57 protein-coding genes and 1 other RNA gene (1 of these 58 running past the window's edge) are annotated in these 57,671 nt (G+C 34.8%); 10 read left to right on the forward strand and 48 right to left on the reverse strand.

Annotation, left to right across the window (positions count from 1 at the left end; translation table 11 throughout):
• Positions 1-16 precede the first annotated feature (16 nt).
• The 7 genes from CWS01_RS00005 to CWS01_RS00035 form a co-directional block, all read right to left on the reverse strand.
• On the reverse strand, positions 17-529 hold the full coding sequence (locus tag CWS01_RS00005; RefSeq protein ID WP_101174930.1) for a L,D-transpeptidase: 513 nt from the start codon (positions 527-529) through the stop codon (positions 17-19).
• Positions 530-664: 135 nt separating this feature from the next.
• A complete protein-coding gene (locus CWS01_RS00010; protein WP_101174931.1) occupies positions 665-1,387 on the reverse strand; it encodes an amino acid ABC transporter ATP-binding protein in 723 nt (240 codons plus the stop codon).
• Positions 1,380-2,039, reverse strand: coding sequence for an amino acid ABC transporter permease (locus CWS01_RS00015; RefSeq protein ID WP_101174932.1), 660 nt, complete (start codon positions 2,037-2,039; stop codon positions 1,380-1,382). The genes CWS01_RS00010 and CWS01_RS00015 overlap by 8 nt, the downstream gene beginning before the upstream one ends.
• Before the next feature lie 93 nt (positions 2,040-2,132).
• Positions 2,133-2,909: a transporter substrate-binding domain-containing protein gene (locus CWS01_RS00020; RefSeq protein WP_101174933.1), complete on the reverse strand. Its 777-nt coding sequence runs from the start codon at positions 2,907-2,909 to the stop codon at positions 2,133-2,135.
• Between the two features lie 435 nt (positions 2,910-3,344).
• On the reverse strand, positions 3,345-4,160 hold the full coding sequence (locus CWS01_RS00025; protein ID WP_101174934.1) for a carbohydrate ABC transporter permease: 816 nt from the start codon (positions 4,158-4,160) through the stop codon (positions 3,345-3,347).
• Positions 4,160-5,065, reverse strand: coding sequence for a carbohydrate ABC transporter permease (locus CWS01_RS00030; protein WP_101175038.1), 906 nt, complete (start codon positions 5,063-5,065; stop codon positions 4,160-4,162). The genes CWS01_RS00025 and CWS01_RS00030 overlap by 1 nt, the downstream gene beginning before the upstream one ends.
• Positions 5,066-5,173: 108 nt before the next feature.
• Positions 5,174-6,442: an ABC transporter substrate-binding protein gene (locus CWS01_RS00035; protein ID WP_101174935.1), complete on the reverse strand. Its 1,269-nt coding sequence runs from the start codon at positions 6,440-6,442 to the stop codon at positions 5,174-5,176.
• A gap of 287 nt (positions 6,443-6,729) precedes the next feature.
• Here CWS01_RS00035 and CWS01_RS00040 point away from each other — a divergent pair, with 287 nt between their 5' ends.
• Together CWS01_RS00040 and CWS01_RS00045 are read left to right on the forward strand one after the other, a co-directional pair.
• On the forward strand, positions 6,730-8,484 hold the full coding sequence (locus tag CWS01_RS00040) for a sensor histidine kinase (RefSeq protein WP_101174936.1): 1,755 nt from the start codon (positions 6,730-6,732) through the stop codon (positions 8,482-8,484).
• Complete coding sequence (locus CWS01_RS00045) at positions 8,465-9,958, forward strand: response regulator transcription factor (protein ID WP_101174937.1); 1,494 nt, start codon at positions 8,465-8,467, stop codon at positions 9,956-9,958. The genes CWS01_RS00040 and CWS01_RS00045 overlap by 20 nt, the downstream gene beginning before the upstream one ends.
• A gap of 122 nt (positions 9,959-10,080) precedes the next feature.
• On the opposite strand, the gene CWS01_RS00050 is transcribed toward CWS01_RS00045, so the two are convergent.
• The 7 genes from CWS01_RS00050 to CWS01_RS00080 all read right to left on the reverse strand — a co-directional run bounded on the left by CWS01_RS00050 (position 10,081) and on the right by CWS01_RS00080 (position 18,694).
• Positions 10,081-10,518, reverse strand: coding sequence for a BrxA/BrxB family bacilliredoxin (locus CWS01_RS00050; RefSeq protein ID WP_101174938.1), 438 nt, complete (start codon positions 10,516-10,518; stop codon positions 10,081-10,083).
• Positions 10,519-10,860: 342 nt separating this feature from the next.
• Positions 10,861-12,126: a dihydrolipoamide acetyltransferase family protein gene (locus tag CWS01_RS00055; RefSeq protein WP_101174939.1), complete on the reverse strand. Its 1,266-nt coding sequence runs from the start codon at positions 12,124-12,126 to the stop codon at positions 10,861-10,863.
• An 18-nt stretch (positions 12,127-12,144) separates the two neighbouring features.
• Positions 12,145-13,128, reverse strand: a complete 984-nt coding sequence (locus CWS01_RS00060) for an alpha-ketoacid dehydrogenase subunit beta (protein WP_101174940.1) — start codon at positions 13,126-13,128, stop codon at positions 12,145-12,147.
• Positions 13,129-14,133 (reverse strand): thiamine pyrophosphate-dependent dehydrogenase E1 component subunit alpha, encoded by a 1,005-nt coding sequence (locus CWS01_RS00065; RefSeq protein ID WP_101174941.1) that lies wholly within the window; start codon positions 14,131-14,133, stop codon positions 13,129-13,131.
• A 359-nt stretch (positions 14,134-14,492) separates the two neighbouring features.
• Positions 14,493-15,914, reverse strand: a complete 1,422-nt coding sequence (lpdA, locus tag CWS01_RS00070; protein WP_101174942.1) for a dihydrolipoyl dehydrogenase — start codon at positions 15,912-15,914, stop codon at positions 14,493-14,495.
• 71 nt (positions 15,915-15,985) lie between these two features.
• Complete coding sequence (locus CWS01_RS00075) at positions 15,986-17,497, reverse strand: sigma 54-interacting transcriptional regulator (RefSeq protein ID WP_168714345.1); 1,512 nt, start codon at positions 17,495-17,497, stop codon at positions 15,986-15,988.
• Positions 17,498-17,962: 465 nt separating this feature from the next.
• Positions 17,963-18,694: a glycerophosphodiester phosphodiesterase gene (locus CWS01_RS00080; RefSeq protein ID WP_101174944.1), complete on the reverse strand. Its 732-nt coding sequence runs from the start codon at positions 18,692-18,694 to the stop codon at positions 17,963-17,965.
• Between the two features lie 38 nt (positions 18,695-18,732).
• Between CWS01_RS00080 and CWS01_RS00085 the strand changes: the two genes are divergently transcribed.
• The gene (locus tag CWS01_RS00085) at positions 18,733-18,870 is read left to right on the forward strand and encodes a YycC family protein (RefSeq protein WP_101174945.1); all 138 of its coding nucleotides are present in this window, start codon (positions 18,733-18,735) and stop codon (positions 18,868-18,870) included.
• 337 nt (positions 18,871-19,207) lie between these two features.
• Here CWS01_RS00085 and CWS01_RS00090 read toward each other — a convergent pair whose 3' ends face one another.
• The 5 genes from CWS01_RS00090 to spo0A form a co-directional block, all read right to left on the reverse strand.
• A complete protein-coding gene (locus tag CWS01_RS00090) occupies positions 19,208-19,408 on the reverse strand; it encodes a cold-shock protein (RefSeq protein ID WP_101174946.1) in 201 nt (66 codons plus the stop codon).
• A gap of 652 nt (positions 19,409-20,060) precedes the next feature.
• On the reverse strand, positions 20,061-20,537 hold the full coding sequence (locus CWS01_RS00095; RefSeq protein ID WP_101174947.1) for a hypothetical protein: 477 nt from the start codon (positions 20,535-20,537) through the stop codon (positions 20,061-20,063).
• Between the two features lie 32 nt (positions 20,538-20,569).
• Complete coding sequence (locus CWS01_RS22825; RefSeq protein ID WP_268877027.1) at positions 20,570-20,860, reverse strand: tyrosine-type recombinase/integrase; 291 nt, start codon at positions 20,858-20,860, stop codon at positions 20,570-20,572.
• Positions 20,861-20,956: 96 nt separating this feature from the next.
• Positions 20,957-21,319, reverse strand: coding sequence for a site-specific integrase (locus tag CWS01_RS22830; protein ID WP_235851942.1), 363 nt, complete (start codon positions 21,317-21,319; stop codon positions 20,957-20,959).
• Positions 21,320-21,491: 172 nt separating this feature from the next.
• Positions 21,492-22,283, reverse strand: a complete 792-nt coding sequence (gene spo0A / locus CWS01_RS00105; protein ID WP_101174948.1) for a sporulation transcription factor Spo0A — start codon at positions 22,281-22,283, stop codon at positions 21,492-21,494.
• Positions 22,284-22,725: 442 nt separating this feature from the next.
• On the opposite strand from spo0A, the gene CWS01_RS00110 reads away from it, so the two are divergent.
• On the forward strand, positions 22,726-23,637 hold the full coding sequence (locus tag CWS01_RS00110) for a 1,4-dihydroxy-2-naphthoate polyprenyltransferase (RefSeq protein ID WP_101174949.1): 912 nt from the start codon (positions 22,726-22,728) through the stop codon (positions 23,635-23,637).
• 27 nt (positions 23,638-23,664) lie between these two features.
• Here CWS01_RS00110 and spoIVB read toward each other — a convergent pair whose 3' ends face one another.
• The 20 genes from spoIVB to spoIIIAA all read right to left on the reverse strand — a co-directional run bounded on the left by spoIVB (position 23,665) and on the right by spoIIIAA (position 42,225).
• Complete coding sequence (spoIVB, locus tag CWS01_RS00115; RefSeq protein WP_101174950.1) at positions 23,665-24,954, reverse strand: SpoIVB peptidase; 1,290 nt, start codon at positions 24,952-24,954, stop codon at positions 23,665-23,667.
• A gap of 407 nt (positions 24,955-25,361) precedes the next feature.
• Positions 25,362-27,047: a DNA repair protein RecN gene (gene recN / locus CWS01_RS00120; RefSeq protein WP_101174951.1), complete on the reverse strand. Its 1,686-nt coding sequence runs from the start codon at positions 27,045-27,047 to the stop codon at positions 25,362-25,364.
• Positions 27,048-27,063: 16 nt separating this feature from the next.
• Positions 27,064-27,513 (reverse strand): transcriptional regulator AhrC/ArgR, encoded by a 450-nt coding sequence (ahrC, locus tag CWS01_RS00125; protein WP_101174952.1) that lies wholly within the window; start codon positions 27,511-27,513, stop codon positions 27,064-27,066.
• A 236-nt stretch (positions 27,514-27,749) separates the two neighbouring features.
• Positions 27,750-28,580 (reverse strand): TlyA family RNA methyltransferase, encoded by an 831-nt coding sequence (locus tag CWS01_RS00130; RefSeq protein ID WP_101174953.1) that lies wholly within the window; start codon positions 28,578-28,580, stop codon positions 27,750-27,752.
• 6 nt (positions 28,581-28,586) lie between these two features.
• Positions 28,587-30,479 carry a 1-deoxy-D-xylulose-5-phosphate synthase gene (dxs, locus tag CWS01_RS00135; RefSeq protein ID WP_101174954.1) on the reverse strand — a complete coding sequence of 631 codons (1,893 nt, stop codon included), beginning with the start codon at positions 30,477-30,479 and terminating at the stop codon, positions 28,587-28,589.
• A gap of 457 nt (positions 30,480-30,936) precedes the next feature.
• Positions 30,937-31,827, reverse strand: coding sequence for a polyprenyl synthetase family protein (locus CWS01_RS00140; RefSeq protein WP_235851943.1), 891 nt, complete (start codon positions 31,825-31,827; stop codon positions 30,937-30,939).
• A 4-nt stretch (positions 31,828-31,831) separates the two neighbouring features.
• The gene (gene xseB / locus CWS01_RS00145) at positions 31,832-32,065 is read right to left on the reverse strand and encodes an exodeoxyribonuclease VII small subunit (RefSeq protein WP_101174956.1); all 234 of its coding nucleotides are present in this window, start codon (positions 32,063-32,065) and stop codon (positions 31,832-31,834) included.
• A 6-nt stretch (positions 32,066-32,071) separates the two neighbouring features.
• Complete coding sequence (gene xseA, locus CWS01_RS00150; protein ID WP_101174957.1) at positions 32,072-33,412, reverse strand: exodeoxyribonuclease VII large subunit; 1,341 nt, start codon at positions 33,410-33,412, stop codon at positions 32,072-32,074.
• Positions 33,413-33,483: 71 nt separating this feature from the next.
• A complete protein-coding gene (gene nusB / locus CWS01_RS00155; protein ID WP_101174958.1) occupies positions 33,484-33,876 on the reverse strand; it encodes a transcription antitermination factor NusB in 393 nt (130 codons plus the stop codon).
• 562 nt (positions 33,877-34,438) lie between these two features.
• Complete coding sequence (locus tag CWS01_RS00160; RefSeq protein ID WP_101174959.1) at positions 34,439-34,849, reverse strand: Asp23/Gls24 family envelope stress response protein; 411 nt, start codon at positions 34,847-34,849, stop codon at positions 34,439-34,441.
• 15 nt (positions 34,850-34,864) lie between these two features.
• Positions 34,865-36,223, reverse strand: a complete 1,359-nt coding sequence (accC, locus tag CWS01_RS00165) for an acetyl-CoA carboxylase biotin carboxylase subunit (protein ID WP_101174960.1) — start codon at positions 36,221-36,223, stop codon at positions 34,865-34,867.
• Between the two features lie 19 nt (positions 36,224-36,242).
• Complete coding sequence (gene accB, locus CWS01_RS00170) at positions 36,243-36,713, reverse strand: acetyl-CoA carboxylase biotin carboxyl carrier protein (RefSeq protein ID WP_101174961.1); 471 nt, start codon at positions 36,711-36,713, stop codon at positions 36,243-36,245.
• 296 nt (positions 36,714-37,009) lie between these two features.
• Positions 37,010-37,594, reverse strand: a complete 585-nt coding sequence (locus CWS01_RS00175; protein ID WP_101174962.1) for a SpoIIIAH-like family protein — start codon at positions 37,592-37,594, stop codon at positions 37,010-37,012.
• Positions 37,595-37,608: 14 nt separating this feature from the next.
• A complete protein-coding gene (gene spoIIIAG, locus CWS01_RS00180) occupies positions 37,609-38,247 on the reverse strand; it encodes a stage III sporulation protein AG (protein WP_101175039.1) in 639 nt (212 codons plus the stop codon).
• On the reverse strand, positions 38,240-38,878 hold the full coding sequence (spoIIIAF, locus tag CWS01_RS00185; protein WP_101174963.1) for a stage III sporulation protein AF: 639 nt from the start codon (positions 38,876-38,878) through the stop codon (positions 38,240-38,242). Before spoIIIAF ends, spoIIIAG begins: the two co-directional genes overlap by 8 nt.
• A gap of 17 nt (positions 38,879-38,895) precedes the next feature.
• Positions 38,896-40,107, reverse strand: a complete 1,212-nt coding sequence (spoIIIAE, locus tag CWS01_RS00190) for a stage III sporulation protein AE (RefSeq protein ID WP_101174964.1) — start codon at positions 40,105-40,107, stop codon at positions 38,896-38,898.
• Positions 40,108-40,147: 40 nt separating this feature from the next.
• Positions 40,148-40,543 (reverse strand): stage III sporulation protein AD, encoded by a 396-nt coding sequence (gene spoIIIAD / locus CWS01_RS00195; RefSeq protein WP_101174965.1) that lies wholly within the window; start codon positions 40,541-40,543, stop codon positions 40,148-40,150.
• A gap of 8 nt (positions 40,544-40,551) precedes the next feature.
• Positions 40,552-40,758, reverse strand: a complete 207-nt coding sequence (gene spoIIIAC / locus CWS01_RS00200) for a stage III sporulation protein AC (protein ID WP_101174966.1) — start codon at positions 40,756-40,758, stop codon at positions 40,552-40,554.
• 22 nt (positions 40,759-40,780) lie between these two features.
• Complete coding sequence (spoIIIAB, locus tag CWS01_RS00205) at positions 40,781-41,296, reverse strand: stage III sporulation protein SpoIIIAB (RefSeq protein ID WP_101174967.1); 516 nt, start codon at positions 41,294-41,296, stop codon at positions 40,781-40,783.
• On the reverse strand, positions 41,293-42,225 hold the full coding sequence (gene spoIIIAA / locus CWS01_RS00210) for a stage III sporulation protein AA (RefSeq protein WP_101174968.1): 933 nt from the start codon (positions 42,223-42,225) through the stop codon (positions 41,293-41,295). Before spoIIIAA ends, spoIIIAB begins: the two co-directional genes overlap by 4 nt.
• A gap of 346 nt (positions 42,226-42,571) precedes the next feature.
• Here spoIIIAA and CWS01_RS00215 point away from each other — a divergent pair, with 346 nt between their 5' ends.
• Both CWS01_RS00215 and CWS01_RS22835 read left to right on the forward strand, forming a co-directional pair.
• Positions 42,572-43,936, forward strand: coding sequence for an alkaline phosphatase (locus CWS01_RS00215; protein ID WP_101174969.1), 1,365 nt, complete (start codon positions 42,572-42,574; stop codon positions 43,934-43,936).
• Positions 43,937-44,348: 412 nt separating this feature from the next.
• Complete coding sequence (locus CWS01_RS22835) at positions 44,349-44,915, forward strand: peptidoglycan DD-metalloendopeptidase family protein (protein WP_193603740.1); 567 nt, start codon at positions 44,349-44,351, stop codon at positions 44,913-44,915.
• A 131-nt stretch (positions 44,916-45,046) separates the two neighbouring features.
• Here the strand turns inward: CWS01_RS22835 and ssrS are convergent.
• The 4 genes from ssrS to CWS01_RS00240 all read right to left on the reverse strand — a co-directional run bounded on the left by ssrS (position 45,047) and on the right by CWS01_RS00240 (position 47,612).
• Positions 45,047-45,237: non-coding RNA, 6S RNA (gene ssrS / locus CWS01_RS00225), on the reverse strand.
• 83 nt (positions 45,238-45,320) lie between these two features.
• Positions 45,321-45,878, reverse strand: a complete 558-nt coding sequence (efp, locus tag CWS01_RS00230; RefSeq protein ID WP_101174971.1) for an elongation factor P — start codon at positions 45,876-45,878, stop codon at positions 45,321-45,323.
• A gap of 19 nt (positions 45,879-45,897) precedes the next feature.
• Complete coding sequence (locus CWS01_RS00235) at positions 45,898-46,962, reverse strand: M24 family metallopeptidase (protein WP_101174972.1); 1,065 nt, start codon at positions 46,960-46,962, stop codon at positions 45,898-45,900.
• 107 nt (positions 46,963-47,069) lie between these two features.
• Positions 47,070-47,612 (reverse strand): YqhR family membrane protein, encoded by a 543-nt coding sequence (locus tag CWS01_RS00240; RefSeq protein ID WP_101174973.1) that lies wholly within the window; start codon positions 47,610-47,612, stop codon positions 47,070-47,072.
• Between the two features lie 272 nt (positions 47,613-47,884).
• On the opposite strand from CWS01_RS00240, the gene CWS01_RS00245 reads away from it, so the two are divergent.
• Positions 47,885-48,823: a DUF1385 domain-containing protein gene (locus CWS01_RS00245; protein ID WP_101174974.1), complete on the forward strand. Its 939-nt coding sequence runs from the start codon at positions 47,885-47,887 to the stop codon at positions 48,821-48,823.
• Between the two features lie 155 nt (positions 48,824-48,978).
• Positions 48,979-49,368 (forward strand): SA1362 family protein, encoded by a 390-nt coding sequence (locus tag CWS01_RS00250; RefSeq protein WP_235851944.1) that lies wholly within the window; start codon positions 48,979-48,981, stop codon positions 49,366-49,368.
• Between the two features lie 43 nt (positions 49,369-49,411).
• Here CWS01_RS00250 and CWS01_RS00255 read toward each other — a convergent pair whose 3' ends face one another.
• Positions 49,412-50,296: a patatin-like phospholipase family protein gene (locus tag CWS01_RS00255; protein WP_101174976.1), complete on the reverse strand. Its 885-nt coding sequence runs from the start codon at positions 50,294-50,296 to the stop codon at positions 49,412-49,414.
• 168 nt (positions 50,297-50,464) lie between these two features.
• Between CWS01_RS00255 and CWS01_RS22845 the strand changes: the two genes are divergently transcribed.
• A complete protein-coding gene (locus CWS01_RS22845; protein ID WP_101174977.1) occupies positions 50,465-50,725 on the forward strand; it encodes a hypothetical protein in 261 nt (86 codons plus the stop codon).
• Between the two features lie 118 nt (positions 50,726-50,843).
• Here the strand turns inward: CWS01_RS22845 and splB are convergent, their stop codons facing one another.
• The 3 genes from splB to CWS01_RS00275 form a co-directional block, all read right to left on the reverse strand.
• Positions 50,844-51,869 carry a spore photoproduct lyase gene (gene splB, locus CWS01_RS00265; RefSeq protein ID WP_101174978.1) on the reverse strand — a complete coding sequence of 342 codons (1,026 nt, stop codon included), beginning with the start codon at positions 51,867-51,869 and terminating at the stop codon, positions 50,844-50,846.
• Between the two features lie 129 nt (positions 51,870-51,998).
• A complete protein-coding gene (locus CWS01_RS00270) occupies positions 51,999-54,554 on the reverse strand; it encodes a vitamin B12-dependent ribonucleotide reductase (RefSeq protein ID WP_101174979.1) in 2,556 nt (851 codons plus the stop codon).
• Between the two features lie 776 nt (positions 54,555-55,330).
• Positions 55,331-56,167: a lipoate--protein ligase family protein gene (locus CWS01_RS00275; RefSeq protein ID WP_101174980.1), complete on the reverse strand. Its 837-nt coding sequence runs from the start codon at positions 56,165-56,167 to the stop codon at positions 55,331-55,333.
• 315 nt (positions 56,168-56,482) lie between these two features.
• Between CWS01_RS00275 and CWS01_RS00280 the strand changes: the two genes are divergently transcribed.
• On the forward strand, positions 56,483-56,806 hold the full coding sequence (locus tag CWS01_RS00280; RefSeq protein ID WP_407938516.1) for a rhodanese-like domain-containing protein: 324 nt from the start codon (positions 56,483-56,485) through the stop codon (positions 56,804-56,806).
• Between the two features lie 233 nt (positions 56,807-57,039).
• Here CWS01_RS00280 and gcvPB read toward each other — a convergent pair whose 3' ends face one another.
• A protein-coding gene (gene gcvPB / locus CWS01_RS00285; RefSeq protein WP_101174982.1) for an aminomethyl-transferring glycine dehydrogenase subunit GcvPB crosses the window boundary here: on the reverse strand, positions 57,040-57,671 show its final stretch. 826 nt of this gene lie beyond the right edge of the window; 632 of the gene's 1,458 nt are visible here — the last part of the coding sequence; its start codon lies off the right edge, out of view; the stop codon is at positions 57,040-57,042.

Below are 57,671 nucleotides of genomic sequence, written 5' to 3' on the forward strand. Positions count from 1 at the left end.
TCTCTTTTTTCAGTTATTACTCATTGAATATTGCTCCATATTCTTTGGCAAGCTGTTCTGTACTTTTGGTTGATTTTGTCACAAGTACTTTTGTTCCCACTGGAATAAAATCATATAAAGATTCAATGGCTTCATTTTGCATTCTTATACAGCCTAATGATACATATTGGCCAATAGATGCCGGATTATTTGTTCCATGAATGCCGTATGTTCTTCCATCGGTTTCTTTTGCATCTATGCCAATCCATCTTGTTCCTAATGGATTTTTCGGATCGCCGCCTTGAATATTTTTTTTCCGATAATACGGATTAATCGCTTTGACTGTGACAGTAAACAGACCTTCTGGTGTAAGGTCCCCACTTTTCCCTGTTGCTACACTAACAACCGTTTGCACTCTATTTTCATCTATAAAGGTTAATTCATTGCTGGTCTTGTTGATAATAATAAATGGATAGCCAGGAGCCGGATTTTCCCCCAATGGCCAAATTGGAGAAAGTACAATTAATATACAAGACAATAATTTCAGCATCATAACACCACTTTTTTAGCTGTTATTATTTGTAGCTTAAATTGATTTTATGTACCCTCTTCTTTTTATGTAGATATTAACTAAAAAAATCCTAATCTTTTATCGCATTTGCGCTTAAAAAGATTAGGATTTTTTTTATAGCATTTTCTCCAAAAATTCTTTTGCTCTTGGACTCTGAGGATTCGTAAAAAATTGTGCAGGAGTAGCATCTTCCACTACAATTCCTTGATCTAAAAATAATACTCTGTCTGCCGCTTCCTTTGCAAATCCCATTTCATGTGTGACAATCAGCATTGTAATGCCTGTATCTGCCAATGATTTCATTACTTCAAGCACTTCTTTGACCATCTCTGGATCAAGTGCTGAAGTTGGCTCATCAAATAATATCACTTCCGGATTCATCGCTAATGCTCTTGCAATGGCAACCCGCTGCTTCTGACCGCCAGATAAACGATTAGGATATTCATTTGCTTTATTTGCTAACCCTACTTTTTCCAAAAGTTCCATACCAGCTTTATCTGCAGCTTCTTTTGTCATGCCATTTACCTTTACCGGCGCATACGTAATATTTTGCAAAACTGTTTTATGTGGGAATAAATGAAAATGTTGAAAGACCATGCCGACATTTTCTCTTATTTTTTTTATATTTGCTTTTTTATCCGTTATTTCTACATCTTTAATAAAGATTTTTCCATCTGTTGGAACTTCCAATAAATTCAAGCAACGAAGAAATGTCGATTTCCCTGACCCTGATGGTCCAATAATCGTCACTACTTCTCCTTTTTTTATTTCCGTTGATATTCCTTTTAATACTTGCAGAGAACCAAAGGATTTATTTAAATGTTCTACCTTAATCACTTTTTCTCATTCTCCCTTCTAGAACTTTTGCGAGCATTGTTAAGATCATCACTAATACATAATAAATAAGTCCTGCTAAAATTAATGGTTCAAAATAGGAGTATTTTTCTCCACCCATGATATAAGCTCGTCTCATAATATCTGTTACACCAATTACAGTTACAATCGCAGACTCTTTTGTTAAGGATACTGCTTCATTTATCAGTGCAGGAAAAATATTTTTTAGAGCTTGTGGCAAAATTAAATCTAACATTGCTTGTCTGCTTGGCACTCCTAATGCCATGGCAGCTTCTTTTTGCCCTTTGTCCACCGCTAGGATTCCCGCACGAATAATTTCTGAAATATAAGCTGCTGAGTTTAATGCAAAAGAAATAATCGCTGCGACAGAAGGTTCAATTTCATAACCTGTTATTTGTGGAATTCCATAATAAATAAGCATTAATTGCAGCACAAGAGGCGTTCCTCTGAATATCGATGTATAAATATTCGCTATCCACGTAAGAACAGAGATATTGCTTATTTTAAATATTGATAAAATAATTCCTAAAATAAACCCTAGTATGCCTGCTATAAATACAATCTTTAATGTTACAACTATCCCCTGCAATAAAAAGGGGAGAGAAGGAATAAACTGCTGAAAATCCAACTCCATTCTTTAACAATCCTTTCAAATTTAGGTATAAACTGCGCTAAAAAGAAGAAAACGTTAAAGGGGTTGCACCTCAAACGTCTCTTCATTTTTTATTTAGTTGCCAAACCATTTTACAATTAATTTATCCAACTCGCCGTTTTCTTTCATTTTCTTCAGTTCTGCATTGAACTTGTCTGTTAACTCACTATCTTTAGGAAATGCAATGGCAGATCCAGCATCTTCATTCGCCTCTGCTGCATCAAAAGAAGCTAACTTATTATCTTTTGATAGATAGCCTTTTGCTACAACATCTTCAATAATTGCTCCATCAAATCTGCCTGCTTTAATTTCTTGAATTAATTCAGGAATCTTATCGCGTTTTTCAACTTTTACATCAACTGTTTTCGCAATTTCTTCTGCTGCTTCTGCTTGGATAGATCCTAATTGTACCCCAATTGTTTTTCCTTTTAAATCTTCCACGCTTTTAATATTGCTGTCTTTTGATGTTACGACTAAATCTTTTGCTGTGTAATAAATATCACTGAAATCTACGTTTTTCTTTCTATCAGGAGTTGGAGACATTCCAGAAAGAACTAAATCTACTTTACCTGATTTAAGTGCTTGAATTAAACCGCTAAATTCAAAATCTTGCACTTTAATTTCATAGCCTAATTTTTCGCCAAGAGCATTTGCTAAATCAATATCAAAACCAATAATCTCTTCACTTTTTGCTGAATCAATGTATTCAAATGGTTTATAGTCAGCTGATGTACCCATTATAAGCACTTTATCATCAGATTTAGAAGAAGATTTATCTTCTTTGCTTGTCCCAGTTCCACATGCTGCAAGTACTACTATCGATAACAGCAACATCGCTATTAATTTCTTCATAATATGATATCCTCCTATAATTTCTTAGATGTTGTATTTCTTTATTATTATGCGTTTTTTATTCTTTTTTCATAAGTTTTTCTATTTATATTCATACAACAATATGAATTTTAACACATACTAATAATTATTCAATACTATTTATACAAATTCAATAGAAAAAATAATATTTTTAAAAAACTAAATTATCAGACTTATTTTAATCATTAATAGCCGCATAACTAGCTATCCTTAGATAGAAGGAAAGACTGCCTTCTTGGTTTCATTTTTGACTCGTCTTCCTCTCCCTTAAGTGGCTGCAAAAGAAAAAAGATGCAAACAACTAATCGTCATTGTTTGCATCTTTTCTTTTTATTCATTTACTCTTTTAAGATAGCCCCCTTTAGCTGCTATACCAATAAATAAAGATTTTTCCTTCTTTTTATACAAATAATCTTATCCTTTTACTGCACCTGACGATAATCCGCTGACAAAATATTTTTGCAAGAATAGATAGAGGATTATGATAGGAAGTGCTGATAATAGAGAACCAGCTGCTACCCAGCCAATATTATTTGTATATTGAGAGAAGAAAGAAGATAAGGAAACCGTCATTGTTTTCATTTCAGGGCTTTGCAAGAAAAAGACGGAAAACTGATAATCATTCCACACATTCACTCCTGCTAAAATCGTAGCTGTCGCTGTAATCGGCTTTAACAATGGCATAATGATGCGGAAAAACAATCCAAATCTGCTCATTCCGTCCATCATAGCCGCTTCATCTAGTTCCACAGGAATGGAGCTGATAAATCCAGTAAATAAAAATATCGTCATTGGTAAATTAAAGGTTACATGCAAGAGAATAATCGACCAATAAGAGTTCATGCCGCCAATATCTACAATAAATTTATATAATGGCACTAATATTGTAAGAGGAGGAACAATTAGGGCCGAGATGAACAGTAAATACATAAATTTATTAAGACGAGTTTTATATCTAGCTAATGGATAAGAAGCAAATGCTCCAATAACAATGACTAAAATAATAGAAAATGCGGTAATAACAATATTATTAAAAAATGCCTGCCCTAAGTTTGCTTGCTCCCAAGCATTTTTAAAATTATCTAGATAAGAAAAAGATGGCAGAGACCATTTAGAACTAGGATCATCCATTGGTTTAAAACTAGTTGTGATTAGCAGATAAAAAGGAAAGATATGTGTGATGCCAATGATTGCCATTACAATAATTAACCATTTATTATTTTTTTTCATTATGCAATCTCCTTCTTTCTTAAATAAATAAGCGCGGTGATGCTTATTAAAGAGATTAATACAAAAGTAAGGTTTCCTAACGCAGAGGCATAGCCAGCATCTTGACTAGCAAAATAAATTTTATACATCATCGTGGATAAAGATTGAGAGGCATACCCTGGACCACCATTTGTTAATGCGACAATAACATCAAATAGTTTCAATCCACCAATTAAATTAAGAACAACATTGATTGTAATAGAAGGCATTAACATTGGCAGCGTAATATAACGGAATTTTTTAGAAGGAGATGCCCCGTCTAATTCTGCTGCTTCATAAAAGTCAGTAGGTATTGATTGCAAACCAGCTAAATAGATAACCATTGCAATTCCGATAAATTGAAATGTGTTAACAAAAGTAATAATCCATACATTTAATTCTGGATTTGCCAGTAGATTAAGTGGTTTATCTTGGAATAATAGAATAATATCGTTTAGTGCTCCTCCATCAAATTGAAAGAAAAAGTACCAAATATATCCCATAATTAATGGACTGATAATTGCTGGCAAATACACAATCGTTCTAACAATTCCTCTTGCTTTAATACTTTGATTAAGAAGGATCGCATAAAAAAGACCAATTAAGTTTTGAAATAACGTACTTCCAACACCATATATCAGCGTATTTTTAATAACGGTTCCGATATTAGGATCAGAGAGCATCCTTTTGTAGTTCTCCATGCCAACCCAACTAAAAGCTTGAGAATAGCCGTCCCAGTTAGTAAAGGAGATTTTTATGCCAGTAAAAAATGGATAAAAGATAAAAACACAAAATAACAGTAGTGCTGGGACATACATTAAATTAAGCCAAACGGGGGAACCCATACTTTTTCGTTTTTTTAATGTGTATTTCTTTTTCGCGGTCATTTGTATGTTTTTTTCATTTACAACAATCTTTTCCTCCATTTTATTCACATCCTTTTATTGATAGGAAAGCCATCCGCATTTACAGATAGCTTTCTTGAGTTTTTCCTACTATTTTTGTTGGCTTTTTAATCTTTCTACTTCTTTTTTCATATTTTTAGAGAACTGCTTTGGTGTAACAGATCCAGCAAGCAATTCTTGCCCTTGTGTACACAGAACATCCCACATGCCATTTGGAATATAAACTCGGTCAAAATAAGGGAAAACACGATTAGATTCATATTGCTCATAATATTTTGTCAATTCTCCTAAATCTGCATCAATATCCTTAATTCCTGCAGGTAACCCTGAAGCTTCAGCCATTAACTTTAAGTTTTCTGGTTTGGCAAAATAAGCAACATATTCTTTTGTTTCTTCTAGATGTTTCGAATCTTTCCATACAGCCATTGTGAATCTTTCACCACCAGAAAAGGCTGCTTCATCTCCTTCAACAATACTTGGCACCGGCATATAACCAATATTAATATCTGGATTCATTTCTTTTGATTGCAATACTGATTGTGGACCGTTCATGATAAAAGCAATTTTGCCTTCAGCAAATAATTTTGGCATATCGCTGTATTTTGCTGTAAGAACATCTTCGTTCATATATCCTTTATCAAACATTTCTTTGAATTTTTTTGGAAGGTATGTCCAGTTATTCCAGTCGAACTTGTCATTTAATAAATCATCTGCATAGTTTTTGTCAGCACTAATTAATAATGGTGTCGCAAAATAATCAAAAAATTGTCCAATGGATGAAGAATCTATTCCTGAAAAATAGAATGGAAGTACTTCTCCTTTACTTTCCTTTTTGATCTTTTCAGCAGCAGCCATTAATTCATCAAATGTTTTTGGCGCTTCAATTCCATATTTTTCTAGAATATCTACATTATATGTAATACCGTCTTTTGCTTCATTTAGCGGCAATGCATAAACTTTTCCATTGTCATCTGTCAGTATAGGCTTCATTGTGTCCGTTAATTTGGATGCCCATTCTTCATCCTTTAAATCAGCCAAATACTTGCCGTATCTATTTTGTGCCCATCCATGTGTGTCAAAAGCATCTGGTAGATCATTTGCAGCCATTTTAACCTTCATATTATTTTCATATCCTTGTCCGCCAAATGTAACTTCTACATCTACGTCTGGATTATCTTTTTCGAAATTTTCCGTTATCTTTGTAATAGCATCCTTCGCTTCTTGATCACTAGTAGAGCTGTAATAGCTTATTTTAATTTTGTCCCCTGAATCTCCACTAGTTGATTCACTGCTAGAACAGCCAAAAAGTGCAGTTGCCGATAAAACGGTGAAAATGGCTAAAGAAATACGTTTTTTCATCTAAAATCCCCCTATTCGTTTATCAAGCCTTTAAAGCCTGGAAAGGTAGAGAAACACTAATTTCTCTTTACATCTCCTTACGAAAAATTTTCTCACATCCCTAATTTTGTGAAATTTATTTTCTATACTTATATTCTACTATTTTTGTTAGCGTTTCCATATGCTATAATTCTACTGTGAAAGCGCTTATTTATAATATTCACGCCAAGATATTACACTTTTTAAAGGCATTCCTTATAAACTTATCCCTATATATTTAAAAATTTTTGCGAAATAGAGGAAAAAAGATGAACTTCACTTATTCTTTGCGGCTTAAATTAACGATTTTTTACTTTTTTATTATTGTTATTCCTGTATTGATTATCTCTTTTGCTATGCCCCGCTATTACCAATACTTGCTGGCAAAAGAGACAAAAAAGTTAACGGAAGATACGTTAACTTCATTAAGCAATAATATTCAATCCTACTTAGACGAACTATCAAGACTTACGATTACACCATACTTAAATGAGGATATTTTGTCTGCCATATCTAATGTTTCTTCCAATAATTATAAAAAGGCAGACCCTTCCATCCAATTAGCAGTTAATCGTGCATTATATAATACATTGCCAAAATACTTAGATTTCACGCGAGAAGAAGTACAAAGCATTTTACTAGTCACAACAAATGGGGCTCCATTTTTACAAACCCGCTTTAAAGATAATGTCGTTTCAAATTATGACTTTACTAGCCAAGATTGGTATATACGTGCACAAGAGAATAATGGAAAAGTTGTCTTTATTCCACCACATTTTCAAAAATATATAGAAGGAGAAACCCAAAAAAAGGTAATTTCTGCTGCACGCTTAATTAGAGATCCCATTTCCCAAAAACCCCTTGCTGTTTTATTGGCAGATGCGGATAATTCAGCATTTGAAAAGCTCTTTCGCGGCATCGACTTTAACAATAAAGGTTCTATTATGACCGTTATGGATAGCAGCGGTGAATTATTTTTTTCTAGCAAAGATATAAGTAATTCCATTAAAAAAGATATATTTGCCAACAAAAAAAATATCCAAGTAAATGACCATTCTTACACCACGGTTTCAAAAGTAATAAAACCAGGAAATTGGAAAATTATTGTTTTATTATCAAATAAAGAATTGGCAGCAAAAACTCGATTGTTGTTTATTATTGGAGCCATATTTGCATGTATAGGATTTATTGTCACCTTTTTCCTTTTTTATTTTCTATCGAATTGGATTATTCGTCCATTTAAAGACATGGTTCAAGTAATGGAAAAGGTAGAGAAAGGAAATTTTGATGTAAGTTTGGCCATTCAGGGAACGGATGAAGTTGCTCAGCTGAAAAAAGCATTTAATTCAATGATTTTCCAAATTAATGATTTAATTAATCGTGAATATCGGGCTGTTTTAAATCAGCGTAATGCGGAATTTAAAGCACTCCAATCACAGATTCAGCCCCATTTTTTATATAACACACTTAATGGCTTTATTGGTTTAAATAGAATAGGAGATAAAAAAACATTAGAGCGTGCTATTCTTTCTTTGAGCTCCATGCTCAGATATAGTCTCCATCATTCAAATGAGGCAACGATTGCCGATGAATTTTCCTTTCTAAAGCAATATTGCCTTCTGCAGAAACTACGCTTTCAAGATCGAATGGAAGTGGAAATTTATTGTGAGGAAGGTGCTGCCAATTTAATGATTCCCAAACTGCTTTTGCAGCCTTTTGTAGAAAACAGCATTATCCATGGCATCGAACCAAGCGATCATTGTTGTAAAATATGCATTTCTGCTCAAATAATAGAAAAGGAAACACAAAAGTACTTGCAAATTATTATTTCCGATAACGGCATAGGATTCAATTTGAATAAAACGAAAGAAAAACAAAGCATTGGCTTATCTAACAGTCAAGAACGGCTAAAACTTTTTCAACCAGAATCTCTTCTAGTGTTAAAAAGCGAAATTGGCGCGGGCACTACAATTACCATTGAGATCTTACAAGGAGAGTGGCAAAATGAAAGTGCTGATTATTGATGATGAATTTTTAGTGAGAGCAGGTTTAAAGAGCATGCTTGAAGAGCTGAGTATTTCTTCCTTACAGATAATAGAAGCCGCCAATGGAAAAGAAGCATTGCAATTATTAAAAAAAGAGCAGCCTGATTTAGTATTTATCGATATTCAAATGCCAAAACTTAATGGGCTAGAGGTCATTCAAAAAACAAAAGAATCTTTGCCCCAAACAGCATGGATTATTCTAACAGGCTATGCTGAGTTTTCTTATGCACATGCAGCTTTAAAACTTGGAATCGAAGATTATTTATTAAAGCCAGTCAGCATCGAAGAGTTAGAGCGGGCCATCGACAAAAGACAGATGGAAAATGCCAAATACTACATAGAACAAAATATTCAATTTGAAAATGAACTAATCCGTGTCATCAATGGCTTATCCTCCTTTCAAGAAAATACAACTAATTCTGCCTTACAAGAAAGCAATTTTTTATGTTCTGTTTTTTTTCTAGACAGTCATCTGGAAGAAAAGCAAATTACCAAAACATTACAGCAGTTTTCTCATTCTCTTAAGCTATTAAGTTATGACTTTATCGGGAAGAACGCAAATATAGCGATTTTCACCTTATCTACCGGAGAGTTAATAACAGTTGGAGCCTGGAATGAAAACAAAAAACAAGGAAAAAAAAGCATCGAAGCATATTTTGCTAACATACAGGAGTTGTTAGAAGCATACAGAAGTAATTCTTTTGCCATAACAACCATTCAAAGTACACAATGCCATCCAATTTATGAAATTAATATGCCTGTTGCAAGCATTTTGCAACTGTCTCCTTTACGAATCATAATGGGAATTAATCGATATTGGAAATCAGATGCGTATGCCAACAATCATCCAAACTATTATGAACTATGCAAAAGTATTTTAACCCTTAAAGATTATTTTAAAGAAAAAAATTACTTGCTGTATATGAAAGTAGTTGGAGATCTAGAAAATTATATTTCCTCTTTAACAATAGATCCAATATTAAAAAGTAATATTGCCTTATTTATTAATAGTTCGATGAATTGCAGACTTTCTGCCGCGGAATCTCTAGACAGATGGATACATAAATTAAAAGAGTTTGGAGAAGAAATGCTTGTTTCTGCTAACCAAGAAAAAAACCAACCAGATCTTATTAAACTAGCCATTAGCTACATCGACGAAAATTATATGCATAATATCGGAATCGGGCAAATTGCAGAACTCCTTCAAGTAACACCAAATTACTTAAGTACTCTTTTTCATAAAAAAACAGGCACTACCTTTACTAAATATATAACCAATACCAGAATACTAAAAGCAAAAGAATTATTGCTTAATCCATCCAAAAAGGTGCAAGAGGTTGCAGAAACAGTCGGCTATTTTAGCACAAGACATTTTACGAAGCTGTTTACGGAAATAGTCGGCTGCTATCCATCGGAATATCGCAATCAGCTAAAAAATAATTCTTTAAAATAGATGCCCCTAAAAAAACAGGACATAGAAAAGCTGCACCCCAATTGTTAATTGTGTCTAACAATTGGGGCGCAGTTCAACATCCCTTTGTCCTGTTTTTTGTGAGCATATTTAATCTGTGCTATTTAAGCCTCTTGGCAGTATTCATTAAACGCCTGTTGCAGTTTTTCAACTACTTGTACTGGATCATGGCCTTCGATTTCATGTCTTTCAATCATTGTTTGTATTTGTCCATCTTTTAATAGAGCAAATGATGGAGAAGATGGTGCATATCCAGTAAAATAAGAGCGAGCCTTTTCTGTTGCTGCTTTATCTTGGCCTGCAAAAACAGTGACAAGCTGATTCGGCAATTGATTATGCTGCAAAGAAAATTTTGCTGCCGGACGAGCAATTCCTCCTGCGCAGCCACAAACTGAATTTACCATAACTAGTGTAGTACCTTTTTGAGAAAGCTTTTCTTCTACTGCTTCTGGTGTTGTCAACTCTTCATAACCAGCTGCTACTATTTCTTCTCGTGCTTGACGCACTACATCATTCATAAATAAATTAAAATCAATATTCATCGTCTATCTCCTTTTAATTGTTTATTTTTCTATCGTAAATATATATCCAATATGCTTAAACTTTTTTGTCTTTCTTCATTATTATCAATATAAAAGAAATTTTCAACAAATATGTTTTAATAGCGGGCAGCAGTGGTAATTAACTACTATACAACATGATTTATCTTCTTAAGAAGTGTCAGGCTATAGACTAATTAACTCCTCTTTGCTCTTGAACTAGCAATCGGGCTTTTACGGACAGTCGACTCCCAACTAGAATTCTCGTTTCTTCTCCTAATCCTTTAGGTAGCCGTTAATGCCGGATAAACAATTATCTACTAGCCTGACTGACCTACCTAATAATTAATAGATAGGAGTAGTATCCTCATTTATATTCTCCAATATTTCTTTTACTCTTTGCAAAAATCTTCCGCAAACCAGTCCATCTAATACCCGATGATCAAGCGACAAACAGAGATTAACCATATCGCTGATCGCAATCATGCCATTTTTTATTACAGGACGTTTTACAATCGATTCAACTTGCAGAATAGCACTTTGAGGTTGGTTAATAATTCCCATGGATTGAATAGATCCAAATGAACCTGTATTATTTACCGTAAAGGTGCCTCCTTGCATATCCTCGACCGTTAATTTGCCTGTACGTGCTTTCTTAGCAAGTTCTGTTATTTCCCTGGCAATTCCTTTAATCGATTTTTCATCAGCATGGCGAATTACTGGAACAAATAAAGAATCTTCGGTTGCAACTGCGATGGAAATATTAATATCTTTTTTGCGGACAATTTTGTCTCCTGCCCACGTAGAATTAAGTTCTGGAAATTCTTTTAGTCCTCGTGCTACTGCTTTTACAAAAAATGCAAAAAACGTTAAATTAAATCCTTCTGCCGTTTTAAATGAATCTTTTATCTTATTGCGGTAGTTGACTAAACTTGTCACATCCACTTCTATCATTGTCCAAGCATGGGGAATCTCATGTTTACTTTTTTGCATATTGGCAGCAATCGCTTTACGCACAGGTGTTATCGGGATTTCTATATCGCCATTGCTTGTTGGAATTTGCTTTAACTCCTGCTTATTTGACACAACTGCTGGCACATCAGAAATTTTTGTATTTTCGATTGTTTCTGTTTGGGGTTCTGTTTGAAAAACAGCAGATGTACCTTCTTTGATTGCCCGCAATACATCTTTTCTTGTAATCCGGCCGCCTCCACCAGTTCCATTGATTTTATTTAAATCAAGTCCTGCTTCTTGTGATAATTTTAAAACAGCAGGAGAATATCTTTGTTTATTTTCTCCAGCACTTTTGGCTGGTTCTTTTTTCTCTTCTTCTTTTGCAGATTCTGAAGGGAGAGCACTTATTTTTCCATCCTCTACTTCCATTGTGCAGATCACTTCTCCTACTTGCACTGTTTCATCTTCGTTAACAAGCAGTTCAGAAATAACCCCTGTAAAGGAAGACGGTATTTCTGCACTAACCTTATCTGTTAAAACTTCTGCCAATGGTTCATATTTTTTGACTTTATCGCCCACTGCTACTAACCATTTTTGAATTGTACCTTCCGTTACACTTTCCCCTAATTTGGGCATCGTTATTTTTTCCCTGGACATTCTAATCCCTCCTTCTTTTTAGAATTCTGCCAGTTTTCTCATTGCCTTTTCTACTTTATCTGGATTCACTAAAAAATACTTTTCCATTGTCGGCGCATATGGCATGGCTGGTATTTCGTCTCCAGCAAGACGCATAATCGGAGCATCTAGCTCGAATAAACAATGCTCTGCGATAATCGCAGATACTTCACTAATAATGCTTCCTTCTTTATTGTCTTCTGTAATAAGCAATACTTTCCCTGTTTTAGAAGCCGCTTCGATAATGGCTTCTTGATCAAGAGGATACACCGTTCTTAAATCCAGAACATGTACTGAAACTCCGTCTGCTGCTAATTTTTCTGCTGCTTGCAGCGCAAAATGCACACATAAACCATATGTAATAACAGTAATATCTTCTCCTTCTCGTTTCACGTCTGCTTTTCCGATTGGCAGTACATAGTCACTTTCTGGAACTTCCCCTTTAATTAAACGATAGGCACGTTTATGTTCAAAAAACAATACTGGATCTGGATCACGTATGGCCGCTTTTAATAAACCTTTTACATCATATGGAGTGGATGGCATGACAATTTTTAGTCCTGGTGTATTGGCAAACATTGCTTCAACCGACTGAGAATGATACAGTGCTCCATGAACACCGCCGCCATATGGTGCACGAATAACAATTGGGCATGTCCAATCATTATTGCTTCGATAGCGGATTTTTGCTGCCTCTGAAACAATTTGGTTAACTGCTGGCATAATAAAATCTGCAAATTGCATCTCTGCAATCGGTTTTAGCCCATACATCGCAGCCCCAATGCCAACCCCTGCAATAGCAGATTCAGCAAGTGGTGCATCAATCACTCTCATCTCGCCAAATTGTTCATATAACCCTTGCGTCGCTTTAAATACTCCTCCTTTTACTCCAACATCTTCCCCAACTATAAATACTTTCTCGTCTCTTTCCATTTCTTCACGAATAGCCATAGTAACGGCATCAATATAAGATATTACCGCCATTTAATTCCCTCCTTCATTCCCGTATACATATTTAAGCGCATCTTCTGGATTAGCATATGGTGCATTTTCTGCATATTCTGTTGCTTCATCAATAATAACTGTCATTTTATCGTTCATCTCTTTATCTTTTTCTTCTGTTAAAACACCGACACTTACTAAATATTCTTTAAAAGTAATGACTGGATCTTTTGCTTTTGCTTCTTTTACTTCTTCGCGAGTCCGATATGGTCTATCATCATCATCCGAGGAATGGGGCGTCAGGCGGTATGATACGGTTTCAATTAATGTAGGGCCTTCGCCTTTTCTTGCCCGATCAACTGCTTCTTTTGTTACTCGATATACTTCAATTGGATCGTTTCCATCGACAGTATATCCTGGCATTCCATACCCAATAGCACGATCAGAAACATTTACGCACGCTAACTGTTTCTCAATCGGAACAGATATTGCATATTTATTATTTTCACACACAAAAATAACCGGCAATTTATGTACACCTGCAAAGTTTGCACCTTCATGAAAATCTCCTTGATTGGAAGAGCCTTCTCCAAAGCTGACATATGTGACAAAATCTTTTTTTTCTATTTTTCCGGCGAGGGCAATCCCTACTGCATGAGGCACTTGGGTAGTAACAGGAGAAGATCCTGTTACAATTCGATTCTTTTTCTGCCCAAAATGTCCTGGCATCTGTCTTCCTCCAGAATTTGGGTCTTCTGCTTTAGCAAAACCAGATAACATAATATCTTTTGTTGTCATGCCAAATGTCAGCACAACTCCTAAATCTCGATAATACGGAAGGATATAATCCTTTTCATTATCAAAAGCAAATGCTGATCCTACTTGTGCTGCTTCTTGTCCTTGACAGGAAATAACAAAAGGAATTTTCCCTGCTCTATTTAATAACCACATTCTTTCATCTATTCTTCGTGCAAGCAGCATTTTTTCATACATTGAAAGCACTTGTTCATCTGTTAATCCTGCTTCTTTATGGCGATTTACGACCATTTTGAAACCTCCTAAATTATCGTTATTTGCTAGTTATGACTAATAAGTGACCATTCTTCTCCCTTCAGAATAATGTTTCAGCTACAAGTCATTTTTTCATTTTTTTCCATTTAAATTTTAAAATGTTTTCGTATAGATTGTTGCTATTTAACATCTGCAGGCTGAATATACTTCGCTTTCCGCGGATAGACGCCTCAACCGCTTCGTCGTTTTACTCCTGCTCACGCCTATTCTGTCTCGCTAATCCGGCAGGAGTCTCACGCCTTCCGCTCCAATCAACATAGTTCTATAAAATCAACAATGGAATTTAACATAGCCTATTCGAAAGCAATAAACTTTTAGAAAACAGCCAAAAATTTTTACCCATGAATGGCATTTCCATCAACTGCTAATGCCGCTTCTCCAATTGCTTCTGATAAAGTAGGATGGGCATGAATGGCTGCACCTATTTCCCATGGCGTTGCATCTAGCACACTGGCAAGTGCGGCTTCTCCAATCATATCAGTAGCATGAGGACCAATAATATGTATACCTAATAGGTCGTCTGTATTTTTATCTGCAATAATTTTCACAAATCCTTCATGTTTCCCGTAAACTAGAGCTTTGCCGATTGCCTGAAAAGAAAACTTTCCTTTTTTTATTGTATAGCCTTGTTTTGCTGCTTCTTCTTCTGTAAAACCAATGCTTGCAACTTCTGTGCTTGTATAAATGCATTTTGGCACCTTATTATAATCAAACTCCTTTGGATTTAGGCCTGCTATATGCTCTACTGCAATAATTCCTTCATGTGAGGCAACATGAGCAAGCTGCAATCCTCCGATGCAATCGCCAATCGCATAAATATGACTTTCTTTGGTTTGATAAAAAGAATTGGTTGCAATAACTTGATTATCTGTTGCGATATCTGTATTTTCCAATCCAAGTCCTTCAATATTGGCAGCACGTCCAACAGAAACTAATAATTTTTCTCCTTCAAAAGAAAGCTTTTGTTCCTTTTGAAGTGCTTTTATCGTGACCGCTCCATCTATATTTAATGTTTCTGGCAACACATTTGCACCAGTGAAAATTTTTACGCCTTTTTTCTCCAGTACTTTTTGCAGCTCTCTCGAAATCTCTTGATCTTCTGTTGGAATTAGTCTATCTGCATATTCAAGGAGCGTGACCTCTACTTCAAAATCAGCAAGCATGGATGCCCATTCTACCCCTATTACCCCACCGCCGACAATAATAATGGACTTTGGCAATTTTTCCAGTTGCAGCGCCTCTTCTGAACTAATCACCTTATTGCCGTCTATTGGTAATCCTGGCAAACTTTTTGGACGAGAACCTGTGGCAATAATTACATTTTTAGGGATAAGCATTTCATTTTCTTGACCATTGTTCATTTCAACCGAAATTGTTCCTGGAATTGGAGAAAAGATGGATGGCCCCAATATTCTGCCTGTTCCTTCATAAACATCAATTTTCCCTTTTTTCATTAAATAGTTCACACCATTATATAACTGTTCGATAATATTGTTTTTTCGTGCTTGTACTTTGCCAAAGTCTATGCCAATATCTTTTGTGATAATACCAAAGTCATTAGCATGTTTAGCTGTACGGTAGACCTCCGCGCTTCTAAGCAATGCTTTGCTCGGTATACATCCTTGATGCAGACAAGTTCCACCTAGTTTTCTTTTTTCTACAATAGCTGTTTTCAGACCTAATTGAGAGGCACGGATGGCTGCAACATATCCACCTGTTCCACCACCTAAAATAACTACATCATATTCATTTGCCATCAAATTCACCCTTCTTTTTTTCATTTCACCTAAAGGCGAGTTATGCCATTTTCCTATTTAAAAATCTATTTTTACATAAGTCCATATTTTTCTAATTTATAATATAAATTCCGCACAGATAACCCTAATGTTTTGGCCGTGAGTGTTTTATTGCCATCCTGTTTTTTTAATGTATTTTCAATAATTACTTTCTCATATTTTTCTACTAATAAAGACAAAGGAGCTTCTTCATTTATTTCAGGTATATATTCTTCGCTTATTGCGTTTTCACACTGAAATTTAAAATGTTTTTTTTCCAGTTTTCTATCCTCTTTTTCGAGAGAAATCATCGCCAATTGGATAACTGCCTTCAACTCTTTTATATTGGAACAAAATTCATGTTGCAAAAGCAGTTCATAAACAGATTGGTCAATTTCATCTACATGGCGACTGCACGTTTGATTCAGTTCGTTCGTAAAATACTCTATTAACTGAGGAATATCTTCTGAACGTTCTTTTAATGATGGCAAATGCATGCAAAATTTGTTTAATTCATAATATAAAGCTTCTATGAACTGTCCCTTTACCATTTGCTTTTCCAAATTTTCCGATGATCCTGCAATAATCCTAATGCGATTATTTTTATTTTTTAAATTTTTTTCCGTTAAAAAGGCAAGCAGTTTTTTTTGCAGCTCTAAAGGTAGCTTGCCGATTTCATCAAAGTATAAAGTGCCTTGGAAAGATTCTGTTTCCTCTTTACTATTATCACCATCATTTTTAAAGTATAAAAATTCTTCTACTAATTTTTCGTTCATTTTTATACAGGAAACGTTCTTAAATATATTACCTTTTTGGCTGCTCTCATGATGAATGGCAGATGCAAACATTTTTTTTCCTGTTCCTGATTGCCCTCTAATAAGAACGGATGTTTCTACCGTACTTGCTAACATTGCCTGCTGATAAGAAAGTTTCATAGCAGCTGATTGGCAGATTATATCTGAAAATGTATAGTTTGCTTCTGCCGCTTCATAAAAATAGTGCATGCAAAGAAATTCTTTGGCAGCAGCAATCAACTTTTCATATGTAGGAACTAAATGAATATGGCCTTCTATCAGATGGGGGGATGCAGCTGTTTTCTTTCCAAATAACGGCAGTGAGCTATTCATTTTTTCTTTTGCATCGATAGAAAAAAGAGTTTCTGCAATATTTTGCAAATCTATATGAAGAAACACTTCCATCCCAACTGTTTTATTGTTGCTAGCATCTATAGATTTCGGTAGCAATAAACAAAGGACACCAATTATTTTGCCATGATGATCGATGGGAATACTGTAAGCAGCTAGCTGACATCCATCCTCAAACAATAACTTGTCCATTTCTGTTTTTCTTGTTTCTAGCACTGTCATTAAAGAGCTATTAGGCCATATTTCCTGCAATTGTTTTTTATATAATTTTTTATTTCCCAAATCAATCCTCTGCATTGCTGCATCATTAGAAAAAATAACATGGCCTAATTGGTCGGTTATTAATAAGCCACCCTGTATTTCATTAAATATCTGTTTAAGATAGAAGGAATGCTGCATGCTGCAAAAGCCTCTTTTCACATAATTTTCTCACTTAACCGTGCAAATTATTTCATAGTTATACTATAATCTTCTTTTTATCATTATGCAATTTTTTTCTAGCTATCCTAATTTTCTGTTTTATCTTTTCTAGTACACAAAAAAATCGTTAAATAAAAAACATGTAATTGGCAAGAAGGCACTGAAAAACTTAGTGACTTTTATCTTTATTATTTGATATATACAAAAAGTCCACTTTAGTCTCCATGGAGAACTAAAGTGGACTTTTCCCTTGTCAATCTTCCCAATTTAACAAAATAATATATTACTCCCCTCGTCTCCTACGGGATTAACGAGACAGATGAGCTCTGCCCGAAGCGGCATCCCCGTGGAAAGCGAATGGTAAGCCTCGGAAAATACATCTATCTATTGATTAAAAGACTCTTTCTCTACTTATCTTCACTAACTTCCCTCTTTCAGTACCCTCATTGACTATGTAGGCTTGTATCATGGGGCAAAATCATTTAGTATGCTTTTGGCAAGAGATGGGTCATCAGTAATAAGGGCCGAAATACCACTGCTTGCAAATAATTTCATTTTTTTTGGATCATTTACCGTATACGCTCTAACCTTGATGCCAAAACTCTCTGAGTTTCTAATAAATTCTTTGTTTACGAGACGCTGATTAGGATGAATTCCATTTGCTTTTATTGCTTTTGCGTACATCCATGGTCGATAAATGCCATCAGAGAATAAAAGCGCGGTTTCGATTGTTGGGTCTATTTGATTGCATAGCACCATACTGTAATGATTAAAGGAAGAAAAAATAATCTGAGTTTCAAGTCCATATTGCCGAATAAGTTCGATCGTTTTTTCTTCCATCTCTTTATAAGGAAGTTTATTATTTTTAAATTCAATATTACAGATTATGTTTGTTTGCTTCATCCATTCAAAAAATTCATGAAGTGAAGGAATTTGCATCTTTTGCCCATTTCCATTATATTTAGAGGCAGCATCCAATGTTCTTATATCTTTGTAGAGATAATCTTTTACATAGCCTGATCCATTGGTTGTTCTATCCACTTTTTCGTCATGAATAATAACTAATTCTCCATCTTTTGTCATTTGGATATCTAATTCAATACCATCAGCACAGACCTTTTCTGCCTGTTGAAAGGAGATCATCGTATTTTCTGGGAATTTTGCTGAATATCCACGATGGGCAAAAACTAGTGACATTCTGACACATCCTAACATTTTTTATAGGGGGAAATCATTTGAAACCTTTACAACTATCACCTGATACGGCACTGAAACTTGCTGAAAAGCTTCAAGTTCCTTTAGAACAGCTTATGCATATGCCCCAGCATATATTGGTGCAAAAATTAATGGAATTAGAAAAAGAAAAGCAATAATTAATAATCTACTATAACTTGCAAAATATTTTTGAAGTTTATGATATAACAAAATATCATTTTATTTATTCCGTTTTGCATTTTTATCCGGCAGTAACGGGCAGTAAAACCCCCACTGATTGAAGTTTCACTTTATAAACTGGCTGGACTTTTTCCTCAACAAGTTCAGTCTTTTTTATTGGCTGTTTTCGTAGAGATTGTATGTAAAAAAACAACGAACTTTAAGAAAACAGCCTTTTTATTTTCCTAAAACTTCTTTACAGATTACCCCTATTACACAAAATAAAAACAGACACCAGGTCATTTCCTGGTGTCTGTTTGTACATTTTTCTAGTTATTAAGCTTTAGTAACGTTAGCTGCTTGAGGTCCACGTTGACCTTCTTCTATATCAAAATTAACTTCTTGACCTTCGTCTAATGTTTTGAAACCTTCAGTTTGGATAGCGCTGAAATGTACGAATACATCTTGTCCTTCAGAAGATTCGATGAATCCGAAACCTTTTTCTGCGTTAAACCATTTTACTTTACCTGTAGCCATGTTTGTTTTCCTCCTATGTGCAATTTGCACAATTAAATAATTCACTATCCTTGCTCTTTTTGTATAAAAGATGTATCTTCTAACTTCGAACAAAAATAATTCTTCTTTATAGTAACAGGTTCTGCTTAAGAAAGCAAATATTTACAGCATAATAATTAAAATACTATTATTTGCTTCTACTTGACTTTACTCTTCCTCTTAAAACTGGAGCAAAAATCATTCTAACAACCATAGTTTAATGCACAGCCATTTTTAAAATGAACAAACAAAAAACCTCTTTAATGGGCAGGGCTTTATTTTTTTGCCTTTTTTGGGGTAGCGTCAGGAAAATGCAGATTTACAACGCTAAGGAAATTTCCACCCATAAAAAAAGCCAATTTCAAGGAATCGACTTTTAAACTAAAGCCCCTGATAGTTTAAGTAAAATCCTTCCCAATCTCTTCTACACCTTAATATAACCCCAATCCCTTAAATGTGTTGCTCCAGAATCTGATTTAATTACAAAAGACGCCTTCTTATTAAAGAAAAGCGCCCTATAATGGAATAGCTCCTGAACTCCTAACAGCAAGTTTAGTTAAAGTATTTTTAATCCCATTGTTATCCTAAAACTACGCTTTTTGTTTTATAAGGGATACAAACAACATTACTTCTTCTAATATTTCTTTATCTCTTTTACAATAGTTCGTTCCACTAATAATTGATAAAAATAAATAACGATTGCTGTTACAACTGACAATATGTAAAAATGTTTTGGTCGCATTTTCTTGAATTCGAATACTCCAACTTTAGTAAAAAACTTTGCGATAGGAAATGCAAGAAGATAATCCAGTACAATATTTAATGTTAAGTACTTTATAAAGCTGCCGTACGTTAATTTAAATACCCAAATAGTTGTTATAAAAAACAAGCCTAAAAGGTAAGAGAAATCTAAACGATAATTTGGAAATAAAGCATTTTTCACTTTCCACCACTTACGTCTATCAGCAATTTCGCCTAACAAACTAAAGATATAGCCAATAAAAGTTGCGACTGGAAGAAAGCGAACAAAAGGATTTTTCCCTAGCAATGGAGTAGTTAACCAAGGAATAACTAATGTACTAAATGATAAAGCCTTTCTTTTATTAATCATAAGAGCCCTCACAAGATACAATTTATTATTTATTATTCCCTTTTGTTCAGAAGTTTTATTCCATTTATAGGTGGGAATAAATAATCACTACTGGAAAAACGGTCATGATACTGTAACCAACGTTTTAAGTCACTGGACATTTTAAAAGAAAAATATACGTATCGTTGCTGCTTGTTTTTGGTATTTTTAATTAAAATGGCCTTGTTCTTAAAATCAATATCTTCAGGCTTTAGTGACAAGCATTCTGAAATTCTCATTCCTGTATCCAGTAATAAACGAGTAATCATCCAATTTCGATAACCATGAAAAAGTTGCTGTATCAAATTGATGTAATACTTTAACTAGGTCTTCATTACTCAATAATTGTTTTTGTTTCCGCACTGGTTTAATATTCTGGATATTTTCAACTGGGTTTACTTTTATTTCACGTTCCACTTTGTATAAGTAATTAAAAACACTTTTAAATTGCGTAAATAATTTGCCACCGTTGTATCACTTATGGGCTTGTTATAATCATTCCTATGGTCAGGATGGTTCACTTTTAAAGAAGCATCGTCTGTCGCAACTGTATACTTTCCACGTTCACGTAGGTACTTAATGTAATGCCTAATATGTGCCGACTTCACTTTGCTAACTTCATTAATTTGGAACTTTTCTTCTATGTACAAAATAAATAAACGCAAAGTCTGTTCATAACTTCTCATTGTTTTTTTCGATGAATTTTCACTTGCACAATACAGCATAAAATTATCCATTTGCAATTCCATATCAGATAACAACAAAAAAAGACACCTTCTTTTACTAGTAAATTTACATACCAATAAAAGAAAATGTCCTTCGGTAAACAAACGATTTATTTATAGGTTCAAAAAGAAGTTTATCGGTCATCTTACATTAGATAACAATAAATGGATAACAACTACTAACCCAGTCATATCAAGCCTTCTATCTCTTTCAAGAAGCCTTATGTTCCAGCCTCAGCTTATCTGCGACAATTGCGATAAATTCAGAATTTGTTGGTTTCGCTTTACTCATACTGACTGTATAGCCGAAAAGAGAAGAAATAGAATCGATATTGCCTCTAGACCATGCTACTTCTATTGCATGTCGGATTGCCCGCTCTACTCTGCTTGCAGTTGTATTATATTTTTTCCCGATATCTGGATATAGCACTTTTGTTATAGATCCTAATAATTCAATATCATTGTATACCATGGAAATCGCTTCTCGTAAATACAAATAGCCTTTAATATGTGCCGGCACACCAATTTCATGAATAATGCTTGTAATGCTTGCATCTAAATTTCGCGGTCTGGAATCTTGCTGCTGACTTCTATAGCTTGTTTGGCTTTTTCTAATAAACCCATTTGATTTTCCGCTTACTTGGCGGATATGGCTTGCTAAATGATCCATATCAAATGGTTTTAGAATAAAATAAGATGCTCCTAAGTCTACTGCCTTTTTTGTTACATCTTCCTGGCCAAATGCGGTTAGCATAATAACATTTGGCATAGCGACAGATTTTCTCTCTCTCATGCGCTCTAGCACCGCTAATCCATCTAAATGAGGCATAATAATATCTAATATCATAACATCTGGTTCGATTTCCTCAATAAGCTCTAAGCATTCCTGTCCATTATGCGCAACTCCCACTACTTCCATATCTTCCTGACTTCCTATATACTCTTCTAATAAACCAACTAATTCTCTATTATCATCAACAATACATACTTTTATCTTCTTCACTAATGATTTCCTCCTCGAATCCAGCATCACTTCTATATATTATTCTAATATGACTAGTTCGACAAAGTAACTAAAATTCCTTTGAATTTATTAAAAAATGTTACAAAAGGATGAAAATCTTAATTTTCCTCCTGTTTTCTTTAAAATTCGACCATATTCGATATTTACCATTTTTCTCCAAAACATTGTCGAAACATCATGATATAAACATCCTTATTATACTCTACAACGAATAAATAGTACTCTTTTTTCATCATTTTCCTTTTTTTATAAACATCTTTTTCAGACAGTACTTTTTCATATTTATCCAATTAGGGAAAAAAATTATGACGAAATGATGAATATTTTCTTGTTGTAAAACAGATTCTTACGTTATTATTATAGATGGACTTTCATTATGTTTTTTACTTCTATTAATTAGTGCAACAGAAAGGATTTTTTTATGGAAAATGTTACAAAAGAAGTGCAGTCTACTCGTAAAGTGCTTTGGCAGCTTACAAGACCACATACATTAACGGCCTCGTTTGTTCCTGTTTTGATTGGAACTGTACTCGCAATGCAATATGTCAATTTAAATATAAGTTTATTTATAGCAATGCTGCTTGCATGCTTGTTTATTCAAATTGCAACTAATTTGTTTAATGAGTATTACGATTTTATTAGAGGTTTAGATACGGAAGACTCCGTAGGAATTGGCGGTGCTATTGTTCGCCATGGAATGAAACCAAAAACAGTTCTGCAACTTGCTTTATTTTTATATGGCATTTCTTTAATGCTTGGCATTTATATTTGCGCAAGCTCCAGCTGGTGGATTGCTCTTATAGGATTATTTGGAATGGCCATTGGTTACCTTTATACAGGAGGCCCACTTCCTATAGCTTATACGCCTTTTGGAGAAATTTTTTCTGGAATTTGCATGGGCTCCCTCTTTATTTTAATTTCCTTTTATATCCAAACAACTAATATTACTATAGAAAGCATTCTTATTTCCATACCTATTGCTTTTTTAGTTGGAGGAATTAATTTAGCGAATAATATTCGAGATATTGAAGAAGATACATTGGGAGGCCGCAAAACAATCGCTATTTTAATTGGTTTTGATAAAGCAGTTGCTTTGCTTGGAGCGCTTTTCGCTTTATCTTATCTATGGATTATTGTCCTTATTTTATTTGGAAGTTTAAGCCCGTGGCTCCTTATCGTTTTATTGAGTGTAAAAAAACCAATACAAGCAATCAAAGGCTTTAAAGGGGATAAAAATCAAACACCAATTGCAATGAAATCAACAGCATTAACAAATACTATTTTTGGATTTTTATTATGCATCGGTTTATTGCTGCAATATATTACTTCATAAAAAAAGCGCTGACTAGAGCGCTTTTTTTTATGAAGCTTTTTGTTTTGAATTTTCATAAATATTAATTCCCGCTTCATCTAACATCCATTCTATATGAACGCCATAACCGCTAGTTGGATCATTAACAAATACATGGGTAACCGCTCCAATTACTTTGCCATCTTGAATGATTGGGCTGCCGCTCATTCCTTGGACAATTCCTCCTGTTTTTCTTAATAATTCTTTATCTGTCACTTTAATGACTAAACCTTTTGTAGCTGGAAATTTTTGCGGCACAGAACTGACTACCTCTATATCAAATAGCTTCACTTTATCATCATCTACAACTGTTAATATTTGTGCTGGCCCCTCTTTTACTTGATCAGATAAAGTAATAGGCATTGGTTTGTCCATAATTCCATTCGTTAATTGTTTGTTTAACTCTCCAAAAATTCCGAAAGCACTATTTGTCGTAATATTTCCTATCACTTCTCTATCTGAAGAAAAACGGGCTAATTTTTCGCCAGGGTTGCCGCTTGACCCCTTTTCAATACTTGTAACAGTTGATCGTACAATTTCGCCATCATCCACTACTATAGGTTTTTTTGTATCCATATCCGAAATAACATGTCCTAATGCGCCATACTTTTTTGAAGCTGGATGATAAAAAGTCATAGTTCCTATTCCAGCTGCCGAGTCTCTTATATATAAACCTAATTTATAAGAATTATCTCCTTTTTCTTTTAATGGAATAAGTTTTGTTTTAATTTCGTCATTTTCTCTTCTAATGGTTATATCAAGTCCATCTCCTGAAGTTCCTGCATTTTGTACAAAAGGTGCTACATCTGACATTTTTTCAATCTTTTCGCCATTTATCTCTGTAATTAAATCTCCCACTTTAATTCCTGCTTTTTCTCCTGGGGATGCTTTTCCTTCTTCTGTATTCACTTGATGATGCCCTACTACCAATACGCCAACAGTATTTAATTTTACTCCGATAGATTGTCCACCGGGAATAACTTTAAAATCTTTTATTACATTCACATCTACTTTTTTTACTGGAAAACCTGCCAATTCTAACACTACACCATTTTTCCCGTATTCTTTGCCATGTAAAGATAACTTCTTTTCATCTTGGCTAAGAGCAACTACTGCATTATCATCCGATAATTTTGCTGTAACAGGAAGAGCAGCATCTAATGTTACTTCTTGGTTCTCAAATACCGTTATATTTTTAGGTATATGAATATATTCTTGAAAGGGTTTATTAAAAGCTAAAGAAATTAATGAAACAAGGAGAATTCCACCAATTATTTTTCTAAGGAAGTCACTTTTCAAACCATTCACTCTCCTCGCTTCTTGTTCACCACTTTTTTGGCTACACCTATAATTTTGCCTGCAAATAGAGCATTTATAACTGTAAAATCTTTATAAAACCCTCTCTATCTATGCACAACTAGTAAATTCCGACAAAAAGGTGATAGTAAACCGCTGTTCATCAAGTTTCCATTTTATTATTCTACATTAATAATTTCCAAATAAATAAGGTTAAAATATGAACAGCGCATATATAAAGGTAAAGTGGGGATATATACAAATAGCCTTCATCTTGCTTTTTAAAGTAGTGCTACTTTATTTTAAAACGGATATTTTTTACAATTTTTAAGAAAGGCTGACAAACAGCATGATAAACAAAAAATCTACAATAAACAAAAACCTCCTGAATATCAGAGGTTTTTGCTTATCTATCTATTCTTAGCTTTTTGTGCTAATTTTAACAGTTCTTTTGCATGTTTTTTTGTTAATTCCGTAATTTCTGTCCCAGAAATCATACGTGCTATTTCTTTTACTTTGTCTTGTTTGGGGAGCGGGGTAACGGTGGTGGAAGTTCTGCCATCTTGAATATTTTTTGCAATAAATAAATGCGTGTCAGCCATTGCAGCAACTTGTGGCAGGTGAGAGATGCATAAAACTTGAGAATCATTAGAAACATGAGCAATTTTTTCAGCGATTGCTTGGGCCACTCGTCCACTTACACCAGTATCGACTTCATCAAAAATAATGGATGTAATACCTTGATGTTTAGAAAAGATGCTTTTTAATGCAAGCATCATCCGAGACAATTCTCCACCAGATACAATTTTTGACAAAGGTTTTAATGGTTCTCCAGGATTTGTGGAGATATAAAATTCCACTTCATCTATTCCATTTTTTGTAACACGCTCTTCATTTTGCTTAATCTTCACTTCAAATACTGTTTTTTCCATATATAATTCTTTTAGTTCTTTATGAATATCATCGGTTAATCGCTCTGCTGCCATTTTCCGCAACACCGTTAATTCATTTGCTTCTACTAATAGATCTGAATGAAGGCTCATCAGTTCTTTTTCCAGCTTGTCTATATGTGTTTCTTTATTCTGCAATGTTTCTAATTCTTCCGCAATTTTGGCTGCATACTCTACTATTTCTTCGACTGTTTTCCCATATTTTCTTTTAAGCCCACTTATTTCATTTAATCGGGACTCAATCTCATTTAAGCGTTCCGGATCATATTCAAGAAAATCTAAGCTATTGCGCAATTTGCTTGCCACGTCTTCCAACATATAATAACTATTTGATACAGATTCCGCCATTGTTTTATATTCATCATCAAGTGTCGCAGCATCTTCTAAATGTCCCATTGCTTCACCAAGCCAGTCTAACCCCTTTTGTTCTCCTCTTAAGCTATTATAACTTGTCTGGATGCTGTCAAAGATGCGTTCATAATTCATTAGCCTTTTTCTTTCTTCCATCAATTCTTCATCTTCTTGGATGCGTAAATTTGCATTCGTTATTTCCTCATGCTGAAATTGCAGCAAATCAAGCCTTTGTGCCATTTGCTGTTCATTTTCGGTGAGTTTGCTTAGTTTTTTCTTTGTTTGGACATAAGACTCATAAACTTCTTCATATTCCTTTATTACTGTGCTTATTTCATTAATAGCAAATGTATCCAATAAATTCAGATGTCTGGTTTCATCCATTAATTCTTGATGCTCATGCTGGCCATGAATATCAATTAAACTTGATCCAATTTCCCTCAATGTAGAAATGGTAATAAGTTTTCCATTTATTCGACAAACGCTTTTACCGGAAAGAGCAATGTCACGTCTTAGAATAATCGTTCCTTCTTCAATATCCACTCCAAATTCTTGCATTTTTTTAAAACAAGGATGTCCATCCTCTATATAAAATAAGCCTTCAATTTCGGCTTTTTCTTCTCCATGTCTTACAAACTCTGAGGAACCCCGTCCTCCTACAAGCAGATTAATCGCATCAATAATAATGGATTTACCTGCACCTGTTTCACCAGTTAAAACTGTTAACCCCTTTTGAAAAGAGATTGATAAACTATCAATAATAGCAAAGTTTTTTATAGATAATTCACTTAACAACTATTGTCACCTCTTTTTACAGCATATCAAGAAAACGATCTGTTATCGTTTGTCCATCTTCTGTCGTTCTGCAAATAATTAAACATGTATCATCTCCGCAAATTGTTCCCAAAATCTCTTCCCAGTCAAGATTATCAATTAGTGCACCAATCGCTTGTGCATTTCCTGGCAATGATTTCAAAACCAATAAATTTCCCGCAGAATCAATTTTCACAAAAGAATCGACCATTATTCTTTTTAACTTTTGCAGAGGATTAAAACGCTGATCTGCCGGAAGACTATATTTGTATCTGCCGTCTGTCAAGGGTACTTTCACTAAATGAAGTTCTTTAATATCTCTAGAAACCGTTGCCTGCGTTACATTAAATCCTGCTCTTTTTAATTCATCCACCAGTTCATCCTGTGTTTCCACATCATTATTTGTAATAATTTCCCTTATTTTAATATGTCTTTGACCTTTATTCATATTTATCACCCTTTAATGATGAATGTACAAATTTTAGGTTTCTTTATATGTAAACCCTTATTAATTATCCTGCATATTAACAAATATCCTGTACATTCTATTTTTAGTTTTTGACAAAACTCCTGTTTATTCTACAACTTGCATCAGTTTCTCCTCATTATACTATACAATTATTTATTTTTTACAATCTAAAGAGGAATAAGTTTCACTTATTCCTCTTTAGCCATTTGAAAAAATCATTCTTCTTTTTTTGCTTTTAGTTCATTATGTGCAAATGTGACCGTTTCGTTAATAAGGGTTGTAAAATCTAACTCCTCATTACTAGGCTGATTATCCCAATGTAAATGAAGCAAAAATTCAATATTGCCATCCCCTCCTGTAATGGGGGAAAAGGATATGCCCTTTACTTTGTAGCCTTCTTGCACAGAGAAATTAATAATTTTTTCCAATACGGAAACATGTACTTTTTTATCTCTTACAATTCCTTTTTTGCCGACTTGCTCCCTGCCTGCTTCAAATTGAGGTTTTACTAATGCAATAACATCACTTTTTTCTACTAGCAATGTTTTTAAAACAGGCAATATTAATTTTAGGGAAATAAATGATACGTCAATGGAAGCAAAATCTGGCATGCCTTCCTTTAAATCCGCTGGTGTAACATAACGAAAATTAGTTCTTTCCATAACGATTACCCGTTCATCTTGTCTTAGCTTCCAAGCAAGCTGATTGTATCCTACATCTAAAGCATATGACATCTTTGCTCCATTTTGCAAAGCACAATCCGTAAATCCTCCTGTTGAAGAACCGATGTCAAGAAGCACTTTATTTGCGATATTCACATCAAATACTTCAAGGGCTTTTTCCAGCTTTAAGCCACCGCGACTCACATACTTTAATGTTTTCCCTTTAACAGTCAGTTTAGATTCTTTATTTATTTTTTCACCTGGCTTATCCATTCTCATTTCTTCACAATAAACAGTCCCTGCCATTATTGCTCTTTTTGCCTTTTCTCTTGTCTCAAATAACCCTTGTTCTACTAATAAAATGTCTACTCTTTCTTTCTTCATCTAATCCTAAGCCCTTTTTTGTTTTTTTTTAGCAATTGAAGATATTCTTTTTACTGCTTCTTCTGTAGTTAAATGAATTTCATTTAATAAAGATTGAACATCTCCATGTTCAATAAATTCATCAGGTATCCCCATTCGATCAATGCTGCTTGCATCATATCCATGATTGTGGGCAAACTCTAATACAAAACTTCCAAATCCTCCTTGAAGGACAGCTTCTTCAATAGTCAAAATCGGTATTTGCATATTTAATAAATCCAGCATCATCGATTCATCAAGAGGTTTAATAAATCTTGCATTGATTACCTTTACTGAAATCCCTTGTTTTCCTAGTATTTCACTTGCTTCTAATGCCATTTCAATCGTTGTGCCAAATGTTAATATCGCTGCATCTGATCCTTCTTTTAATACTTCCCATGAGCCAATTGGAATCGTTTTAAGATCCTCATCCATTTTGACTCCTAAACCATTGCCTCTTGGAAAACGCATAGCAATCGGACCATCATTATATTGAATTGCTGTATTTACCATATGCTGCCCTTCATTCTCATCTTTTGGCATCATCAGCACTAAATTAGGCATATGCCGCAAAAAGGCAATATCATAAACGCCTTGATGTGTTTCTCCATCTGCTCCGACTAATCCTGCACGGTCAATGCCAATAAAGACATTACATTTTTGGCGGCACACATCATGAAGCATCTGATCATAAGCTCTTTGCAAAAAAGTGGAATAAATCGCCAAAAACGGCTTCATCTTTTGTGTAGCAAGTCCAGCCGCTAATGTTACTGCGTGCTGCTCTGCAATGCCGACATCTACCATACGATCAGGAAATTCCTTTGCGAACGCTTCTAATTTAGAACCTACAGGCATCGCAGGTGTAATAGCGACAATTCTTTTGTCTTTTCGCGCAAGCTTCAGTACTGTATCACTTACTAATTTACTCCATGCAGGTGGAGTATTAACAGGTTTAATAATATCCCCTGTCTCAATCTTATAAGGTCCTGTTCCATGCCATGTCCCAACTGTATCTTCTTCTGCTGGAGAGAAACCTTTTCCTTTTTTTGTCAAAACGTGCAAAAGTACAGGTCCTTCTGTTTTTTTAGCATAATTTAATTGCTCCAGTAAATCTTCATAGTTATGTCCATCTACAGGTCCTAAATACGTAAATCCTAGTTCTTCAAAAAATACGCCTGAAACAAGCAGATATTTTAAACTATCTTTAATTTTTTCTGCTGTAGCGGCTAATTTCCCTCCCACTGCAGGGATTTTTTTCATCAGCATTTCTAATTCATCTTTTGCCCATTGGTATTTGCCTGCCGTTCTTAATCTGCCCAATACTTGATGAAGAGCTCCGACATTTGGTGCAATAGACATCTCGTTGTCATTTAAAATAACAATCATATTTTTCTTTTCGTCCCCAATATGATTAAGAGCCTCAAGAGCCATGCCGCCTGTTAATGCTCCATCTCCAATAATGGGAATAATATAAGAATCTTCTTTTTTCAGATCACGAGCAACTGCCATCCCCATTGCTGCAGATAAGGAAGTAGAACTATGGCCTGTTTCCCACACATCATGTTCACTTTCATTCATTTTCGGAAATCCAGACAATCCTTTATATTGTCTTAACGAATGAAACTCGCTGGCTCTTCCAGTTAAGATTTTATGCACATAAGATTGATGGCCCACATCCCAAATCATTTTATCTTTTGGACTATTAAAACATTTGTGCAAAGCAATTGTCAGTTCTACTACCCCTAAATTCGGCCCAATATGCCCACCTGTTGCAGCTAATTGATTGATTAAAAAATGACGAATTTCTTCACTAAGTTTCTCTAGTTCATTTATCGATAGATCTTTTAGAAAAGATGGATTTTTAATCGACATTAAATCCATACATAACAACTCACTTTCATATCAAGTATACCGCCCATAAAATTTCACCTTTTATATAGCATACATTCTTTTTTATTTTTTCATACTAACTATTAAATCCGATTATTTAAAAAAGCTTTTATGAATGGATAAACAATATTCATAATAAACATTAAATATGTATTATACCATTGTATCCTAGAAAACAGTAAGCCATTTCCCCTAGGAATTAAAAAAACCCTCCATATTGTAAAGTTTTTTTATGATTACTGTTACTTTACAACGCTTTCATTTCTTCAAGATTTTATTTTTTACAAAATAAAATCTTGAAGTCAATTTACCCTTTGTTTTTATATAGATAAAAAAACCGCTAACACTCAGGTGTAACGGCTATTTGATTCCTTTATCTATTTTAGCATAAAGCCTCTGTATTATGAATTTTACCACTTTTATCTATAGTGTAAACCACCCGTTCCTTTTAACTTACCCGATTAGCCACCAAATCAGTTATTGCTTCTAGGATGCCCGTATCAAGAGATAATTCAGAAAGAATTGCTTTTGCTTTATTAATATGTGTATCGAGCTCCTTTTTCGCTCCATCCATTGTCAAAAGAGCAGGATACGTACTCTTATGATTATACGAATCACTGCCAACTCTCTTACCAATTAATTCTTCATCGCCCTCAAGATCTAATATATCGTCTCTTATTTGAAAAGCTAAACCTAAATGTTGGGCAAAGTTTGTTAACTGTTGCAGTTGCTTCTGATTCCCTTTACTTAAAACCGCTCCTAAGAGAACACTTGCAATAAGCAATTTTCCTGTTTTATGAATATGGATATACTCAAGCTCTTCTTGGGAAAGTTTTTTCTCTTCTCCTTCCATATCAGCAACCTGCCCTCCAACCATTCCTTCAGGGCCTGCTGCTTGAGAAAGAATTTCTATTGCCTTTACTATTGTTTCTCCATTAAACTCTTTTTGCATTTTTGTCAGCAGCTGAAAGCTATATGTCAAAAGGCCGTCTCCTGCAAGAATGGCAATGGCTTCTCCGTATACTTTATGGTTTGTCGGAATTCCTCTTCTTAGATCATCATCATCCATGCTTGGCAAATCATCATGAATAAGAGAGTATGTATGAATCATTTCTAAGGCAGTTGCTGGTAGAATCCCTTTTTTTGGATCTTCTCCAAATGCATGCATAGTCGCAAACAATAATAATGGACGAATCCGTTTGCCTCCAGCACTAAGGGAGTATGCCATTGCATCTTTAATGATAGACGGTGCAGAAAGCTGGTCAATGCTTTGTTTTAGCTGCTCTTCTAATAACTTTTTATACGTTTTGGTAAAATCATTAAGAGATGAATATTGCAATGGATTATTCCTCCTCCGATATGGAAAAAATCTCTTTTTGACCATTATCTAAAACAATCTCTGCAAGCTGTTCTTCCACATTTTTTAATTTATCATGACAGAATTTAGAAAGTTCCATTCCTTTTTTATATGTATTAATTGCTTCTTCTAATGGAACATCTCCCTCTTCTAATTTTTCAACAATTTTCTCCAATTCATCCATTGCTTCTTCAAAAGATAGATTTTTCTGTTCAGCCAAAATGGATCACTCCTTAATTTTAATCACTTTTGCTTCTATAGAACCATCTGAAAGCTTTACTTCTAGTTTATCATTTTCCTTCAGCTGCTTAATGCTGCTTAATAGTTTGCCGTTATCAAGATATGCTAAATTGTATCCTCGTTCCATTATTTTTAATGGACTTAACGCATCCATGGTTTGAATGAGGGATTGAAAACGATGCGTTTTTTGATTATAAATAAGCATCATATTTCTTTTTAAGTTTTTTTCCAAAACATTTAAATCACTATCTGCTTTTTTTACTAACTCTGATGGGTGATTTCTTTCCAATTGTTTTGTAAAAAGCATCCATTTTTCTGTTTGCTTCTCTTGAAATTTTTTCATATTGCGTAAGAGCAGCTCTTTTTGCCTATCCAATTGTTCCATTTTTTGTTCATGGAGAACTTTTGGATAACGGAAGGCATAAGATTTTTGAATTTGCTGGAACCTTGTCTTTTGAACATCCACTTTTTCTTTTGCGGCACGTATTAATCTTGCTCTTCTAGACAAAATCCTTTCCATAACATCTTCTATATTTGGTGCCGAAAGTTCGGCTGCACCTGTTGGTGTAGGCGCTCGTAAATCGGCAACAAAATCAGCAATGGTAAAGTCTGTTTCATGACCAACAGCTGAAATAATCGGCACTTGCGAAGAAAATATCGCCCGTGCTACTTCTTCCTCATTAAATGCCCACAATTCTTCTATTGAACCGCCTCCTCTGCCAACAATTAGAACATCTATTGGCGGCTCCTGTAAATTTGCTTGATTGATGGCCTGAACGATGGAGGGGGCTGCTGCATCACCTTGTACGAGGGCAGGAAATATGATGATTTTAGCTATTGGATATCTTCTTTTTATTGTTGTTAATATATCTCTAATAGCTGCACCTGTTGGAGAAGTAATAACTCCAATGGTTTTCGGGTATTTAGGGATGGGTAGCTTAAATTTTGGTGAAAATAAACCTTCTTGTTCTAACTTTTTTTTCAATTGCTCGTATGCTAAATAAAGATCGCCAATACCATCTGGCTTCATTTCATGAACATACATTTGATACTGGCCGCTCGGTTCATAAACGGTTACACTTGCTTTAATTAATACCTTCATACCATTTTCTGGTTTAAATTTCATTCCTTGGTTGCTTCTTGCAAACATCACAGCAAGGATTCTTGCTTTATTATCCTTTAATGTAAAATACATATGACCGCTAGTATGCTGTTTAAAGTTAGAAATTTCACCTTTGACATAAACTGCATGCAAATGAGGATCGGCATCAAATTTTCTTTTTATGTATTTAGTTAACGCTTGTACAGACAAATATTTTGTTTCCATTTATTGTACTCCTTATCTAAAAGGATTCGGAAGGAATAAAACAAGCTTAAATTACTCCTCCCATAACATTTTTATTTACTGATTTTTTTTATTTTTGACAAAACTCCATTTATGAATTTGCTTGACTGATCATCGCCATAAAGTTTAGCAATTTCTACTGCTTCATCCATTACTACATTTGCCGGCACTTCGCCACCAGCATATAAAAGTTCATAAATAGACAATCTTAATAGATTTCGATCTACATTAGCAAGTCGTTCCATCGTCCAATTTTCTAAATGTTTTTTAATGATTTCATCAATTTCCTGCTGGTTCTCTAATACACCATCGACAAGACTTGTTAAATAGGCATCCTGTTTTTCTCCGTCTAACGCATGTACAATCGCTTCTTCTTTATCTGTTTGACTAAGGTCAATTTGAAATAATGCTTGCAGTGCTTTTTCTCTAGCAGTTCTTCTTTTCATTTTTAATCTTTAGCTCCTTTAACATCTTAACCATTTGTATTCCATCAAATCATATTACCAAAAAGCTGTTGTTTGTAAACTAATTTTATATAAGATAACGAACAGATCTAATCATAGGCACTTAATCTCTACTATATTTTTAGCGTCAGTTACATTGCAGCTGCTACTGAGCCAATTTTGTTTATTTAGTGTGTTCTATATGAAAATAAACAACTTTATGCTACACAGCTTTTTGAATAGAATAAAACAATCTCACTTTCTAAAAAGATAATAGCACAAATAACTAGAAACTTCTATGTGCTCTTTCATCGTTTTTTCCGCCCATTTATAGTCAGAAAAATTGCATATTAAAAAGGTTCTGCTAAAGAGTACTGTGGATTTTTGCTTCCTTTAGCCTTTTGGAAAGGAATTAAATTGCAAATCATTTTATTGATATTATTAATGAACATCATTTGACAAAAAAAGACCGCCAAGGATTTTAGTCAACCTCCGTTTTAATAAAGATACTGTCTCTTCACCAAAATGGAGACTATCCACTAGCAGTCTTTTTTATGATTATCTACTATATTTCTTGATCATATTCCGCTTCTTGCGTTTTTTGTGCTTCAAACTGAATGCCAACAACATGAATATTCACTTCTTCTGCAACTAGTGCAGTCATATTGATTAAAGTTTGACGAATATTGTCTTGTATTTTCTGTGCGACTTGTGGAATAGACACCCCAAAAATCATCACACAAAATACATCCACTTTAATGCCTTCTTCTGTCAGCTCCACCTTAACGCCTTTGCTGTGGATTTTTTTCCCTAGCTTCTCTACCACACCTGAAGCAAAATTGCCTCTCATTTGTGCAACACCTTCTACTTCTGATGCAGCAATTCCAGCAATTACTTCAATGACTTCAGGAGCAATTTCTACTTTGCCTAAACCATTTTGTTCTTGATTCATTTCTAAAATTGTATTATCTGACATAATTATTTCCTCCTTTTAATCTTCTGATTTCATCAAATCATACATTTCTAAAAACTTTGTGTTGAAATCTCCGTCCACAAACTTTTTATGATTAAGGAGTTGCAAATGAAACGGTATGGTTGTATGTACACCTTCAATAACAAATTCGCTGAGTGCCCTTTTCATGCGAGCAATTGCTTCTTCTCTTGTTTGGCCATACGTAATAACTTTAGCGATCATGCTATCATAATATGGAGGAATAGAATAGCCTGGGTATACTGCAGAATCTATTCGCACTCCTAAGCCGCCTGGCGGCAAATACATATGTATTTTACCAGGAGATGGCATGAAATTTTTCGCAGGATTTTCTGCATTGATGCGACATTCAATAGCCCATCCAGTAAATGTTACATCTTTTTGCCTAATTTCAAGGGGTTTTCCTGATGCAACAAAGATTTGCTCTTTAATTAAATCAACACCAGTAACCATTTCTGTAACAGGATGCTCTACCTGAATCCGTGTGTTCATTTCCATAAAGTAAAATTGTCCCGCACGGTAGTCGTAGATAAATTCAACCGTTCCAGCACCTGAATATCCGACCGCTTCTGCTGCCTTAACCGCAGCTTCGCCCATTTTACTGCGCATTTCTTCCGTTATAACAGGAGATGGAGTTTCTTCTAATAGTTTTTGAAGTCTTCTCTGAATAGAACAGTCTCTTTCTCCTAAATGGATAACATGCCCATAATTATCTGCAAGCACTTGAATTTCTACATGGCGAAAATCTTCAATATACTTTTCTAAATAAACACCAGCATTTCCGAAGGCAGTTAAAGCTTCTTGCTGTGTAATGCTGATCCCCTTAATAAGCTCTTCTTCTGATTTGGCGACACGAATTCCTTTCCCTCCGCCTCCAGCAGTCGCTTTAATAATGACAGGATAGCCGATTTCAGCCGCTAAAGTAATTCCCTCATCTAAATCTTGGATAATTCCTTGTGATCCTGGAACAATTGGCACACCCGCTTTTCGCATTGTTTCTCTTGCTATATCCTTTGTGCCCATTTTATTGATTGCTTCAGGACTTGGACCAACAAAAGTAATATTGCAATCTCGGCATAATTCAGCAAAGCCAGCATTTTCTGCTAAAAATCCATAGCCTGGATGGATAGCATCACTTCCTGTTAATGTAGCTGCACTTATTATGTTCGTAAAATTTAAATAACTGTCTTTAGATGCTGTTGGTCCAATACAATAGGCTTCATCTGCTAGTTGGACATGAAGCGAATCCTTATCTGCTTGCGAATAAACAGCAACTGTTTCAATATTAAGTTCTCGGCATGCTCTAATAATGCGGACAGCAATTTCCCCTCTGTTTGCTATTAACAGTTTTTTTATCATTGGTTAAACCCTCTCTTTATTAAGCCTTTACTAAAAATAATGGTTCGCCATATTCTACAAGTTCTCCATCTTTTACAAGAATTTCTACGATCTCCCCATCTACTTCTGCTGTTATTTCATTAAATAATTTCATTGCTTCGATAATGCATACAACAGAATCCTTTGTTACTTTATCTCCTACTTTTACATACGCATCTTTATCAGGTGATGAAGATGCGTAGAATGTGCCTACCATAGGAGAAGTAATTTTATGTAAATTTTCATTCACTTCTGGTTTTTCTTCTTTGGCAGCTGTTTCTAAAGGTGCACTTGCCATCTCTACTATTTGCGGTTTTGTTTGAGGAACAGTTTGTACAGCAGAAACCATCACTTGTTCACCATAATTTTTTTTGATTTTTAATTTTGTTCCATCTTGCTCATACGAAAAGTCATTTACATTTGATTCGTTTATTAATTGAATTAGTTCTTTTATTTCTTCTATTTTAAACATGTAAAACACCCCTTAAATAATTCATTTATGACTAGCTACTAATATCATACGATAAGACCTTATCATAGTTCAACATTCTTCTTTAATCAAGTGCTAATCGGTTCGTTTTATGCTGCTTTTGAAAATAGATATGTTTCTTGCTCTCTCCATTCTATCATACCATTTTCAAGCTAAAATAACTAATACAAGCCGTATAGCCCCCTTCTTTTTAGCATTGCCATTTATGGAACACTTAATATAAAAAAGGAGAAAAGATTATGCATCTTTTCCCCTTCTATTGCTAATATAAAACTTTTTTATTTGCTTGGATCAAATTTAACCGCAACATATGCTCCTGGTTCATTCATATTTTTGCGTACTAGTTGAATAATATCATTTGCAGCTTCTGCAGAAAGTTTATCCGCTTTAACGGTAACATTTACTACTCCATCAACAGAACGTACAAGTACATCATCATAATTATCTGCTTTTATTAATGTTTCTAGCATTTTCTCCTGATCTGCTACTTCTCTTAATTGATCAATTTTCTCTGCTGCTTCACTTTTTTGCTCTGCAGTGGCTTCAGTTGACCCCATTACATCTGTTAATTCCTCTTCTTTAGCGCTTCTTTGATCCTCGAGTTCTAAACGTTTTTCATCAAACTCTTCATCTGATCCCACTGTAGAAACAGTACTTCCATCTGTTTTTGTATCACTTGCAGATTGTTCGTTTGTGTCTGTTTTTGATGCTGCTGAGTTATTTTGTGCTTCTTCTTTTGCTTTGCTTTCTTCTCCTGTTGCAAATTCATTTGATGTTTCAGGCGATGTAATATAATAAACAGACAAGACCACTACTAAACTTAACATTGTTAATAACCAAACCGTTTGTTTTTTTAATAACATAAGCTAAATCCTCCTTAAGATTGTTTTGGCATGACAGAAACACGATGACTTGGTACATCTAGCGCCCTTGTTACAGCCTCAATTATCATGCTTTTAATTTTTATATTTTCAGCTCCTTTTGCAACAATGAGAACACCCCTTATTTCGGGTTTTTTCGTCTCTACTACAACAGGAACTTGTTTATCGCCATTTTGGACTATCACTAGCTGTGATTCTGTAGAGGCATCTTCCACTTGTCTTTTTCCCCCTTGAGGATCTGTTTCTTCTGTTGTTTGGTTTTGCGTTGTTGTATTTTTTTCATATATTTTTTTTTCTGTTGCATCAACATTCACATACACCGTTGCGTTTTTTACCCCTGATATATTATTAATAGCCGCTTTAATCTCTTCTTTATATTTTTCTTCATAATCTATTATTCCACTAGATCCCTGTGATTTTTGCCCAAATGTTTCTTCCGCCACAGGTGAACTTGTTACAGTGGCAGCTTCTTTGGTCGAATCATTATGAAAAAACATATTGCTTAAAAGCATAATGGCTGCTCCAAACAGTGCTACAATAATTAAATACTGCACTTTCCCTTGCTTGTTTCCTGGGCCGCCATTGTTAGTAAATATCCTCTTTAACGAACTAATTGGTCCCTTTTCTTTATCCATTTGTTTCACTCTCCCCTCCTTCTGTTACAATGTCGATATTTTCATCTTTTACATCCCACTTATTGGCAAGAAATGATGTTATGCTGTCTGTATCTACTTGTAGTTGGTCAGATTTAGGAGAATCAGGATTTTGGGTATTAATATCCACTGTTTTAACTGCTTCCACTGCATTTTCATTTTGTTCTCCATCCCCTGGCTTTAAAGAAATAACCAGCTTTTCCAAATTTTCAGGAAAACTTTTTTCACTGCCTTTGTCCACTGTTATACTAAGTGTTTCTATTTCAATTCCGTATTGATTTACCAACTCCTTATTTGCATCCTCTTTCATTTGGACAGCCATTTTGTTTAATGTATATTCATCTAATGATGCTTGTATTTCTTTTTTCTGCAATTCCATTGAATTTTTTATATTTTTTTCATCGGAATTTTTAAAAGTTGCCTGTGCAACAACATCTTCAAAATCATGATTCACGAGTTTAAAGACTGGTGTTAAAATAACGGTAATAAGCAATAATCCTGCAACCATCTTCGCATATTTTTGAAAGGAGGAATTTGGCAATAACATATCCACAACTGTTGCTAGAAGTACAAATAGAATAATATTTGTCACCCATTCGGTAATAAAGCTCAATTCACTTCCCCGCCTTTCTACTTAACCATCATCGTTAAATTTCCGGCTGCAATAATGACGGTAATTGTGAGGAAAAACATTAAAGATACAACCGCAAGTGCGGCAAAAACATATAATATACTTTTAGAGATAATATCGAGGCATGTAATAACAGGACCTCCGCCTAATGGCTGTAAAACGGCTGCGGCAAACTTATATATAAATGAAATCATTAAAATTTTTACTGCTGGAAATGCCACAATAAAAAGCAAAATGGCAACTCCTGCAATCCCAACCGAATTTTTCAAAAGCAGACTTGCATTAATAACTGTATCTGCTGCGTCTGTAAACATTCGGCCTATAACAGGAATAAAATTTCCTGTTACAAATTTTGCTGTTTTAATCGTTATTCCATCGGTTACAGCGGAAGACGCGCCTTGCACAGAAATAACACCGAGAAAAATCGTCAAGAATAAGCCTAATATGCCGATGCTGATATTGCGCAAGAGATTAGCGAGTTGCGTTACTTTATATTGTTCAGATAAGGCACTGACTATATGGAGCAATGTTGCTAAAAACAGTAGCGGAAGAACAATATATTCTATCAGCATGCCGCTTGTATTCATCAAAAAAAGAATAACTGGATGAAAAAATGCAGCTGAGATGACCCCACCAGATGCTGCCATCAATGCCAATAAAAGAGGAACAAGAGCTAATATAAAACCAGTCATTGTAGAAATTGCTTCATTTGCGAATGTTACAGCTACATGAAAACTATTTAAAGCAAGAATAATAAGAACCATAAATACAATCCCATACGCAACTTTGCTGATAGAACTTTTTTCAAAAGAGTTTTGCAGCATTTGCAAAAGCATGCTAAAAATAGTTAATAATATAAGCGAACCCAGCAACTTTCCGTTCACAATAATTTCATGAAAAGCAAATTTCATCATGCCAGAAAAAAGTCCTTGCAAATCAATTGAATTTCCATTTTTTATAAAATCGTATAAAGTTCCTTTTTGGCTTTCCGGTAAAAAACCGCCATATTCTTGGGTAATATGTTCCCAAAAACCTTTTAACTCCTCTAAATTCAACTTATCTATTTGGGAATCAACCATTTGTTGCGTATTACTTGCACTTGCATTTGTTTCTTCCTGTTCTTCTTCTTGAGGCGATGCTTGGACAGTTGGAATAAATAGAAAAAAGAGAATGGTCATAAACAGTAGAATGATGTTTAGTTTTGTTTTCATTTCTTCACCTCTAGCATTAGAACAATCTATAAACGCTAATTTAGTTTGGTATCATATTAATGATCGTTTCTACTAAAACAGTTAGAATAGGAACCGCCATGGACAAAATAATGATCTTTCCAGCTAATTCTATTTTGGAGGCAATGGAAGCTTGTCCAGCATCCTTTGTAATTTGAACAGCAAATTCAGCAATATAAGCAATTCCTACTATTTTTAATATCGTTTCTACATATACTGTATTCACTTTTGCATTTAAGGCAATCTTCTCAATCATATGGATAATTGCTGCAATTTGGTCCACTAGAAAAAGAAAAATCGTACATCCGACAAACACAACAAGCAAAAAAGCGATATTTGGCTTTTGTTCTTTTATAATTAAGACAAGAAATGTAGAAATTAAAGCAATTCCTACTATTTGAAGAATTTCAATGATGATATCCTCCTTTAGCCTTGAAATAGAAATACAGACTTAATTTTCTGAAATAAATCTTCTACTATATTTGCAACCATAAACAAAATATAAATAAATCCAAAAAGCGTTACCCACTGTGCATATTCTTTTTTTCCTACTTGATCCAAAATAGTGTGCAAAAAAGCAACCACAATTCCAACACCCGCTATTTTAAAAATGATATCTACCTCTAAACCCATCTTATTCTCCTCCTACAACTAACTACATCAATAAAATAACGATTAATAAGCCAGAAAGAACCCCTAAACTTTTTACCATTTTTTCATATTTCATCTGATTATTTCTTGCTTCTGCTTCTTCTCTTTCTAGATGGGAAAGGGTCAGTAATATTTGTTTTTGCTGAGAAATCCGATCATGTCTGCCCAATGTTTCGCCAAACTGCTTCATAATTTCTAATTCTGGCTGTTTCATCGCCGTACTTGTCCAGATTTCTTCTAGACTTTTTGACCAGGCATCTCTTACTGTTGTTTCTTCCTGCTCAAGCTTATTAGAGAACTCAGAAAAAAAAGTAGAAAGAGGAGAACTAAGCTGTTCTGCCAATCTTCTAGCTGCTTCATGCAATGGTGTATGAGCGTACATAATTTCTGCTTCTAAAGACTGCAGCGCCGCTTTTAACTGCCTCAATTGTTTAGGTCGTTCACTTAATACTTTGGAAAACTCCATACCGCCCCAGCTTGTAGAAGCAAGAATAATAATCGCTCCAACAATTTTGATCATGAAGTTGTCACCTTCATTTCCTTAGACATTAATTTTCCATCTTTATTTTTGATCGCTCCAACTGTTCCAGGACCATTTTTTCTATTCAATTCAATAAAACGGTCAAATATGCCCATCTCTATGATTGGCTTTAATACTGGTCTATTTTTTATTTCTTCTAGTGTCCTTCCATGTGTTGTCATGATTAATTGAACACCCGCATTCACTGCTTCAAGAATCGCTTCTCCGTCCTCTTTTCTCCCTACTTCATCTACTATCAGCACATCTGGACTCATGGAACGGATCATCATCATCATTCCCTCCGCTTTCGGACAGGCATCAAGCACATCTACTCGTGGTCCAAATGTCATTTGTGGCACGCCATGGATAGAGCCGGCAATTTCCGACCTCTCATCCACAATGCCTACTTTGCTAGGAGTTTTTTTATATTTTTTATCCCCATTTGATATATACCTGGCAATGTCTCGTAATAAAGTTGTTTTTCCCGTTTGGGGTGGACCAATTATCATTGTATGAAACCATCTGTTTTGCTTATGCAAAAAAGGAATAAAAGATTCTGCAATCCCAATTTTTTCTTTTGCTATCCGAATATTAAAGCTTGCTACCTCACTAATTGCCTTTACCTTGCTGCTTTCTAAAACTACTTTTCCTGCTAATCCAACTCTATGTCCTCCAACAATAGTGATATAACCTCGTTTTAATTCTTCTTCCATTGTATAAACAGAATATTGACTAATCTTATTTAATAGATGGTCAGCATCTTCCCTTGTAATAGTGGAAGGGAAAAAAATTGGTTTTCCATTTATACATACTTCCAATGGACGATCGATTCTAATTCTTATTTCTTCGATTCCTTCTCTTTGATTTGGAGGGATTGTGAGAACTTGTTCTGCAATACGTTTAGGCAAAAATGAATAGATCGAATTCACAAAGAGTTCCTCCTTTTTAGGTTGTCCAACAGTTTTTAGAGATTAGTAAGCTATTGCCTACCTGTCCTTTAATTTCATTTTCTTAATAATGTGTATGCATGATTAGTGAAATTATTCCTTTTTGCTCTATCCCTTTTTATTTTTAATAGAGGGATTTTTTCCTATTATCCATAAATATTCTTCTCGACCTAAAAGCATAGCCATTAATTACTCCACTCTACTTTATTTGCCTTGTTTTAATTGAAAGGAAAACTCCCTATCATTTGGAAGTTTAATTATAGATACACACTCAAACAATAAGCTGTAGTGTAGTTATTTTTGAAATGATAATGGAGGCATTCTAAAAATGAAGAAATTAACCATATGTTTGTCTTTTTTGGTCTTTGTATTTATCCAAACAACCAGCGGAACAGTTTCTGGAAAAGACGGGCCAAAAAACATTATTTTATTGATTGGAGATGGAATGGGTTTAGGACAAATGGAGGTCGCCAGATTATTTGAATATGGCAAACAAGGGCGTCTCTACATAGAAACCTTGCCATATACTGCCCTTGTCCATACTTATTCCGCCAATAATCGAGTAACGGATTCTGCTGCTGGGGGAACAGCAATTGCTATTGGAAAAAAAACAAAAAATGAAATGATTGGCGTCAACTCTAATGGCAAAGAGGAAAAAAGCATCCTCGATTCGTTTAAAGACCATCTTTATAAAACCGGAATCGTTACGACAAATTCTGTTACGGATGCAACACCAGCCAGTTTTACTGCAAGTGTAAAAAACCGTTGGGACGATCAACAATCCATTGCAAAACAGCAATTGCAAAATAAGGTTGATGTAATTATGGGCGGGGGATTAAGCTATTTTGGAGCCAATAAAAAAGGCGATGCTAACCTGATTAGCCTATACAAAAAAGCTGGCTATCAATTTGTTGCAACAAATCAGGAGCTGAAGGATGCAAAAAGTGATAAAATCTTAGGGCTCTTCGGGCCAAAACATTTAAACTTCAAACTAGACCGAAAAGAACTGCATAGCCAAGAACCGACATTAACAGAAATGACTGCCAAAACAATTGAAACACTTTCTAAAAATTCCAAAGGTTTTTTTGCAATGATTGAAGGAGCTAGAATTGACCACGCTTCCCATGCAAGTGATCTAACAAGTATTTGGAAAGAAACGATAGAATTTGATGATGCTGTAAAATATTGTGTAGAATGGGCAAAAAAACATCCTGATACATTGGTACTCGTTGCAGCAGATCATGAAACAATGGGGATTTCAGCCTCTGAACCGATGGACATTAAAGCATTAAAAAAAATTTCGGTTACTCCGCATTATATGGCAAGTCAATTGCAAAAAAACAAAAACGGAATCGGCTATACCAATGAAAGCATTAGAAAAGTATTTAAACAATATGCACATATGACATTATCGAATAGAGATATTGCTTTATTTCAATCGGATATAAAAACTGATCAAGGACAAGTTTATCCAGAGCAGCAAGTTGCTTGGGAAATCGGCAATAGAATTGCTAAACACTACCATGCCGGTTCATTAGATCGAAGCATTGAAAAATTAAGCACCACAGGGGGACATACTAGCAATATGATTGCTGTATTTGCATATGGAAAAGGGGCAAGTCAGTTTCATGGAGTTATGGATAATACCGATATTCCAAAAAAGCTAGCAAAGTTAATGGGGTTTGCTTTTTAAATCCGCATCCTGCACACACTTCGCTTTCTGCGGGCGAGCGTCAAGCCTCCTCATCACTCTGCTCCCTGAGGGGTCTTGTCTTTCTCGCTTTTCCCGCAGGAGTCTACGTGTATGCAGGATGCTAAGCATTTCTTTCCCATTTTCTTATGCTAAAACAACAAACTTTGGGAAAACAGCCTTTAGAAAAGAGCAAAAAATAGGACGAGCATCCAAGCTTGCAGCAAATTATAAAGCTGCAAACTTTTTATTGTTTTATTTTAAAAAAAGATTCTGGTAGTGAGGAATACATAAATATTAGCGTTTACATATCCTTTAACCTCTATCAAACTTTCTTTATAAAACTAGTCCAAGCCTTTTTTATCTACCTTCATACCATACTACTATATTCAATATAATGGAGGTGAATTTACTAATGTTTATTTTTCCAACATCTATAACGACTATCAGTAATCCCTTTCAAAATAAAGGTCCTAATAAACATTTTGGCACAGATTTTGCTGCAAAGGGAGTTCATGAAATAGTTGCAACCGCTAGTGGAACTGTATCAAAATCGTATTACTCAAACAGCTATGGAGAATGTATTATGATAATTCATACAATAAATGGAAGAGTATACGAAACCGTTTATGCTCATTTACAAAAGGGATCCCGCAAAGTGCTTGCTGGACAAAAAGTGAAGCAAGGACAACTTATCGGCATAATGGGCAGTACAGGAAATTCAACTGGCCAGCATTTACATTATGAATTGCATCTTGGCAGATGGAACGACGCAAAATCAAATGCTGTTGATCCAATGAACTACCTGACTGCAGCCAGCCAAAGTATTCAATATTTAAACTATGTAGTAAAAAAAGGCGATACTTTAACAAAAATAAGCAAACAATATCAAACAACCATTAATGCCATTATGCAGGCCAATAATTTAAGTGACAAAAATTATATTTACGCAGGACAATCATTAAAAATTCCTTTTAAGTAGGCTAGTACAAAAATCAACAGTTAATGTTAATATAGTCAAACTTTTAAATATCGTTTTCTTCTACTATCTCCAGCATAATAATCCATTTTTTAATTATAAACAAAAAAAAAGCAACCTTTTAAGGTTGCTTTTTTTCAGCCGCATTTGCCGCTTAGGTGTATGGAGTTTCAAAACCTGCTCCACCAGGTGGGTGTTCGCAAAAGATTTCTTCATATGTCCTTATGAATTAATCATAAAGCCTGCTGTTCCGTCTTTAATATAGAACTCCCTAATTATCGATAAAGGTTGAAACTTCATACGATAACGTACAACGCAGCTTTTATATTTATATAATACAAGAAAAAGATATAAAACGCAAATGGTAATAATCTTTACTTGGCATTATATATTTTTTAGGTTTATTCCTTACGCGCGAGAAACATAGCTAGCTTCAGTTGTATTAATGATCAATTTGTCCCCTTGATTAATAAAGAAAGGAACTTGAACAATTAATCCTGTTTCTAACGTAGCAGGTTTTGTACCACCAGAAGCAGTATCGCCTTTAATGCCAGGCTCTGTTTCCGCAACTTCTAATACAACCGTGTTTGGAAGTTCTACACCAAGTGTTTCTGATTGGTACATCATAATTTGCACTTCCATGTTTTCTTGAAGGAATTTCAACTCATATTCAATTGCATTTTCTGACAATTCAATTTGATCATATGATTCTGTATCCATAAATACATGTTGATCCCCATTTGCATATAAATATTGCATTTTGCGGTTATCAATTTGAGCTTTTGCTACTTTTTCTCCAGCTCTAAATGTTTTTTCTTGAATAGCTCCTGTACGTAAATTTCTTAATTTAGAACGAACAAATGCCGCTCCTTTTCCTGGTTTAACATGTTGGAAATCAATAACTCTCCAAATCCCGTTGTCTACTTCAATCGTTAAACCTGTTTTAAAATCGTTTACAGAAATCATGTAAATAATCCTCCTAATCTTACTTCAAAATAATAAGTTCTTTTGTTGAATGGGTTAAAGCTTCATTATGAACATCTGTTATCAATGTATCATCTTCAATACGAACTCCACCAAGACCTGGAACATAAATGCCTGGCTCTACTGTAACAACCATGCCTGGTGCTAAAATAATTTCTGATTTAGCGGAAAGACCTGGTCCTTCATGCACTTCTAAACCGATACCATGGCCTGTTGAATGCCCAAAATTATCACCATATCCATGTTCTGTTATGTAATCCCTAGTTAGAGCATCTGCTTGAATTCCTGTTAAGCCTGGTTTTATTCCGTTCATGCCTTTTAATTGTGCCTGCAAGACTATTTCATATATTTCTTTTAATTTTTCGTCCGGATTGCCTACAGCTATTGTTCTTGTAATATCTGAAACATATCCATTATAGTAAGCGCCATAATCCAATGTTACGAAATCACCATCTTCAATAACTTTATTTGTTGCAACACCATGAGGCAAGGCAGATCTTTTCCCTGATGCTACGATTGTATCAAAGGATGATGAAGTTGCACCTGCTTTTCGCATAAAAAACTCTAATTCATTCGAAACTTCCAACTCTGTTTTCCCAACTTTAATAAAATCAAGAATATGAGTAAAAGCTGCATCCGCAATCTTGGCTGCTTCCTTTAATATCTTAATCTCTTGGGGACTCTTAATCAAGCGTAACTTTTCAATCAGACCAGAAACAGGCACTAATTCGCCTTTTATCGCACCTTCGTAAATTCTATAATCCGTAAAAGTCATATAATCTTGTTCAAAAGCAAGTCTTTTTATCCCCAGCTTTTCTGCTTGAACAGCCACTTCTTTATAAATAGGTCCTGTGTGCTGAACAATTTCAAATCCCTTACATTGCTCTGCTGCTTGTTCCATATACCGAAAATCTGTAATGAACTTTGCTTCTTCCCCACTGATTAGCACAACCCCGCTCGTTCCAGTAAAATTGCTTATGTAACGGCGGTTGTAGTTGCTTGTTATCAACATTCCATCTGCATTTTCTTTTATTAATGCTTCTCTTAATTTTTGTAGTTTTTCCATTTTTCGCCTCTCCTTGCCCGCTTTTATTCTTTTGGCACTATGTATTTCCTATGCAAAACGTACTCCATTTAAAAACGATTCATCGACAGTATTTTATCATAGTTTTATTATCCTTCACTACTCGAAATATTTGAATTAGCTTTTTTTTCTTTCATTTTTTTGGTTTGAATTTCACTTTCTTCATATGAAATAGTATAGCCGACAAACACCCCATAAAGTACATATAGACAAGCCGATGTAATCAATGTATCTCTCTTTAGCTTTAAAAAAGGATCCATGCTTGGAAATATTGGATTCAGTACAATAAAAACAAAGGCAAATAAAGCAAGGCCAAACCCTATGCTTATGTATATTTTTTTAAACTTTCTTAAAGCAAGATAATAAGCAAAAGCTGCTCCAGTAGAAAGCGCTCCAAGTACTATTATACTAATGACCGTTCCAAGCCACCCTCTTTTCCACTCTCCAAGCGCCCATGGTTCTAAAAGAATATTAACTGGAATCTCTGTAAAATTTAAATAGTATGCAAGATAGCCAATCGATGACCAAACCATCCCTCCTATCATCCCCGTCCAAATAACGAGTGCAATAAATGACATTGGCTTTTCATGCTGTTTTTTTTTCTCCTTACTTTGCTGTTTATCATTTGACATAATAGATACCTCCAACATGTTTTTTGGAAAAAATCTTCCTCTCTTAACATAAACTAATGCTGTATATAGTATCACCGTTATCTTGCTGTTCATTCCTTCTGAATCAGATTCATACAGTGAAAGTAAATAAGGCGTTAGGCTAGTTGTTTTGCGATATTTTTAGTAATATAGAAATAGGTATATACAGCAATTCGATTTTCTTCTTTACTAACAGAAAAAATATTTATATTTTGCTGTTTCATCAAATTTAACCTGAGGCTGGTGTAACTTTCATGGGAAATGAGCAAAAACCTATTTATGGGGGGCAAGCAGTGGTAGAGGGAGTAATGTTCGGGGGAAAACATCATTACATCACTGCTATTAGACGCAAAGATCAAACAATCGAGTATTTCCATCTTCCACGCAAACATAATCAAAAATTTGCGAAACTAAAAAAAATCCCTTTCGTGCGAGGACTTGTTTCCATTATTGAAGCAAGCGGAAACGGCACAAAACATTTAAATTACTCAACCGACCGCTATGATGTGGATCCGGAAGAAGATTATAAATTAACAGAACAAGAACCTTCTAAATTAACCATGATACTTGGTGTTGCAGCAATCGGCATCCTATCCTTTTTATTTGGAAAATTTATTTTTACATTAGTTCCTACTTTTTTAGCCGCACTTTTTCAGCCGGTAATCAGCGGACATTTCGGGCAAATTTTATTAGAGAGCTTTTTTAAGCTAATTCTTTTGTTAAGTTATATATACTTTGTTTCTTTAACTCCATTAATTAAAAGAGTATTCCAATATCATGGGGCAGAGCATAAAGTAATAAACTGCTTTGAAAATGGATTAGATTTAACCGTAAAAAATGTTCAAGCACAATCTCGCCTTCATTACCGATGCGGCAGCAGTTTTATATTATTCACTGTATTTGTTGGATTATTTCTTTATCTATTTTTTCCGACTGATTCCCTGGTGGAACGTGTATTAAGCAGAATAGCGCTAATACCCTTCGTTTTAGGAATTTCTTTTGAAGTTCTGCAACTAACCAATAAAGTCAAAAACGTTCCAATTTTAAAATATTTAGGGTTGCCTGGTTTATGGCTGCAGCTTCTAACAACAAAAGAGCCAAAGGATGATCAAGTAGAAGTAGCGATTTTTTCATTTAAAGAGCTTGTACGAAGAGAACAAGAAACAGCACAACACAATGCATCATCGATTTAGCTGATAAATTAGCAAATAACACAAACTTTATATTCCATATTTAAAATTTTTTTTAAAAAACCCCTTCATTTATTGCTAAATTATTTAAATTTGAATAAACTTTTGTAATTACTCGTTTAAAATTTTAAAAAAATGCTTATCATGCTTTTAGGGAGGTGGCTTTTTTGAAGAATCGTATTTCAATAGCAGTCATCAGTTTCGTGATTTTATTTGCTTCAATCGGTTTAGTATCCAGACTAATTACAGACCCAATTGGTTTTGTAAAAAACATTGCGGTTTTATTAGTAGTTGGTGTACTTATTTGGTTTATTGCTCAACGACTATACAAAAGCAGCCCTCAAAAAAAAGAACAGAAAGCTTTTATTAAAGCAGCAAAAAAATCTAAAAAAAGGCTGAATTTTAAGGAAAAATCCTCAAATAAACCAGCTAGTCTAAAATCTAATTCTTCCTTAAAAGCAAAAAAATTTAAGCGCAGTACTACTTCAGCGCATCTTACTGTTATTGAGGGCAAAAAAGGAAAAAAAAAGAATCGGGCTTCTTTATAGAAGTTCGATTCTTTTTTTGATCAGCAGCTAGCTTATATATGTTTTAATAAGTCCATGTTTTAAAAAACTTTTGAGCACAGGCTCTGCCTAATTGATGCAACTCCTCTTGCCTTTCCTTTGTTAAGGAGAATTCTGTTACTGCGATTCCTTCTGTTGGAATAAAAATAATATTTTTGGCATGTTTTCTGGAAATATACCGGGAGTCATGGGCATCTTTCATCGTTTCAAACATGGCTCCAAATAACTGTATTGCATTACGAATTACATGTCTCGGATGTTCTGCAATATGATGCCTTACTGATATCCCTAATACTGGTCTTGTTTTCAGAATATTTTCCTGGTCAAACAGCCACATAGGAAAATTGCTTAAAACCCCTCCATCCACAATAATGCTCTTATTAGTAGGTGGACCTAATTTTACCGGTTCAAAAAAATAAGGTAAACTGCAGCTCATTCTAATTGCTTTTGCCACAGAAAAACGCTGTGGGTTAATTCCATATTTAGGGAGATCATCTGGCAAAACTAACAGTACTCCATTGGTAATGTCGGAGGCAATAACTCTTAAAGTTTGTGGAGGCAAATCAGCAAATGTACGTATACCTTTTGCTGCTAATTTTTCTTCCAGCCATTTCTCCAATGCATTGCCTTTATATAAGCCCAATTTCCAATAAACAAATAACCATTTGGCTAATGGAAAAGGAATCAAAAGTTTTCGCGCATCCATAAATAGAGCTAAGTCCAATTCTTCGAGCAACTCCTTTATCTCCTTGCTTGAATAATTTGCAGCAACAAAAGCCGCAACAATTGAACCTGCACTTGTACCTGCCAGCCTTGTAAACTTTAATCCCTTTTCCTCCACGACTTCATATGCACCGATTAATGCTAGACCTTTGATTCCACCGCCTGAAAAAACCCCGTCTATGTACATAAAGTCACTCTCCTTATAATTCGTGCATTGATACACTTTAAGCGAGTGAGACAAAAAATAGTACTTGGATTTATAATTTGTTTATTTCTAGACGTTTTACCCATACATAGTCCAATCTTTGCACATAAACTATTGTTGTATAAAAAGAAAAATGAGGAGGGCATTACAATGAATCAATCACTCTATTTGCATGAGGAAGTTAGAAGACCCATTGGAAGACCTGGTTTCGGAAGACCCGGATTTGGAAGACCTGGATTTGGAAGACCTGGTTTCGGAAGACCTGGTTTCGGAGTAGGCTTAGGTTTTCTAGGTGGGCTAGCAACAGGGGCATTATTATCACCAGGATATGGATATTCTCCATATTATGGATATCCCCCATATTACGGATATCCTCCATATTACGGATATCCACCGTACTATGGTTATTAATTAAATACAAAATCGAACAATAAGAAAAATTGTTTTTTATAAATAGCTGAAGTGTTATGACAAAAAAAACAGAAAGCTGGCATTTCCCAACTTTCTGTTTTTTATACTGTAAAGAATTTTACGTAAAGTAAGCAACTTCTGCATATGGGAAAAATTCTGCAATATAGCCACGAAGTGTTCCTTCTAAATCCTTCGCTTCATCATCTTTATATACATACTTGCCTATTCCATATCGTCCCCATTTATATTTGCGCTTTTCTTCATCCATTTCTAGTTTTGTTTTTGGATATCTTTTTGCAATTACTTTTTTGGCTGGTTTTGTGAACCGATGCTGAATCATTTCAAATGTCAAATCTTCAATTACAGTATCTTTTAGACTTTCTGATAAGCGCTGAAATAATTCATAATATCCTTCTTTCCAGTCTTCATGCAAATAAATGGGGGCGACAATAAATCCTAGCGGATAGCCTGCATTGGCTACTTTTCTTGCAGCTTCCAATCGCTCATCAAAACTAGAAGTGCCAGGCTCAAAATTTTTAATGACATATCTGGAATTGACACTGAAACGAAATCTTGTTTTGCCATTATGTTTTGCATCTAATAGATGATCCACATGATGATATTTTGTTACAAACCGGAGCCTTCCTGTTTCTGATTTTCCAAAATGCTCAATGGCTTTTTTTAGGGAATGGGTTAAATGATCAATGCCAACAATATCAGAAGTACAAGCTGCTTCAAAACGAGTAATTTGCTCTCCACGCTCTTTCATGTATTCATCTGCTTGTGCAAATATTTCTTCAATGTTTACATATGTTCTAATATACGGTTTGCTGCCAAGTGTAGTTTGCAAATAACAGTAATGGCAATGACCCATACACCCTGTTGCAAGTGGAATAGCATATTCTGCAGAGGGTTTAGAGGTATCAAATTTTAACGTTTTGCGGACTCCAACAACTAAAGTAGATTTAGCATTACGATATTGTTGAAACTCATTATCCCCAGGTATCCCTCTTACTTGATTATGGGAGGTTGTTTCTCTAATCTCTAGTCCCATTTTTTCAAACTTTTCTTTTAGTTCTCTCCCCAAAGGATAGTCTAATGCTTTAGGTTCAATATATACTAATTGCGGAATAAATGGTTTCATAAAGAAAAAGTGCTCCTTTCTTAAACTCTTTTCATTTGCATCATTAAAATGGACTCATACTATTAATGTGGGTTAAAAAAACAAAAAAAGACAGGGAATTATCCCCATCCTCTTGCGTTAACCATTCTTTTACAGGCCACATTTTAATTGTGTATTGCAATTGGAGCAAGTATTGCATCCACCAATTTCCTCTACAATCCCTTTTCGGCATACTGGGCACGTATCGCCAATTTCTGAACCTATTGTTACATTGTTAGAACTTAATTCAGTAATTGTATCTACTAATAAAACATGTGGTTTTGCCGCTTCTTTATCCTTTTTTTCATCATCAAATGTATTTTCTTCTGCTTTTAAGGTTAATACTTGGCTGTCGCGAGAGCCATCTACATAAACCGTTCCACCCTTTGCGCCTCCTTTGTATAATCTTTCATATACCTTCTGCACTTGTTCAACGCTATAGCCTTTAGGAGCATTAACTGTTTTACTGATAGAACTGTCAATCCATCTTTGAATGATGCATTGAACATCTGCATGTGCTTTTGGAGATAAATCCATTGCAGCTACAAACCAACTTGGCAAGTTATTTGGATCTGCATCAGGGTTATTATCTAAATATTCTTGTACAATATCTGCTTTCACTTCAATAAATTTGCCAAGTCTGCCACTGCGGAAATAGGAGAAAGAAAAATATGGTTCCAATCCTGTTGACACGCCAACCATTGTTCCTGTACTTCCCGTCGGAGCAACCGTCAATAAATGCGAATTGCGAATACCGTATTTTAAAATATCTTCGCGAAGTTCCTTTGGCATTTTTTTCATAAATCCTGTTTGAATAAACGCTTGTCTTAGTTTCATTTCTGTTTCTTCTGTTTCTGCCGTAAGGAATGGGAAGCTTCCTTTTTCTTTTGCCAGTTCTACAGAAGCTTTGTATGCTGTAGTCGCAATTGTTTCAAATACTTGATCGACTAATACATTGCCTTCTTTTGAACCATACTCCGTTTCACAGTAAATGAGCAAGTCATGCAGCCCCATAACACCTAAACCAACACGACGTTCTCCAAGTGCTTGTTTTTTATTCTCTGCAAGGAAATATGGTGTTGCGTCTATAACGTTTTCTTGCATGCGAACGCCAATCTCCACTGTTTGCTTCAGCTTTTCAAAATCTACTGTTTTTGTTTTTTTGTCTGCCATTTCAGCCAAATTAACTGCTGCAAGATTACATACACTAAATGGTGCGAGTGGCTGCTCACCGCAAGGATTTGTTGCGACCACTTTTTGTCCGTAGCTCGTCGCATTTGTCATTTCATTTGCATTATCAATAAAGAAAATTCCTGGTTCTGCTGAATATGTTGCACAAATATTAATTAAGTTCCATAGCTCTTTCGCTTTTGTTTTTCTATAAACGCGTACACCTAATCCTTTTGCTTGCCATTCTCTCACATCACCAGATTTATGCCACTCTGTATTGTAATACTCCATTTCCTCCGGCGTATAGCTTTCGACATCAGGGAATCTTAGTTCATACTCTTCATCCTTATCCACTGCATCCATAAATTCTTTTGTTAAGCATACAGAAATGTTCGCACCAGTTAAAAATTCTGATTGATGCACGGAAAAATTCCCGCCCACTGCTAGTTTTTCTTCCGCTTCCTGCATCACTGCATCATTAAAACCGCCTTGTCCAGGAATATTTTTATAGAGAAGAAGGCCTTCGTACATTTCCTTTTCTTGATGGGAAAGAGGAGTGAATTTTAATTTTTCTTTTGCATATTTTTTTATCGTTTCATCTTGTGTGTTTTCAATTAAAAAACGCAAGATGCGCGGATTTTGCATTTTTGAAATAATAAACTCCACAATATCTGGGTGCCAATCACTAAGCATAATCATTTGAGCTCCGCGACGACTTCCGCCCTGCTCCACTAAATGAGTCAATTTAGCAATATCATCAAGCCAAGATACAGAACCTGATGACTTACCGTTTACGCCTTTTGCAAGAGTATTGCGTGGTCTTAATGTCGATCCATTTGTACCAACACCACCGCCACGGCTCATAATTTCCATTACTTGCTTACGATGTTCGGAAATTCCTTCTCTTGAATCTTGTACAAATGGCATGACATAGCAATTGAAATAAGTAACATCTGTACCTGCACCTGCACCATATAATACGCGCCCAGCTGGAATAAAGTTTAGATTCACTAGTTCTTGATAAAACTTTTGGAACCATTCTTTTCTTTTTTCTTCTGTTTTTTCCACAGATGCCAAACCTGTTGCATTTCTTTTCGCAATTTGTTCATAGAAGATTTCTAGCGGCTTTTCAATTACATCTAATGAACGAAGGATAACGCCAGTTTCTCCTTCTTCGCCTTCTAATACACCTCTAAACTCTTCTTCTACCACAACACTTGCCATCTTTGCTTCATAGTTGATTTCTTGGATAAAGCCTAAACCTCTTGCTGGAAATTCCGGATCTTCTTTAATCGTTAATACAACAAAATCCCCACTAGAAAGCGTCGTCTTTTTTGTATCCTTAAATGTATAGCGATCAAGCATTACAAGACGGGAAACACCCTTATATACAGTTTTCATATCTGAGGTTATGGGATGAACCTCTGGAAATAATTTAATGTCTTCATTTAACTTTTCAATACTAATTTTTATATCTTGCTTGATCATAATTGACATGCACACAACCCCTTTGGATTTTTCACCATATTTAATAAAACTTTTTTATAACTATATTTAAACAAATAGAAAGACTGCCGATAAAAAGTAATCGAACAGTCTAAGATGTCTAACATGAAATGAAGTAAGATGATACTAGTTATAAAAGACTTCGTATCTATCAATTTCCTTTTTATATGGAGTAACTATATTTAAATTAACATATCAAAAAATCAAAATCAATATATAGTGTTTAAAATTAATTACCAAACAATATATAGTGTTTTTTATTTGAACTTCATTTGTCAAACGAGGAAAAAAAGGAGATTTGCAAGAAGAATAGAGAGAGTAGCAGATAGAAGCATAAAAAGAACAAAAATCCGTCATTTTCCATGCTTACATCTTAAACATTAAGATATACCAGTGACCTAAAGATATTTTTTCCACATAAGCAGGAAAAAAATATTTTCAGACAAAACAAAATATCAGATATTCGATATTGTTTATGCGCTCAATAAACAAAGGCTGTTTTCTAAAAGATTGTTGTTTTTCGGATAGTTTCTATGAGTAAATCCAGAGTTAAAACAGGTGGATTGGAGTGAGAGGTGCGAGACTCCTGTGGGATTAGCGGAACAGGTGAGACCCCGCAGTTCACAGCCTGAAGAGCCCCATGGAAAGCGAGCATCCCTTCACTGCAATCAACCGACTCCTTTAAAAGCAACAAAGTTTATGAAAACATCCTAAACAAAAGAGTGCCCTTAAAAAGCACTCTATAAAACAGAAACTGCTATCTTCATTTATCTGCGAAAATTCCATTCATCATTTTCGTATCTTTCTTTTGCTAGCTTATCGACATATTTCACTTGCTCTTCTGTTAATTCATATGACTCTAGATGAATATCCAATCCCTCTTCAAAGCCCTTTTTAAAAGCAACTTTTGCCATATCAAGTGTAATTTCCTTTGAAGTTAAGCTATTTATCGCAACCGCTTTTTCTTTAAAAGCTTTTTGCATTCTTTCTTTTACACGTTCATTCGAATATTTAAACAACTGAAATAATTTATCTTCATCTAAATCTAAAAGAATAGAACCATGCTGCAAAATGACCCCTTTTTGTCTTGTTTGCGCACTTCCTGCTACCTTTCTTCCTTCTACCACTAATTCATACCAGCTTGGCGCATCAAAACAAACAGCAGAACGAGGATTTTTCAAGCTGTTTTTTTGCTCTTCTGTTTTTGGTACGGAAAAATAAGCATCTAATCCTAGTAGATGAAACCCTCTTAAAATCCCCTCTGAAATCACTCTATATGCTTCTGTAACAGTTTTCGGCATATCTGGATAATCTTCTGAAACAATAACACTGTATGTTAATTCATGTTCATGAAGGACCCCTCTTCCGCCTGTTGGTCTTCTAACAAAACCTAGATTAAGCTCCTTTACCGCATCCATGTTTATTTCTTTTTCTACTTTTTGAAAATAGCCAATGGAAAGCGTTGCTGGGTCCCAACCATAAAACCGTATAACAGGGGGAAATTCACCAGTAGAGTGCCATTCTAATAACGCTTCGTCCAGCGCCATATTAAAAGCAGGCGAACGTTTGCCAGTATCGATAAATCTCCAAGTTTCTTTTGCCATTTAAACCCCTTCTTTACAATAATCTTATGTACTTAAAACCAAGTTATAAGTCTACCAAAAAGTAGATAGGATGAAAAGCAATCAGGCTTTTCTTCCATAAATTTCAATTTATTTTTCTATATAATATTAAATGCTCGCTAATATTAACAATAACTACTTTTAAAAGTTTCTTCATTCGAAAAGTATTCTCTTTACTAGTATCACGTTTCGCTTATATAATAGAAGAAGTGTATGTAATGGAAAGGAGAATGAGCATTGGAAGCGATTTATACTCTTCTAATAGCAATTGCAGCATTTATCATCTATTCTGTGATAATGTGGCTGTATCAACGTAGAATAGTAAAAACAGTAACAGAGGAAGAATTCCGCCAAGGATATAGAAAGGCACAACTAATAGATGTAAGAGAGCCAAATGAATTTGACGCAGGCCATGTTTTAGGTGCTAGAAATATTCCTTTATCTCAACTAAAAATGCGCCAAGGAGAAATTCGTCCAGATAAACCAGTATATCTATACTGCCAAAATGGCATGCGGAGTGGAAGAGCAGCTCAAACGCTTCATCGCAAAGGCTATAAAGAGCTTACACAGCTGCAAGGCGGATTTAAGAAATGGTCTGGAAAAGTGAAAATTAAAAATTAATATTGATTTACTATATAAAAAGAGGGGGGTACACAAATTATCCTCCCTCTTTTTTGCGTGCAAAATTTTTCTCGTCACAAAAAATGTATGCACTTATAAAATGGTTAGAAAACAACAAGCTCTGGGATTATATAGGAAGCAAAAGAAATCTAGCTAGGAAGAAACTTGCCCGGTAAAGCCCAATTGATTCAATTAATAATCAGCGAGGGAACTCCCCTCGCTGATTGTTAGTTTCACTTTATATAACGCAATACTGGTTTCCGTGCAGCCAACGTCTCATCTAATCGACCAATTACGGTTGTATGAGGTGCTTCTTGCACAATTTCTGGTGTTTCCTCTGCTTCTTTTGCGATCTGAATCATCGCATCAATAAATTGGTCTAATGTTTCTTTTGATTCGGTTTCAGTCGGTTCAATCATGATACATTCTTCTACATTAAGGGGGAAGTAGATAGTTGGTGGATGATAGCCGAAATCTAAAAGTCTTTTGGCTATATCCAATGTACGGACACCCAACTTCTTCTGGCGTTTTCCGCTTAATACAAATTCATGCTTGCAATGACGGTCAAATGGCAGATCATAAAATTCTGCTAATCTTCTCATCATATAATTAGCATTTAATACCGCATTTTCGGTTACCGCTTTTAAACCATCTGGGCCCATGGAGCGGATATACGTATAAGCGCGAACATTAATCCCAAAATTCCCATAAAAAGGTTTAACTCGGCCAATTGATTGTGGACGATCATAGTCAAAACTATATTCATCGCCAATTTTTACGATAACAGGCTTCGGTAAAAATGGAATCAAATCTGCTTTTACTCCTACTGGGCCTGACCCTGGACCTCCGCCGCCATGAGGTCCTG

This window comes from Niallia nealsonii, from assembly GCF_002835805.1.
Lineage (GTDB): Bacteria > Bacillota > Bacilli > Bacillales > Cytobacillaceae > Niallia > Niallia nealsonii.

Coding starts and splice junctions, on each gene's coding strand:
- CWS01_RS00005 (WP_101174930.1), bottom strand. CDS start 529: ATGCTGAAATTATTGTCTTGTATATTAATTGTACTTTCTCCAATTTGG.
- CWS01_RS00015 (WP_101174932.1), bottom strand. CDS start 2,039: ATGGAGTTGGATTTTCAGCAGTTTATTCCTTCTCTCCCCTTTTTATTG.
- CWS01_RS00020 (WP_101174933.1), bottom strand. CDS start 2,909: ATGAAGAAATTAATAGCGATGTTGCTGTTATCGATAGTAGTACTTGCA.
- CWS01_RS00025 (WP_101174934.1), bottom strand. CDS start 4,160: ATGAAAAAAAATAATAAATGGTTAATTATTGTAATGGCAATCATTGGC.
- CWS01_RS00030 (WP_101175038.1), bottom strand. CDS start 5,065: ATGACCGCGAAAAAGAAATACACATTAAAAAAACGAAAAAGTATGGGT.
- CWS01_RS00035 (WP_101174935.1), bottom strand. CDS start 6,442: ATGAAAAAACGTATTTCTTTAGCCATTTTCACCGTTTTATCGGCAACT.
- CWS01_RS00040 (WP_101174936.1), top strand. CDS start 6,730: ATGAACTTCACTTATTCTTTGCGGCTTAAATTAACGATTTTTTACTTT.
- CWS01_RS00045 (WP_101174937.1), top strand. CDS start 8,465: ATGAAAGTGCTGATTATTGATGATGAATTTTTAGTGAGAGCAGGTTTA.
- CWS01_RS00050 (WP_101174938.1), bottom strand. CDS start 10,518: ATGAATATTGATTTTAATTTATTTATGAATGATGTAGTGCGTCAAGCA.
- CWS01_RS00055 (WP_101174939.1), bottom strand. CDS start 12,126: ATGTCCAGGGAAAAAATAACGATGCCCAAATTAGGGGAAAGTGTAACG.
- CWS01_RS00060 (WP_101174940.1), bottom strand. CDS start 13,128: ATGGCGGTAATATCTTATATTGATGCCGTTACTATGGCTATTCGTGAA.
- CWS01_RS00065 (WP_101174941.1), bottom strand. CDS start 14,133: ATGGTCGTAAATCGCCATAAAGAAGCAGGATTAACAGATGAACAAGTG.
- lpdA (WP_101174942.1), bottom strand. CDS start 15,914: ATGGCAAATGAATATGATGTAGTTATTTTAGGTGGTGGAACAGGTGGA.
- CWS01_RS00080 (WP_101174944.1), bottom strand. CDS start 18,694: ATGTCACTAGTTTTTGCCCATCGTGGATATTCAGCAAAATTCCCAGAA.
- CWS01_RS00090 (WP_101174946.1), bottom strand. CDS start 19,408: ATGGCTACAGGTAAAGTAAAATGGTTTAACGCAGAAAAAGGTTTCGGA.
- CWS01_RS00095 (WP_101174947.1), bottom strand. CDS start 20,537: ATGATTAATAAAAGAAAGGCTTTATCATTTAGTACATTAGTTATTCCT.
- CWS01_RS00110 (WP_101174949.1), top strand. CDS start 22,726: ATGGAAAATGTTACAAAAGAAGTGCAGTCTACTCGTAAAGTGCTTTGG.
- ahrC (WP_101174952.1), bottom strand. CDS start 27,513: ATGAATAAAGGTCAAAGACATATTAAAATAAGGGAAATTATTACAAAT.
- CWS01_RS00130 (WP_101174953.1), bottom strand. CDS start 28,580: ATGAAGAAAGAAAGAGTAGACATTTTATTAGTAGAACAAGGGTTATTT.
- dxs (WP_101174954.1), bottom strand. CDS start 30,479: ATGGATTTAATGTCGATTAAAAATCCATCTTTTCTAAAAGATCTATCG.
- xseA (WP_101174957.1), bottom strand. CDS start 33,412: ATGGAAACAAAATATTTGTCTGTACAAGCGTTAACTAAATACATAAAA.
- nusB (WP_101174958.1), bottom strand. CDS start 33,876: ATGAAAAGAAGAACTGCTAGAGAAAAAGCACTGCAAGCATTATTTCAA.
- CWS01_RS00160 (WP_101174959.1), bottom strand. CDS start 34,849: ATGTCAGATAATACAATTTTAGAAATGAATCAAGAACAAAATGGTTTA.
- accC (WP_101174960.1), bottom strand. CDS start 36,223: ATGATAAAAAAACTGTTAATAGCAAACAGAGGGGAAATTGCTGTCCGC.
- accB (WP_101174961.1), bottom strand. CDS start 36,713: ATGTTTAAAATAGAAGAAATAAAAGAACTAATTCAATTAATAAACGAA.
- CWS01_RS00175 (WP_101174962.1), bottom strand. CDS start 37,594: ATGTTATTAAAAAAACAAACGGTTTGGTTATTAACAATGTTAAGTTTA.
- spoIIIAG (WP_101175039.1), bottom strand. CDS start 38,247: ATGGATAAAGAAAAGGGACCAATTAGTTCGTTAAAGAGGATATTTACT.
- spoIIIAE (WP_101174964.1), bottom strand. CDS start 40,107: ATGAAAACAAAACTAAACATCATTCTACTGTTTATGACCATTCTCTTT.
- spoIIIAC (WP_101174966.1), bottom strand. CDS start 40,758: ATGGGTTTAGAGGTAGATATCATTTTTAAAATAGCGGGTGTTGGAATT.
- spoIIIAB (WP_101174967.1), bottom strand. CDS start 41,296: ATGATCAAAATTGTTGGAGCGATTATTATTCTTGCTTCTACAAGCTGG.
- CWS01_RS00215 (WP_101174969.1), top strand. CDS start 42,572: ATGAAGAAATTAACCATATGTTTGTCTTTTTTGGTCTTTGTATTTATC.
- CWS01_RS22835 (WP_193603740.1), top strand. CDS start 44,349: ATGTTTATTTTTCCAACATCTATAACGACTATCAGTAATCCCTTTCAA.
- efp (WP_101174971.1), bottom strand. CDS start 45,878: ATGATTTCTGTAAACGATTTTAAAACAGGTTTAACGATTGAAGTAGAC.
- CWS01_RS00235 (WP_101174972.1), bottom strand. CDS start 46,962: ATGGAAAAACTACAAAAATTAAGAGAAGCATTAATAAAAGAAAATGCA.
- CWS01_RS00240 (WP_101174973.1), bottom strand. CDS start 47,612: ATGTCAAATGATAAACAGCAAAGTAAGGAGAAAAAAAAACAGCATGAA.
- CWS01_RS00245 (WP_101174974.1), top strand. CDS start 47,885: ATGGGAAATGAGCAAAAACCTATTTATGGGGGGCAAGCAGTGGTAGAG.
- CWS01_RS00255 (WP_101174976.1), bottom strand. CDS start 50,296: ATGTACATAGACGGGGTTTTTTCAGGCGGTGGAATCAAAGGTCTAGCA.
- CWS01_RS22845 (WP_101174977.1), top strand. CDS start 50,465: ATGAATCAATCACTCTATTTGCATGAGGAAGTTAGAAGACCCATTGGA.
- splB (WP_101174978.1), bottom strand. CDS start 51,869: ATGAAACCATTTATTCCGCAATTAGTATATATTGAACCTAAAGCATTA.
- CWS01_RS00270 (WP_101174979.1), bottom strand. CDS start 54,554: ATGTCAATTATGATCAAGCAAGATATAAAAATTAGTATTGAAAAGTTA.
- CWS01_RS00275 (WP_101174980.1), bottom strand. CDS start 56,167: ATGGCAAAAGAAACTTGGAGATTTATCGATACTGGCAAACGTTCGCCT.
- CWS01_RS00280 (WP_407938516.1), top strand. CDS start 56,483: ATGTGGCTGTATCAACGTAGAATAGTAAAAACAGTAACAGAGGAAGAA.